Source organism: Micromonospora sp. NPDC048871 (assembly GCF_043198155.1).
Classification (GTDB): domain Bacteria; phylum Actinomycetota; class Actinomycetes; order Mycobacteriales; family Micromonosporaceae; genus Micromonospora.
In genome coordinates this window covers 1-56,393 of record NZ_JBICUM010000013.1, presented here as the reverse complement: position 1 = coordinate 56,393, position 56,393 = coordinate 1, and the positions used below count along the sequence as shown (strand labels likewise).

Genomic DNA, 56,393 nt, shown 5'->3' with positions numbered 1-56,393 from the left:
CGTGACTACCGGGCGATCCAGGTGGCCCGGGCCCGGCCCAGCAGTTCACCCTCCGGTCCGTACAGGCTGGTCCGCACGATCGCCTTACGCCCCACGGTTTCCACCACCGCCCCGGTGATCACGCACTCGTCCCCGGGCCGGGGCAGGGCCGCGATCTGGGCCGCGATCCGACCCAGCAGGTACGGTCGACCGGCCTCGATCACCGCCCAGCCGCCCGGGCAGTCCAGCGCGGCCCAGGCAGTGGCGACACTCACCTGCGCGGGCACCTGGAAGGGGGCGGCCGTGCGTCCGTCCGGCAACCGTCCGGGGAAGATCCGGAGCCCGTCCGGCCGCTGCGGCCCGCAGACGTAGCAGCCGGGAAAGGGGTGGTCGGTCAGGCCGGGGTACGCCGCCGCGGCGGCCCGGGCGGTCGCCGGGTCGACCGGTGGCACCGGATCCTCCAGATCCTCTGCGGTACGGAGTTCGGCGATCACCTCGCCGTCCGGATCGCGCACCTGGTCCCCGGTCAGGGTCAGCGGGGTGTCCAGGGGTGGTGGCCTACGCAGGGTCACCTCGGTCGGCCCTCCGCCGCCGTACGCCGAGGCGAAGACCCCCGCACTCCAACCGCCGTTGCCCGAGCCGGGCGGTCCGTTGAACCGGGACTCGATGATCATGAGTTTTTCCTCCCGCCGTACCGGCCGTTCGCCAGCCGTCCCGGCAGCCTCGCACGGCCCCCTCCCGGGGGGTGACCGCCGGTCGACCGAGGTGCCCGTACGGTCCACAGGATTTTTTCAGGTACCGCCCAGCGCAGGCGCAGCGATGGCGCGGATGATGGCGACATGGCGGCTACCCAGACCGAGGCCCGACTGCTCGTCGTCGAGGACGACCCCAACATCCTCGAACTGCTCTCCGCGAGCCTGCGCTTCGCGGGTTTCGACGTGGCCACCGCCACCACCGGCAGTGCTGCCCTCAACGCGGCCCGCGAACACCGGCCCGACCTGGTGGTGCTGGACGTGATGTTGCCGGATCTGGACGGCTTCGAGGTGATCCGGATGATGCGCGAGGGCGGCACCCGTACGCCGGTGGTCTTCCTCACCGCCCGGGACGCCACCGACGACAAGATCCGTGGCCTGACCCTGGGCGGGGACGACTACGTCACCAAGCCGTTCAGCCTGGAGGAGTTGACCGCCCGGATCCGCGCGGTGCTGCGCCGCACCAGCACCGGTGAGCAGGCCCCGGCCCGGCTCACCTTCGCCGATCTGGAGCTGGACGAGGAGACCCACGAGGTCTACCGGGCCGGTCAGCGGGTTCAGCTCTCGCCGACCGAGTTCAAGCTGCTGCGTTACCTGATGCTCAACGCCAACCGGGTGCTGTCCAAGGCCCAGATTCTCGACCACGTGTGGAACTACGACTTCCGTGGTGACGACAACATCGTCGAGTCGTACATCTCGTACCTGCGGCGCAAGGTCGACAACGTCGAGCCTCGCCTGATCCACACCCTGCGGGGGGTCGGCTACGTGCTCCGCAAGCCGGCGGCGTGAACGCGCTCCAGCAGGGCAAGAGCCGACTGCGTGCGGTACCGCTGCGGGTCAAGCTGGTCGCGGCCGTCCTCGCCCTGGTCGCCGCCGCGCTACTGGTGATCAGCTCGCTGACCACCTTCTTCCTGCGTAGCTACCTGGTCGGCGAGGTGGACGCTGAGCTGACGACCCAGGCGCGCACCATCGCGCAGGTGGCGGCCCTGGAACGGCCGAGCGCACCATTTCCCACCGACTACCTGCTGGCTGTGACCGACATCAGGACCGGTCAGATCGAGTGGATCCACTTCGACGACCGGCGCTTCAGCAGCGCTGACCTGCCCCGCTTCCCGGACGACGCGGCCGGATTCGACCGCCTGGCCGGCGAGCCGCGTAACGCCCGGGCCCAGGGCAGCGAGGTGCGTTGGCGGGTCCTCTACACCCAGCTTCCCAACGGGCAACGGATCGCCATCGCCCAGCACCTCATCGACGTCGACCGGGCAGTTACCCGGCTGGTCTGGACAGACGTCCTGGTCGGTGGCGCGGTGCTCATCCTGCTCGCCTCGATCGGCGCGGCGATCGTCCGGACCAGCCTCAAACCGCTGGTGGAGATCGAGCGCACCGCCGCCGCCATCGCCGGTGGTGACCTCAGCCGCCGGGTGCCCGACCCGGAGCACGGGCAACCCTGCCCCACCTCCGAGCTGGGTCGGCTCTCCCGGGCACTGAACGCGATGCTCAGTCAGATCGAGATGGCCTTCACCGCCCGTGCCGCCTCGGAGAGGGCCGCCCGCTCGGCCGAGGCCGCGGCCCGGGACGCCGCCGAGGCGGCCCGTGCTTCCGAGGCCCGGGCCCGCCGCTCGGAGGAACGGATGCGGCAGTTCGTCGCGGACGCCTCGCACGAACTGCGTACCCCGCTGACCACCATCCGCGGTTTCGCCGAGCTGTACCGGCAGGGTGCTGCCCGGGCCCCCGAGCAGACCGCTGACCTGCTGCGCCGCATCGAGGACGAGGCCGCCCGGATGGGCCTGCTGGTGGAGGATCTGCTGCTGCTGGCCCGACTGGACCGGGAGCGTCCGCTCTCCCTCGCCCCGGTGGAGCTGCCCGTGCTTGCCGCCGACTCGGTGGCCGCCGCCCGGGCGATGGCCCCGGACCGGCGGATCGAGCTGGAGATCGCCCCCGGCTCAGGGCCACTGGTGGTACGCGGCGACGACGCGCGGCTGCGGCAGGTGATCGGCAACCTGATGACCAACGCGCTGCGGCACACCCCGCCGGAGGCCGCCGTGACGTTGCGACTACGGGCCGAACCGGGCAATCTTGCGGTGATCGAGGTGGCCGACACCGGCCCGGGACTCACCCCCGATCAGGCGGAGCGGGTCTTCGAACGCTTCTACCGGGCGGACGCCTCGCGGACCCGCCGGGTGGGCGGGCAGACCGGCACCGGCCTGGGCCTGGCCATCGTCGCCGCGCTGGTGACGGTGCACCAGGGCACCGTGGAGGTGACCGACACCCCCGGCGGGGGTGCTACCTTCCGGGTCCGGCTGCCGCTGGCTCAGGACATCGACGGGGAGTCCGAGTGACTTTCAGCGAACCCTCAGGCCAGCCTAAGGCGGGATGCAGAGCGATGGGAGAAGGTGGGGACATGACCGAGTACGAGTCCGACCCGCGCCGGCCGGCCAACACCGACGCCGAGCCGTCGCACCCCGAGCTGCCCCGCGCCGAATACGCGCGGTCCGACTCCCCATTCGCTGCGCCGGCCGGCACCGGTGCCGACTCCGGCGGCGAGGCACCGACCATCCCGGTCCGGGCCGTCGAAACCTCGGACCCCAATGGCCAGGACGCCGAGCCGACCATGGTGGGCCTGCCGGTCGCCGGCTCGCCCCCGCCTCCGCACTCCGGCCCGCCCGCCTACTCCGGCCCGCCGGCACCGCAGGCCCCCGGCCAGCAGCCGCAGTCTCCGGGTCAGCCGCAGGCCCCGGGCCAGCCCTCGCAGACTCCGGGTCAGCAGCAGGGCCCGGGTCAGCAGCCGCAGGGGCCCGGCCAGCAGCACTGGGGTCCGGCCGCTCCGCAGCAGTACCAGCCCGGGGCGCGTTATCCCGCCGGGCCCTGGTACCCGAGCCAGCCCGGCTGGGCCGCCCAGGCCCAGCAGAGCCCCTCCGGCGGGTACCCCGGATACCAGTCCGGACAGCCGGGCACCCCTGGCTACCAGTCCGGACAGCCGGGTGTCCCCGGCTACCCCGGCCAACAGCCGCCCTGGGCGGCGCCGCAGTCCGGCGGGCCGCGTCCGGGCCGGATCGCCAAGTTCGTCGGTGCCGGGGTCGCGGTGTTCGCCCTGATGCTCGGCAGCGGTGTGGCCGGTGGAACCCTGGCCCTGGCGCTCAGTGACGGCGGTTCGATCACCCGTACCTTCTCCGCCGCCCCGGTTATCGACGGGGCCGACCTGCCGCGCATCGCCGCCTCCGTGCAGGACAGCGTGGTGTCGATCAGCACCGGCAGTGGCGAGGGCTCCGGGGTGGTCCTCACCGCCGACGGCTACGTGCTGACCAACAACCATGTGATCGCCGGGGGCGGTGACACCGTACGGGTGATCTTCGCCAACGGCACCAACGCCCAGGCGCAGATCATCGGCACCGACCCGAGGACCGACCTGGCGGTGGTGAAGGCCAACGGGGTGACCGACCTCAAGGCGGCCACCTTCGGCGACAGTGACGCCATGCAGGTCGGTGACCAGGTGCTGGCCCTGGGTAGTCCGCTGGGTCTGCAGGGCTCGGTGACCGCCGGCATCCTCAGCGCCCGGGACCGCACCATCCAGGCCGGCAGCGGTGAGCGGCTGCCCGGTCAGGCGGTCAGCTCGATCTCCGGGCTGCTCCAGACCGATGCCCCGATCAACCCCGGTAACTCCGGTGGGGCCCTGGTCAACACCCGGGGTGAGGTGATCGGCATCAACACCGCGATCGCCACCGCCGGGCAGGGCAACACCGGCAACATCGGTGTCGGTTTCGCCATCCCGAGCAACAAGGCCAAGGACATCGCGGACAAACTTCAGCGACGTGAGAAGATCAGTCATCCGTCGCTCGGAGTGAGCGTGACCGGCACCACCGAAGGCGGAGCGCTCATCAACGCTGTCGCGCCCGGCAGCGCGGCGGAGCGGGCCGGGCTGGAACGCGGCGACGTGATCATCCGGTTCGGTGACAAGGTGATCAATGACTCGAACGATCTGGTCGGTGCGGTACAGGCCGGCAAGGTCGGTGATCAGGTCGAGGTGACCTTCCAGCGAAATGGTGCCGAGTCGACGGCAACCGTGACGCTCGCTGAAGCGTCATAGTTCAAAGACCTGCCTCCCTACCGGGCGGCGGGTGGCGTGGCCAAGGGGGTTGGTCGCGGCACCCGCCGCCCATTTTCCTCTCTTCACCCGAACCGGATGAGCCCGGCTCACCCCGGCCCCGGGCAGCCTCGGCGGAGCGGACCGCGAGACCTGGGGGTGCCATGACCCCACACCGTCACCTGCCGGTGGGCAGCGGTCCGGGGCGTACCAGCGGTGTCCGGTTTGCCGGTGCCCCGATGCGGGAAACCGCCGCGACCCGGCCTCGCGGAAGCAGGGCGGACCGGGCCGACCCACAGACCGACGGGGAGGACTCGTGGCCCACAACCACGCTGCGGGCGTACGCCAGCTGCGGATCGCGATGGTGGTGCCGCCCTGGCTGTCGGTGCCCCCGCCCGGCTACGGCGGGTTGGAGCAGGTGGTGGCCGGCCTGGTGGACGCCCTGGTCGATCGGGGCCACGCGGTGACGTTGATGGGCGCCGGTGACGAACACGGCACCAGCGGCGATTTCCTGGCCACCCTGGACGAGTTGCAGTACGACCGGTTGGGCGAGTCCCTGCCCGAGTTGGCCCACCTGGCCCGGGTAAACCACCTGATCAGCCCGGCCGACTTCGACCTGGTCCACGACCACAGCACCATCGGCCCCCTGGTCGCCGGTCGGCGCGAGGTACCCACCCTGGCCACCGTGCACGGCAACCCGGTGGGGGAGTACGGCACCGTGCTCAGCGACACCGACCGGGGGGTGGGTCTGGTGGCCATCTCGCACGCCCAACGTCGGCTGAACCCCCGCCTGCCCTGGGTCGGCACGGTGCACAACGCGATGGAGGTCGGCAACTTCCCGCGCAAGCGGGAACCCGGTCAGGGGCCGGTGCTGTGGCTGGCCCGGTTCAGCCCGGACAAGGGACCGGAGTTGGCCATCGAGGCGTGCCGGGCGGCGGGCCTGCCGCTGGTGCTGGCCGGCAAGTGCAGCGAACCCGTCGAGCAGCGTTACTACCGTGAGGTCATCACTCCGCTGCTGGGCCCGGATGTCACAGTCGTTCTCGGTGCCGACCGGGAGGCCGTGCTGAACCTGCTGGTGCAGGCTCGGTGCCTGATCATGCCGATCCAGTGGGAGGAGCCGTTCGGCATCGTGATGCTGGAGGCGATGGCCACCGGCACCCCGGTGGTCGCCCTGCACCGGGGGGCGGTGCCGGAACTGGTCCGGCCCGGTGTGACCGGGCTGATCTGCCGGCGTCCCGAGGAGTTGCCGGCGGCCCTTCGTGAAGCCCCACACCTGGATCCGGCCGAGTGTGTGGCCCATGTCGCGCGGACCTTCTCCGTCGAGCGGATGGCCGCCGGGTACGAGGAGGTGTACCAGCGCTTTCTGGTGGCGGCCCCGCCTAGGTCGGCGATACCGGAGCCGGCCCGAATCACCCCGGGCTGACCGGCGACGTCCCGGGTCAGACCTGGGCGGCGCTCAGCGCCGTGATCGCCTCCTCCAGTTGCCGCGCGTACGCCGGGCTGAGCCCTTCCTCCCGCAGCCGGGTGGACACTTTCTCGCGTAGCCGCGCGACGCCGGGGCCGAGTTCTCCCTCGCCCAGGCTGACCGCCCGGGTGAGGTTGCGCAGTTCGTTGCGCAGGTCCAGGCCGACGTCCTCCCGGATGCCACCGTCGGCCAGCCCTGCCCCGATGATGTTCTCCAGCCGGTTCGCCGCCTCCACCAGGGTGTCCCGGGTCGTCGGCGCGGCCGAGGGGGCCACGGTCGGTGTCGGCGCGGGGGTGGGACTTGACGGCGGGACAGCCGACGGCCGTGGGCTGGGAGTCTCCGTGGCCGGTGGGGTCGGTTCGGCCGAGCCGGTCGGCTCGGTGGTCGGCAGGGCGGTGGGGGGATCGGGGTCGTCCGGCCACAGCGCCGGCACCACCAGGGCCGCCCCGACGAGCAGCACCAGCACCGCGAGCACCGGCACCAGCCACGACCGGCGCCGGTCGCCGGCCTCCGTCGGCGGACCGCCGGGCCCGTCCGGGGGCCCGGCCGGTGCGGCCCCGGCAGCGGGCGACTGGGGTACGGCCGCCACCTGAGCCGTGGCCGCCCCCGGCGCGCTGGCGGGAGTCCCGGCGTACCCGGCCCCGGCGGTCACCGGCACCGCGACCGCGGGCGGGGCGACCGTGGGGGCACGCATCGTCAGGCTCTGGGGGTCGGCGGGCTGCAACTGTTCCCGCAGCACGGTGGCCACCTGGCGGGCGGTGGGCCGGTCGGTCGGCTCCCGGGACAGGCAGCGCAGGCAGATGTCGGCTACCGCCGGCGGCAACCCGGGCACCTCGGTGAGGGTGGGTGGCGGGCGTTCGGCCAGGGCTACGGTGAGTTCCTCCCAGGTCTCCGCCGGGTACGGCACCCGACCGGTCAACGCCTCGTGCAGCAGTACGCCCAGGGAGTAGACATCGGTGGCCGGCTGGGCCGGGGCCCCGTCCAGTCGCTCCGGGGCGACATAGGCCGGGGTGCCGAAGGTGGCGCCGTCCTCGTCGTCGTCCGGGGCCCCGATTCGGGTGGCGATGCCGAAGTCGAGCACCTTGGCCCCGACCTGGGTCATCATCACGTTGGCCGTGGTGACGTCCCGGTGCACGATGCCCAGCCGGTGCGCGGCGGCCAGGGCGTCGGCTACCTGGGCGGCGATCTCGACCGCCTCCGGCCAGGGCAGCGGACCCTCGGTGAGCCGGAACTCCAGTTCCTCGCCGGAGAGCAGTTCCATCACCACGAAGGAGGTGATGGTGCCGTCCGGTGACACGGTCTCGCCGTAGTCGTGGACCGAGGTCACATGTGGATGGACCAGTTGCGCGGCGGCCCGGGCCTCCTCCCGCACCATGTCCCGGAACCGGGCGTCGGCGGCCAGGGAGGGGGCGAGGACCTTCAGCGCCACCACCCGGTCGAGGACCTCGTCGTGGGCTCGCCAGATGACCGACATGCCGCCGGCACCGATCTGATCGATCAGCCGGTACCGGGTGGCCAGCAACCGGCCGGGCTGCAGTGCCGGCTTCACGTTTTGCACCTGCCTCATAGCGGGGAGCGGTATCAGGTTGCGCGAATGTTCCCGCCCTGTCAACGGGCGCGGACCGGCACCGCCTGGCGTACCAGGGTGAATGGGTAGCGGCGCGGGCGTGCCAGGATGAAGGGCATGGGGCGGGGACCGGTGGCGTTCGTGCTCGGCGGCGGGGGAGTGCTCGGCGCGGTCGAGGTGGGCATGTTGCGTGCGCTGTTCCGGGCGCGGATCCGCCCGGACCTGGTGCTGGGCACCTCGATCGGGGCGGTCAACGGCGCCCTGGTGGCCGCCGACCCCACCGAGGCGGTCACCGACCGGCTGGTCCGGCTCTGGGCCTCACCGGAGGCCAGCGAGGTGTACGGCGACTCGGTGGCCCGACAGCTGCGTCGCTTCGCGGCCCGTACCCACCTGCACTCGCCCCGCCCCTTGCGCAAGCTGCTGGAGAGCGAACTGGGTGCGGAGACCACCTTCGCCGACCTGAAGATCCCCTTCCGCTGCTGCGCGGCGAACATCGAGCGGGCCGCCGAGCACTGGTTCGTCAGCGGTCCGGTGGTGCCGGCCGTGCTCGCCTCGGCCTCCGTGCCGGGGCTGCTGCCGCCGGCCCGCATCGGCGACCAGCACTATGTCGACGGTGGAATCGTCAACTCGATCCCGATCGGGGAGGCGGTAGCGGCGGGCGCCACCCGCATCTTCGTACTCCAGGTGGGTCGGATCGAGCGGGCCCTGACCCCGCCCCGGCGCCCCTGGGAGATCGCCCAGGTGGCGTTCGAGATCGCCCGCCGACACCGGTTCGCCCGGGAGATGGCCGCCCTGCCCGAGGGGGTGGAGGTGCACGTGCTGCCGACCGGCGGCCTGGAGCCGCGCGACGACACCCCCTGGGCCTACCGGGACATGGCAGCGGTGGGTCGGCGGATCAGTCGCGCCTACGCGGCCTCCCGGCACTACCTGGCGAACCTGGACCGCTGATGCCGCTTCCGCCCAGGTGGCTGCGTCGGTTGGTGCTGGCGCCCGGCCTGGTGCTGCTGGCCGTGCTGCTGGTGGTCACGGTGCCCCTCTGGGCCCTGCTGGCCCTGGTCGCCTCGCCGTTCGTACCCGGACGGTTGCGTCCGCTGCGACTGCTCTGGCTGGGCCTGCTCTACCTGCTCTGGGACGCGGCCGCGCTGATCTGCCTGTTCGCCCTCTGGGTGGCGGCCGGGTTCGGCACCCGGGTGCACACCCCGGCCTTCCAGCGTGCCCACTACGTGTTGGCGGGCTGGTTCCTGCGGGTGTTCTTCTGGCAGGCCCGGTGGACGCTGCGGCTGAACATCGAGGTGGTCGGCACCGACCCGGACACCGCCCTGCCGGGCCGTCCGGAGCTGGTGGTCAGTCGGCACGCCGGGCCGGGTGACTCGTTCATCCTGATCCACGCCCTGGTGAACTGGTTCCAGCGGGAGCCACGGATCGTCCTCAAGGACACCCTCCAGTGGGATCCGGCGATCGACGTGCTGCTCAACCGGCTGCCGAGTCGCTTCATCGCACCCGGCCGCGACGGTCGGGGGTCGGTCAGCGAGCAGGTCGGGCACCTGGCCACCGGGCTGGACGACGACGACGCCTTCGTGATCTTCCCCGAGGGGGGCAACTTCACCCCCAGACGCCGGGTGCGGGCCATCGAGCGGCTGCGGGACCTGGGGCACCATCGGATGGCGCGCAAGGCCGAGGCCATGCGGCACGTACTCGCCCCGCAGCCCGGTGGACTGCTGGCGGCACTGGACGCCGCCCCGGACGCCGGGGTGATCTTCGTGGCGCACACCGGTCTGGACAAGATGCTCACGGTCGCCGACGTGTGGCGGGAACTGCCGATGGACAAGCAACTGCTGATGCGGTTCTGGTCGGTGCCGCCGGAGGAGATCCCGAGCGAGCGGCAGCAACGCATCGACTGGTTGTACGACTGGTGGAGTCGAATTGACGAGTGGGTCGCCGCGAACCGCGACGGCGCCGCGTAGGGTTCGTGAATGGACCAGATCAGCGTGGTGACGACCGTGGTCGACGCGCGTTCGGTCGCGGACCTGTTGGCCGCCGCCGCCGTGGCCGGACGGCTGGCGGCCTGCGCGCAGGTGGGCGGCCAGGTGGAGAGCACCTACTGGTGGCGGGGCGGGGTGGAGACGAGCACCGAATGGTCGGTGCAGTTCAAGACCGCGCCGGACCGGGCCGGCGCCCTGGTGGAGCAGATCCGGGCCAGTCATCCGTACGAGGTGCCGGAGATTCTGGTCAGTCAGGTGGACTGCGGCAACCCCGAGTACGCCGCCTGGGTGTACGAGCACAGCCGCCCCTGAGTACCTGGGCTCTGGTGCACCCGGCCAGGTAGGTCAAAGATGGCTGCGTGACTGCCTACCCCTGCCCGGCGTGCGGCGCGTCGGCGAACCTCACCTCGGGTTGTTCCGGCTGCGGCCGGCCGCCCTACCCGGCCGCCGCCGAGGTGATCCGGCTGGACCAGGAGATCGTCCAACTCGGTACCCAGACCCAGCGGGCCCGGGCGGCGTACGAGGAGCTCAGCGGTCGGCTGGTGGTGGCCCAACGGCGCCGCTCCGAGTTGGCCGCCGCGATCCGCACCGAGTTCCCGGTCATGGCCGCGACCCGGGCGGGTACCCCGGTCGCCCACCCCGGTGCCGAATCGGCGGCTCCGCACGCCGTGGTGCCGGTACCGAGCGCCGTGACGCCGGTCGGGCCCCTCGGGTGGCCCGGCATGAGCCCGGTCGACCCGGCGGCAACCGTCCCGGGTGGGGCGGAGGCCTCGACCCGGACCATGCAGGGGCTGCTGTTCACCCTCGGTGGACTGCTGCTGGGCACCGCGGTGACGGTGTTCACGGCGGTGGCCTGGGCCTCCGTGGGGGTCTCCGGCCGGGCCCTGATCCTGCTGGCCCTGACCATGCTGCTGCTCGCCGTGCCGCTGGTGGCGCGCTGGCGTGGGCTGCGGGGCACCGCGGAGACCTTCGCCGCCGTCGGGCTCCTGCTGGTGGTGCTCGACGGGTACGCCGCCTGGTCGGTGAACCTGGGCGGGGTGACCGACTGGCCGGGCAGCATGTACGCCGCCCTGGTGGCGGCCGTCACCGCGGCCCTGGCCGCCGGGTACGCCCGGCTGAGCCGGCTGACCGTGCCCTGGTTCGCCGCCCTGCTGGCGGTGCAGCCGGTGCTGCCGTTGGTGACCGCCGAGGCCCGGCCGGGTACGGCCGCCCTGTCGGTGGTCTTCCTCGGGGTGGCCCTGATCAACCTGGCGGTGGTGGTCACCCTGCGGCACCGCAGCGGTCAGGTCGCGGGCGAGGGGGCCACGACGAACTCGCCGATGCGGATCGCCGGCCAGGTGGTCGCCGGGGTCGGGTACCTCGTGGCGCTGCTGCTGGCCGCGAGCGCCGCGCTGATGACCCTGCAGTCCGGCGAGGCCGGTGGGCTGGCGGTGCTGGCCGGGGTGCCGATGCTGCTGGTGGCGCTGACCCTGTTCGGTACGGCCCTGCTGCTCGGCGGGTCGACCCCGCGGGCGGTGACGGCCGGTCTCCTGGTGCCGGCCCTGGCCCTGGCCCTGATCCGCCCGGTCGCGGAGCTGCGGGAGTCGGTGCTGTTGGTGGTGTCGGCACTGGTGGTGGCGGCGCTGGCCGGTGCGGTGCGGCTGCTTCCGGTGGATTGGCGGCCCGGTCCCCGCATCGGTGCCATCGTGGTGGCTGTCGTAGCGACGCTGTTCACCGGGCTGTGGGTGCTGATGCGGGCCGGTTCCACCGTGGTCCGGTCGTTGCCACCCTGGGAGGGAGCCGATGCCGGGCCGGTCTTCGCCTGGGGCTGGCAGTTGCCGGTGGCGGTGGCGTTGAGTGCGGGGACCCTGGCCTGGCTGCTGCCCCGGGCCTTCCGGTCGACGGTCGTGGCGATCGGTGTCGCCGCCACCGTGCTCGCCCTGCCGACGGCCTGGGCGACGCCCTGGCCGGCCGTGGTCGCCCTCGACCTGGTGGTCGCCGTGGCGATGCTGGTCGCCGTGCTGGTCCGTCCGGTGGGCGGAGCGACGGTGGCTGCCACCGCCTCGGCGGCGGCCGGGCTGCTCGGGCACGGGCTGCTGGTCGGCCTGGCCGCCCCGGCCGGGGCCGGTGCGGCCTGTGCGGTGGTGCTGCTGGCCGGTCTGGGGGTGGCCGCCGTGGGTCGCCGGGGCAGCTCCGCGCACCGGGTGGTGGCCGGGTGCGCCCTGCTGGCGGCGGTGCTCGTGGTGCCGGCCGGCGCGGCGATCGCGCTGATCGGCGCGGGTGCGCCGCCCTGGTGGCAGTCCCGGGCGACCCTGGCCGCCCTGGCCCTGCCGGCGGTCGCCCTGGTCCTCTTCCGTGGACGCTGGACCGATCTGCGGGTGTACGCCACCACCGGTCTGGCCCTGGCGGCGACCCTGACCGCTCTCGGGTCGATCGTCGTACCGGCCGAGGAGCCCCTGTCCTTCTATGCGGCGGGAGGGGCGCTGCTGCTGGCGGTGGCCGGATTCCGGTCCCGTCACTCGGTCCCGTTGTTGGTGGCCGGTCTGGGCCTGACCGCCGTGGCGGTCCTGGCCGCCCTCCCGGTCTCCCTGAAGGCGCTGGTGACCCCGTACGGGCCGCCGCCTGCGGTCTGGTCCGGTGCGCCCGAGGTGCGGGCGGTGGCGGGTGCGGTGCCGGTCGGCCTGGCCCTGGTGCTGTTGGCCCTGGCGGCGGTGTTGGTGACCTGGCCGAACGGCCGGGCCGGGCGGTGGCGTCGCGCCGCCACCGTGCTGCCCTTCCTGGCCTTCGCCGGGACGGTGCTGCTGGTGGCCGCCGGTGCACCCTGGCCGGCGGTGCCGACCACCGGGCTGGTCGTCGGGGTGGTGCTGCTGCTGATCGTGGCGGTGCGGCCGGTCGGGGCCACCTTCGCCGGGGTGGGTGTGCCGGTGGGACTGGTGCTGATCGGGGCCGGACTGCTCAACCTTCAGGCCACCCGGGCCGGGACCCTGTCCGGGCTGGGGCTGCTGGCGGTGGCGGCGACCGTGGCCGCAGCGAGCGCCCGACGCTTCACGATGCGGATGGCCGGTTGGCTGATCGCGGTGGCCTCGACGACCGGTTTCGCGATCACCGCCCCGCTGGCCGCCGGGCAGCCGCTGCGGGTGGCGGCCTTCGCGGTGCTGGGGGTGGCCGCCGTCGCCCTGGCGCTGGCCGCGATCGTGCCGGCCCGCGCCGCCGCAGGCGGGCCGGCCGGGCAGGTGGCCCTGCTGGGCCGCAGCCTGGACGCCGCCGCCCAGACGGTGGCGCTGATCGCCCTCCTGCTCACCAGCGGTGCCGCCCGGCACGCCGCCACGCTCTGCGTGCTCTGGGCCCTGGTGGTCGGGCTGCGGCTGCTGCGTCGGGACGAGTCGAGGGCCCTGCGGTGGGGCTTCGCCACGATTTCCGGCGGCAGCGTGCTGCTGGCCAGTTGGCTGCTGCTGGCGGCCGGTGGGGTGACCCTGCTGGAGGCGTACACGGTGCCGCTGGCACTGCTGGCGCTCGCTGCGGGTGCGGTGGCGTTGCGTACCCGACCGGGGTTGACCAGTTGGTTGGCGCTCGGCCCCGGCCTGGCCGCGATGCTGCTGCCCACCCTGGTCACGGTGCTGTTCGGCCCGGACCCGCAGCCCTGGCGGCGGCTGCTGCTGGGCGCCGCCGCCCTGGCGGTCACCCTGCTGGGGGCGGTCCGGCGCTGGCAGGCCCCGGTGGTGCTCGGCGGGTTGACCCTGGCCGTGCTGGCCCTGCACGAGCTGGTGCGCAGTTGGGACCTGCTGCCCCGGTTTGTATACCTCGGCGTGGCCGGGCTGGCCCTGATCGCGCTGGCGACCACCTACGAGCGCCGCCGTCGTGACCTGATGCGCCTGCGGGCCACGGTGGGCCGGATGAGCTGAGGAGGGGCGCTCACCGATCGATCCTTGCTGCTCGGCGTCGTGGGCAAGGTCAGCGGTAGGGTCGGGCCCATGGCAGAGGTGCTCACCGCTGAGGCGGTACGAGACGAGCTGGGTCAGCTCGCGGGCTGGTCGTACGACTCCACCGGGATCACCCGCACCGTGGAGCTGGCCGGTTTCCCGGACGCCATCGGGCTGGTCGACCGGGTCGCCGTGACGGCCGAGGAGCTGGACCATCACCCGGACATCGACATCCGCTGGCGTACGGTCACCTTCCGCTGCGTGACCCATTCGGCCGGCGGGGTCACCGGGCGGGACATCGAGTTGGCTCGGCGGATCGACGAGATCGTGGGAGGGCCCCGATGAGGTTCGAGATCAGCAAGGTGCTGGACGCCATCGAGGGACGGGTCTGCACCGACCCGCAGCTGGTCCGCGCGGTGGTCGATCTGGCCGAGATCATCCGGTATCAGGACCTGGATGGTGGCCGCCCGGCCAACACCCTGCGCCTCGGCATGGTCATCGACGCCCTGGCGCGCAGCCTGGAGGAGGACACCGTCCCGGTCTACGCGGTGGTGCACCGGGGGGTGCTCTCCGACGCCGACCTGACCTCCAACGAGCGGATGGTGGTGCGTCGCTGGGCCGACGACGGCCTGGTCGAGGTCCTGGACAACCCCGGTGACCGGATGCTGGAGGTGGCCGACCTGCTGGGCCTGCCGGTGCTCAGCCGGGTGCGCTTCGACGGCCTGCGGGGGCGGTTCCCGTGGCTGGCCGAGCAGCCCGGTCGGGTGGTGGCCCCGGTACCGGGGGCCGGCGGGCCGGTCTTCATCGCCCATGTCGGTGGTGGCCACACCCCGGCGGCCGGGCCACCCGCCCCGTTCGCGGCGCAACTGCTCGCGCGGCAGTGGCGCTGCTCCGAGTCCGGGTGCAACCTGTTCGGCGGTGGGGGCGGCGGCGGGGCCTTCGCCGACCTGGCCCGGGTGGACCGCGCCCCGGCCGGTCAGCCGCCGCCGTCGCTGCGCAACGGCGTACCGACCTGCCCCCGGCACGGCGCCCGACTGCGGGACGCCGGTCCCCGCCCCCGCAGCGAGGTCCTGGCGGTACGGGTCGGTGGGCTGATCCGACGCCGGTTCGTCCTGACCGAGGAGCAGCCGGTGCTGGTCGGCCGGGCCCCGGAGGGCACCGGCGGCATCACCCTCGGGCAGTGGCTCAACGACGAGGCCCGCCGCTGGATCAGCCGCAGCCACCTGCGGTTGGAGCTGCGCGGCGACGAGGTGGTGGTCACCGACGTGAGCACCAACGGCTCCGGCATCCGCCCGACCGCCTCGATGGCGGAGGCGGACCGTATCCCGCTGGCCCCGCAACAGTCCCGGGTGCTGGCCAACGGGGACATGGTGGAGCTGTACCCGGGGGTGCAGCTGGGTCGCCCGGCCGAACTGCCGGCGGGTGCGCCGTACAACCCCGACTCGGTGATGTCCGAGGCCCCGACGATGGCGATGCGCCTGCCCCGCTGAGACGCCCCGACGCGGGTGGGGCCGGGACCTGGCACCCACCCCGTCGGTTCGGCTGCTCAGCCCGCCAGGACGGCCGCCAACTGGTCGAGGGCGTGGTCGATCTCCTCGGCGGTGATGGTCAACGGCGGGGCCAGCCGGATGGTCGAGCCGTGGGTGTCCTTGGCCAGTACCCCGCGTTCCATCAGCCGCTCACAGGCCTCCCGGCCGCTCATCAGCGCCGGGTCGATGTCCAACCCGGCCCACAGACCCCGGCCGCGTACGGCGACCAGGCCCTTGCTGATCAGGGCGCGCAACCCGGCGTGCAGCCGCTCGCCCAGTTCGGTCGAGCGGCGCTGGAACTCGCCGGTGGCCAGGAGCCGGACCACCTCGGTGGCCACCGCGCAGGCCAGCGGGTTGCCGCCGAAGGTGGAGCCGTGCTGGCCCGGCTGGAGCACCCCGAGCACCTCGGCGTCGGCCGCCACCGCGGAGACCGGCACGATGCCCCCGCCGAGGGCCTTGCCCAGCAGGTACATGTCCGGCACGACCCCCTCCTGCTGGCAGGCGAAGGTGGCCCCGGTACGCCCCAGACCCGACTGGATCTCGTCGGCGATGAACAGCACGTTGCGCTCCGTGCAGAGCTGCCGCACCCCGGGCAGGTAGCCGTTCGGGGGCACCACCACACCCTGCTCGCCCTGGATCGGTTCCAGCAGCACCGCCACGGTGGTCTCGTCGACCGCCTCGGCCAGCGCGGTCAGGTCGCCGTACGGGACGATCTTGAAACCCGGGGTGTACGGCCCGAAGTCGGCGCGGGCGTCGTCATCGGTGGAGAAGCTCACGATGGTGGTCGTACGCCCGTGGAAGTTGCCCTCCGCGACCACGATGGTGGCCTGACCGGCCGGTACCCCCTTGACCTGGTAGCCCCACTTGCGGGCCACCTTGATCCCGGTCTCCACGGCCTCGGCCCCGGTGTTCATCGGCAGCACCAGGTCCTTGCCGCACAGGGCGGCCAGTTCCCGGCAGAAGTCGGCGAACTGGTCGTGGATGAAGGCCCGGCTGGTCAGGGTCAGCTTGTCGAGCTGGGCGTGGGCGGCGGCGATCAGGGCCGGGTGGCGGTGACCGAAGTTCAACGCCGAGTAGCCGGCCAGGCAGTCCAGGTAGCGCCGGCCGTCCACGTCGGTGACCCAGGCACCCTCGGCGGAGGCGATCACCACCGGCAGGGGGTGGTAGTTGTGCGCGGTGTGGCGCTGCGCCTCCTGCACCGCGGCCGGGGTCCGCAGCATGTCCTCGATCATCGGCTCGCCTTTCCCTGACGCAGTCGCAACGTGCAGCACTTCGGTCCACCGCCGGCCTTGCGCAGCTCGGACAGGTCGACCCCGATGGTCTGGTAGCCCCGGTCCCGCAGCTTGGCGGCCAGGCCGGTGGCCTGCACGGGCAGCACCACATGCCGGCCGTCGCTGACCGCGTTGAGGCCGAGCACCTCGGCGTCGGCCATGGTGGCGTGCAGCGCGTCCGGGAAGAGTCGACGCAGCACCGCCTGGCTGCCGGGGGAGAAGGCCTCCGGCAGGTACGCCAGGGTCTGCTCGTCGAGCACGGTCAGCGCGGTGTCCAGGTGGTAGAAGCGGGGGTCGACCAACTGGAGGGTGATCACCGGGTAGCCGAAGACCTCCTGCAACTGGGCGTGGGAGGCGTGCGCGGTACGGAATCCGGTGCCGGCCAGCAGGTGGTCACCGGCCAGCAGGATGTCGCCCTCACCCTCGTTGACGTGCTTCGGGTCGTACAGCTCGAAGCCGGCCTCCTCGAACCAGGCGCGGTAGGCGGGGGCCTCGTCGGCGCGCTGCGGATCGCGGAACTGCACCGCCATGGCCTTGCCGTCGATCACGGTGCCGCCGTTGGCGGCGAAGACCATGTCCGGCAGGCCGGGCAGCGGGGTGATCTCCTCGACGGTGTGGCCCAGATCCCGGTAGACCTGCCGCAGCTGTTCCCACTGCCGGATGGCCAGTTCGGTGTCGACCGGGGCGGTCGGGTCCATCCAGGGGTTGATCGCGTAATCGACGGCGAAGTACGTCGGCCGGCACATCAGAAGGTGCTGGCGGGTGGCGTCCATCGTCATTGTCCTGCTCCCAGGGTCTCCGCGCGCCCTGGCCACGGTCGGCCCACGGGCTGGCGCGTGGTTCAACGCTATGCGGCCCCGACTCGCACGATCCACCGCAAAGTATTGCGATGAACGACTGTTCGTTGCGTGTGGTGGAGTTCCGGCGGCGGTTCGTTGCGTCGGCCTACTGGTCCCGTCGGCGGCGGGCGGAACCGGGGCCTGGACAGCGATCAGGGGCGGCGAAGTCGCCGCCCCTGACGAGGAGTGCGCCCGGCTGGTGAACCACCAGAACTGGTCGGGCTGTGGCCGGTAACTCGCCGGCCGGGCGCCGGTGCACCACCGGCGGGCCGAAATGTGCCCACTAGAAGCGATCGGCAAACTGTGAATCAAGCCACTCGCGGAAGCGTGCCACCAGGTCACCGTCGGTGCTCGGCCAGTCGTACATGCCGGTCATCGCCAGCACCCCGACGACCACCGCACCGAGGCCGAAGGCGATCCCCAGCAGGGCGTCGGACTTGCCGGCGATGTGCCGCCGCCGGGTGCTGATCATCCCTAGGACGGCGAGGATCGCGCCGATCGCGCCCAGGGCGATGCCGTAGCCGGCGAGGGTGCCGGTGAGCACGAACCCCAGCCCGGCCAGCCCGACCACCAGGCCGAAGGTGGCCAGCAGACTGGCCCGGGGCCGCGGCCCGACGGGGGCCGGCGGGGCATCCGGTGCCGACTCCCGGTCGGCGGTGCGGACCGGCCCGACGCCGTCGCGGTCCCGCTCGGTCTCGCGGGTGGTGTCCGGCGCGAGGGTGGTGTCCGAGGCGGTCACGGCGGGGGCCGCGGTGGCGGCGCGCGGGGCGGACCGGTCCGGGGTGGTGTGCTGGTCCAGGTCCGACCGGATGGCCGGTGGGGCGTTGCGGGCCCGACGGGAACCGTCGACCCCGGATCGGGCGGTGGCGGCCCGGGCGGCGGCCGCCCGTTCGTTGGGGGTGCGGTCCGCAGCAGCGGATCCCCGCGCCGCATCAGCGCCAGGCTCCGACCCGTCGGCGCGGACGTCCCTGCTCCGGGTGTCGGCCGTCCGGGCCTCCGTGCTCCGGGCGTCGGCCGTGCGGCTCTCCGGGCGGCGGGCCTCCGGGCTCCTGGTGTCGGTGTCCCGGGTGTCGGTGGCGACCGCGCCGCCCTGGTCGGTGTCCTCCTCGACCGTCGAGGGCGCGGGCTCCGTACGGCGCGACAGCGAAGGAAATCTCATGGCTGTACCTCCTGACAGGTGCGTGCGGGGTGCCGCGAGCCCCAGGAGTCGCCATCACCCACGCCTGATGTCCTCGGAGGTACCCAGCCATCCCGCTGCCGACACTCCCGTGCCCGGCAGTGCTCCTGACCAGCGGCTTTCCGCCCCAGCGCCGCCCCGGTCAGCGAGGGCGGGTGAAGGTGGCCAGCGCCGAGGTGAGCAGGGCCATCCGGCGAGGTCGGGAGACCAGGACGGGCCGGGTGCGTACGCACCGGACCAGGATCTCCACCGCCCGGTCGACCGAGATCATCAGGGGGCGTACCGGGCCCTTGGCCATCTTGGTGTCCACGAACCCGAACCGGACCGTGGTCACACTCACCCCCCGGTCACGCAGGGGCCGGGACAACCCCAGGAGGTACGACGACAGACCGGCCTTGCTTCCGGCGTAGCCGGGAGATCCGCTGGAGACCATCCGGTCGGCCAGGCTGGAGATCCCGATGAAGTGCCCCTCGCCGGCATCGATCATCCGGGGCACGACAGTGGCCACGGTGCGTACCGCACCCAACAGGTTCACCTCGAAGGTGTGGGTCTGCGCGGGCAGGTCGGCCAGGTCGATCGGCTCCCCGACCCCGGCGGCGTACACGCACAGGTCCACTCCGCCCAGTTCGTCGATCGCCTTGGCCAGCACCTCGGGGTAGTCCGACGCGGTCACGTCGACGGTGTGGTGGGTGTACGTGGGGACGTTTATGACGTTGTCCCGGCGGGACAGTCCGGCCACCCGCCACCCGTCGGCCAGCAGCCGCCGGGTGAAGGCCAACCCGATGCCGTCGCTGTTGCCGACCAGTACCGCACGGCGCACCCGATCCGTCATGTCCACCGTCCTCGTTGCCGCTGACCCACTGCTCAGAATGCCGTCGGCCCGACCGGCAATTGAACCAGACAGCCCGGCCGAATCGTTACCGTTCGGTAGTCGGATCCGGCCCCGCTGCGCCAACTCCCGGGCTCCGGGTGCCGGGCCCGATCCGAGTGAGGTTCCGCTGGCTACGCTTGGCAACCGTGCCAGAGGGACACACCATTCATCGCCTGGCGGCCCGGCACGCCGAGCTGTTCGCCGGGGACAAGGTCCTCGCCGCCAGCCCGCAGGGCCGGTTCGCCGAGGGAGCCGCCCTGCTCTCCGGCAGCGTGCTGGAGGGCACCGAGGCGTACGGCAAGCACCTGCTGCACCACTACGCCGGTGAGCGGATCCTGCACGTGCACCTGGGCCTGTACGGCAAGGTGACCGACGGTGCGGGTGAGCCGCCGGAGCCGGTGGGGCAGATCCGACTGAGGTTGACCAGTGACCGGCACTGGTTCGACCTGCGCGGGCCGACCGCCTGCGAACTGCTGACCCCACCCGAGGCGGCGACCTTACGCGCCCGCCTGGGCCCCGACCCGCTGCGCCCCGACGCCGACCCCCAGCGGGGGTACGACCGGATCTCCCGCAGCTCGACCCCCCTGGCGGCACTGCTGCTGAACCAGGCCGTGGTGGCCGGCACCGGGCTGATCTTCGTGACGGAGGCCCTGTTCCGGGCCGGACTGCCGCCCACCCTGCCCGGCCGGGCGTTGACCCGCCCCGACTGGGCGGCCCTCTGGGCCGACCTGGTGGAGCTGATGAGGCTGGCGGTGACCACCGGCCGGATCGACACCGTCCGGGCCGAGCACCTGCCCGAGGCGATGGGCCGCCCGGCCCGGGTGGACCGGCACGGGGGAGAGGTGTACGTCTACCGCCGCCCCGGCCAGCCCTGCCACATCTGCGCCACCCCGATCAGCCGAGGCACCATCGCCGCCCGCAACCTCTACTGGTGCCCCCGCTGCCAGCGGTGAGGAAGGGCACCATCAGCGCCGCGAGGGGTCAGCGGGCCAGGGCGTCGACCGCCTTGCGGGCGGCCACCAGCACCGGATCCCAGACCGGGGCGTACGGCGGGGCGTAGCCGAGATCCAGGGCGGTCATGTCGTCCACCGTCATCCCGTTCCACAGCGCCACCGCCAAGGTGTCGATCCGCTTGGCCGCCTCGGACCAGCCGACGATCTGGGCCCCCAGCAGGCGACCACTGGGCCGTTCGGCGAGCAGCTTGACCGTCATCGGGCGGGCGCCCGGGTAGTAGCCGGCCCTGCTGGTCGACTCGGCGATCACGGAGACGAACTCGAACCCGGCCGCGTGGGCCTCCTGCTCACGCAGCCCGGTACGCCCCACCTCCAGCTCACAGACCTTGGTCACCGCGGTGCCGATCACCCCGGCGAAGGTGGCGTATCCGCCCCCGATGTTGATGCCGGCGACCCGGCCCTGCTTGTTGGCGTGGGTGCCCAGGGGTACGTGCACCGGCATCCCGCTGACCCGGTGCAGGGTCTCCACACAGTCCCCGGCGGCCCACACCCCGGGCACCCCGAGCACCCGCATCCGGCGGTCCACCCGCAGCCCGCCGGTAGGACCCAGCGGCAGACCGGCCGCCTCGGCCAGGGCGGTGTTGGGGCGTACGCCGAGGCCCAGGACGACCAGGTCGGTCGGGATCGGGCCGGCGTCGGTCTCCACGGCGGCCACCCGGCCGTCACGTTCGGACAGCCCGGTGACCTGCACCCCGGTACGGATGTCCACCCCCAGCCCGCGCATCGCGTCGGCGACCAGCCCGGCCATGTCGGGGTCGACCGTGGACATCGGCTGCTCGCCCCGCTCCACCAGGGTGACCGACAGCCCACGCAGTACCAGGGCCTCGGCCATCTCCACCCCGATGTAGCCGCCGCCGACCACCACCGCGCTGCGGGGCTGCGGGTCGCGGTCCAGCCACTCGCGCAGCGCCGAGCCGTCGTCCAGGGTCTGCACCCCGAACACCCCGGCGGCCTCGGTACGCGCCCAGTCCGGCTTGGTCGGCACCGCCCCGGTGGCGTACATCAGGAGGTCGAAGGATTCCCGGACCTCGCCGCCGCCCTCCAGGTCCACCGCGGTCACCTCGCGACGGTCCAGGTCGATCGCGACCACCTCGTGGCGCAGCCGTACGTCGATGTCGTACTTCTCCCGGTGGGTCGCCGGGTCCCGGGCGATCAACTGCTCGGCCTCGGGCACCAACCCGCTGATCCAGTACGGGATCCCACACGCCGAGTACGAGGTGAAGTGCCCCCGCTCGAAGGCGACGATCTCCAGATCCTGGCGGTCCCGACGCCGTCGGGCCTGGGCGGCGGTCGCCATCCCGGCAGCGTCGCCACCGATGACGATCAAACGTTCGGCCACGGCAACCCTCCTGTCAGGCCGGGGCCTCGCCCCGGGTCTGTCGCGCCACCTGCGCCACCACATCCTCCAACCGTCCGGTCCGGGCGTACGCCATCCGCTGCCGCGCCGCGCCGGTGCCGTGCTCGCGCAACCCCTCCAGCAGCCCGGTCACCTCGGCGTGGTCACCGTGGCGTTCCAGGGCCGACCCGAGCCGCCCGACGAGTTGGTGCAGCAGGTCCCAGGCCGGTCGCAGCTCACCGTTGGTCGGGTCGACCGCCGAGCCCTCCAGCCCGTCGTGGGCGGCCCGCCAGTGCGCGCCGACCAGCAGGTGATGGTCGGTGGGCAGGGGCGGCCGACCGGCGGCGATGTCGTCCAACGCGGTCGCCACCAGGCCCCGGACCAGGGCGGCGACCAGGACGGCGTCGTCCACCGTGGGGCAGACGTCACCGATGCGCAGCTCCACCGTCGGGTACTTGGCCGACAGTCGGGCGTACCAGTAGAGCATCCCCTCGTCGAGCATCACCCCGCTGGCGATCAGCTGGCGGATCAACCGTCGGTAGTGCTCGTGCGAGGCCAGGTAGGGGGTCGGGGCCACCGAGGGCCACCGTTCCCACTCGATCGAGCGCCAACTGGCGTAGCCGGTGTCCTCCCCCCGGCTGAAGGGCGAGTTGACCGTGATCGCGTGCAGGATCGGCAGCCAGGGGCGTACGTGGTTGAGCACCTGCACCCCGGTGTCGGGGTCGGGCACCCCGACGTGGACGTGCATGCCGTTGTTGCCCGGCCCGGGGACCAGCAGCCGGTACCGCTCGATCATCCGGTCGAAGCGGGGCTTGTCGACCACCGGCGGCACCGGCCCGTCCACCGGCCCGGTGCCGATCGCCAGCAGCCGGGCACCGGCCCGCTCGGCGGCCTCGGCCAGGGCGGACCGCAGCAGGCCCAGGGAGTGCCGGATCGAGGAGAGCTCCACCCCCGGTGGGCTGCCGATCTCGATCTGACTGGTCTGGAACTCGCGCTCCACCTGCCCGCGCAACTCCGGGGGTACCTGCTCCAGCACCTCGTCGACGGCCGGCACCGCAGCCCCGGTGTCCGGGTCGACGAGCAGGAACTCCTCCTCGACGCCCACCGTGAGCAGGTCGGTCTGTTCCGCCGGAGGGTTCGGAGCCACCGCAGGCTGCCTGACCATCGCCACCACCGTCCGCACCTAAGCCGGGGCGGTAGGTCCGCACCGGGTCGCGGCGGCAATTACCCGCAGTGCCGGTCCAGGGAAACGCCGCCCGCGCGTGGTGTACGGCTCGTCTGTCGCCTCATGGCGGCGCGGGGTGTGCGCGCCCCTTGCTCGGTCCGGCGTGGGTGGCGCGGACGAACCTATCGACATTGACAACTGTCCGGGAGGGCCGTACAACTCATCGAGAGAGCGCTCTCTCACTCGTCCCGTAGAGAGGCAGACCGATGACCCCTACCCCGGCGCCCGCGCCCGCCCTACCCGCCAGACGCCGGCTGTCGCTGGCGATGGCCCTGCTCATCACCGCCACCACCGGCCTGGCCGGGCTGACCGCGACCGCCGACGCCGCCGTGCCGCCGCCCCCGTCCGGCTGGAGCCTGGTCTGGAGCGACGACTTCACCGGTGCCGCCGGCACCCTGCCGTCCGCCGGCAACTGGATCATCGACACCGGCACCAGCTACCCGGGCGGCCCGCCGAACTGGGGCACCGGCGAGATCCAGACGTACACCAACAGCACCGCCAACATCAGCCACGACGGTGCCGGCAACCTCCGGATCACCCCGTTGCGCGACGGGGCCGGCAACTGGACCTCGGCCCGGATCGAGACCGTCCGCAGCAACTTCAAGGCCCCGACCGGCGGGGTGCTGGCCATCGAGGGCCGCCTCCAGATGCCGAATATCACCGGGGCCGCCGCCGCCGGCTACTGGCCGGCCTTCTGGGCCCTCGGCTCCCCGTACCGGGGCAACTACCAGAACTGGCCCGGCATCGGCGAGTTCGACGTGATGGAGAACGTCAACGGGCTCAACACGGTGTGGGGGGTGCTGCACTGCGGGGTGGCCCCCGGCGGGCCCTGCGACGAGTTCAACGGCATCGGTGCTTCCCGGGCCTGCCCGGGCAGCACCTGCCAGTCGGCCTTCCACACCTACCGCTTCGAGTGGGACGCCTCGGTCAGCCCGCAACAACTGCGCTGGTACGTCGACGGGCAGCTCTACCACACCGTCAGCCAGACCCGGGTCGGTGAGCCGTACTGGTCGCAGATGACCAACCATGCCGGTTACTTCCTGCTGCTCAACGTGGCGATGGGTGGGGCCTTCCCGAACGGGGTGGCCGGCAGCACCACCCCCACCTCGGCTACCGTGCCCGGTCGACCCATGCTGGTCGACTACGTGGCCGTCTACAGCCGAGGTGGCGGCAGCACCCCGCCGCCCACCACGCCACCGCCGACCGGTGGGGTGCGGGACGCGTACGCGACCATCCAGGCCGAGTCCTTCAACGCCCAGAACGGCGTGCTCGTGGAGGCATGCTCCGAGGGCGGGCAGAACATCGGCGCGCTGCGCAACGGCGACTGGGTGCGCTACGACAATGTCGAGTTCGGCTCCAGCGGCCCGCGTGACTTCGTGGCCCGGGTCGCCTCCGGTGCGGCGGGCGGGGTCAGTGGCCTGGTAGAGGTGCGGCTGGACAGCCCGACCGGTACCCCGATCGGCAGCTTCGCCATCGCGAACACCGGCGGCTGGCAGAGCTGGCGGTCCGTACCGGGCAACGTGTCCTCGGTGACCGGGCGCCGCACGGTCTATCTGACCTTCAGCAGCGGCCAACCCAACGACTTCGTCAACGTCAACTGGTTCCACTTCCGCCGCTGACCTGCCAGCAAGCCCTCCCTCCCGCCGCCCTCCCGGGGTGGAGCAGGCCCCCTCGCCCCCGGGGCGGGGCGAGGGCGGCGGGCGAGGGCGGGGGTGGGAGGGAGGGGTTTAGGGGTGGGAGGGGGTTCGGGGGCGGGTGCGGCGGCGGTGTTTCTTGATGGCCCAGGAGGCGATCATCAGGGCCAGGATGGCCAGGATGGCGTAGTCGAACCAGGAGCTGTAGCGGTCGATCTGATCCCAGCGGGAGCCCAGGGCGTAACCCAGGGCGATGAAGAGGCCGTTCCACAGGGCGCTGCCCAGGGTGGTCAGGGTGACGAACTCGACCAGGGGCATCCGGTTGGCTCCGGCCGGGATCGAGACCAGACTGCGGACCACCGGGGCCATCCGGCCGAAGAAGACCGCCCAGCGACCGTACCGTTCGAACCACCGGTCGGCCTTCTCCAGGTCCTCCAGGTCCACCAGGGGCAGCCGGTCGAGCCAGCGTTTGAGCCGGTCCTCACCGACCACGGCGCCCAGCCAGTAGAGCACCAGGGCGCCCAGCACCGAGCCGACCGTGGCCGCGACGGTCACCACCACCACGTTGAACCGGCCCTCGCCGGCCAGGTAGCCGGCCATCGCCAGGACGATCTCGCTGGGGATCGGCGGGATGATGCTCTCCAGGGCGACCAGCAGGGCTACCCCCAGCGGTCCGGCCGCGTCGATCACCCCGGCCACCCAGCCGGTCAGGCCGCCGAGCTGACTGGGGTCGACATCCTGGGCGAGCGCCATCGCGATGCCTCCGATGGGTAGTCGGCGTAGCCCGCCGCGAGCAGGCGGCGTACCGACGTTCCTACCCGGTGCGGCCCCGGTGGACACCCGGCTGCAGAGTCGTCACTCCTGTGGGTGCAGGGTCGTGTCGGCCGGGCCCTGCCGCCAGCCGCTGAAGCGCACGGTCAGTGCGCCTCGGGTGGGGGAGCAGCAGTAGGGGCCGGCGGCGGCCGGCGCGTCCGCGGGCAACGGGGCCAGCCGGACCAGTTGCCACTCTCCACCGGCCGGGCGGGCGCGTACGGTCAGGGCGTCACCGGCCCGGCTCACCCGTACGGTCACCTCCCGGCCTGCCCACTGCGGCACCGGGGCTACCGACCAGTCGGAGAACTCCCGGGTCACCACCGCCCCGACCTGCGGCTGGCCGTCGCTGACCTCCACCCCGGCCTTCACCCAGTTCCGGTCGTCCACCCACACCAGGACCCCGGCCTGGTCGAACTGTTCGGCGTAGTCCAGCCGGAAGTCCACCTCCATCGCGCTGCCGACCGGGAGGTCGACGAGCAGGGCCGGGGCGTCGTCGTGCACGAATCCGTAGCTGGTGTGCCGCCACAGGTCACTGCCCGGGCCCGGTTCTACGCGCAGTCCGCCGTCGGCCTCCTCGATCGCCTGCACGGGTCGTCGATGCCAACTGCCACTGGACCAATCGATGTCTCGCACCACGGAACCGTAACGGGCCGTCGGGTTTGCCGTGGCCCGGCCGAGGAGAAGGTACGGGGGCATGTCTGACAGGTGGTACTCGGAGGCGGTCGTGTACTGCCTCGACATCGACACCTTCGCCGATTCCGACGGCGACGGGGTGGGTGACTTCCAGGGTCTGATCGGTCGACTCGACTATCTCGCCCGGCTAGGAGTCACCTGCCTCTGGCTAAACCCCATCCATCCCTCACCCAACGAGGACGACGGGTACGACGCCACCGACTTCTACAACGTCGACCCCCGACTCGGCACCCTCGGCGACTTCGCCGAACTGCTGCACCAGGCGAGCAACCGGGGCATCCGGGTGATCATCGATCTGGTGGTGAACCACACCTCCGACCAGCACCCCTGGTTCATCTCCGCCCGATCGTCGCCGGATTCGCCGTACCGGGACTGGTACATCTGGTCCGAGCACGAGCCGGCGGACCGGCACCAGGGCATGGTCTTCCCGGGCGAACAGCACGAGACCTGGACCTACGACCGCACCGCCAAGGCCTGGTACTACCACCGCTTCTACAAGTTCCAGCCCGACCTGAACATCGAGAACCCCCAGGTCCGAGCGGAGATCAAGAAGATCACCTCGTTCTGGCTCCAGCTCGGTGTCTCCGGCTTCCGGATGGACGCGGTGCCGTTCATCATCGAGCGCACCGAGCCCGGCAACCCGGACTCGCCGAAGGACTTCGAGTTCCTCACCGACCTGCGCCAGCATGTGCAGTGGCGGCGCGGCGACGCGGTCCTGCTGGCCGAGGCGAATGTCGAGCCGGATCAGCTGCCGGCCTTCTTCGGCGACGGCAGCGGCTCGGGCAACCGGATCCACATGCTCTTCGACTTCATGCTCAACGGTCGACTGATGCTGGCCCTGGCCCGCGAGGACCCCGAGGTGATCATCGAGGCGCTGCGGGACACCCCGAAGCTGCCCACCGGCGGCCAGTGGGCGACCTTCCTGCGTAACCACGACGAGATCGACCTGTCCCGGCTCACCGCCGACCAGCGCAACGACGTGTTCGCCAGGTTCGGTCCGGACGAGAACATGCAGTTGTACGGCCGGGGCATCCGCCGTCGGCTGGCCCCCATGCTCGGCAACGACCGTCGGCACATCGAACTGGCCTACTCCCTGCAGTTCTCGCTGCGGGGTACCCCGGTGCTGCGGTACGGCGAGGAGATCGGGATGGGGGAGGACCTGTCCCTGGAGGGGCGGGACGCCATCCGTACCCCGATGCAGTGGTCCTATCAGGATAATGCCGGCTTCTCCACCGCCGAGCCGGAGAAGCTGATCCGCCCGGTGATCGACAAGGGGGAGTACGGCTACCAGCAGGTCAACGTCACCGCCCAGCGCAGGGATCCGCGTTCCCTGCTGGGCTGGTTCGAACGGATGATCCGTACCCTGCGGGAGGCACCGGAGACCGGCTCCGGCAGCACCACCTACATCGACGTACCGATGCCCCCCGGGGTGCTGGCCCATCGGGCGGACGGCCCCACCGGGACGATGGTCTTCCTGCACAACCTGAGCACCGAGGACGTAGAGGTCGACCTGAGCACGCTGGCGCCGGAGGCGGACCAGCCGATCGACGTGCTCAGCGACCACAACTACGACGACCTCGGCAAGCTGGACCGGCTCAAGCTGGCCGGCCACGGTTACCGGTGGATCCGGCTCCGCCTGGGCCACGACCGGTAGGCGGGGCGTCGAAAAGCGTCCGCAGCCAGGCACACCGAAGGTGGGGCCGGCAGCTCTCCGGCCCCGTCTTCACCGGCCCTGATCGGGCGTACGACTGGGTTAAGCTCCTTCGATCGAGCCCAAGTTACCGGGAGGTAAGCATGTCGGAGGAGCCCCGCGTCGCCATCGTGACCGGAGCCGCGCGCGGCATCGGCGCGGCGACCGCCCGCCGGTTGGCCGCCGACGGCCTGGCCGTGGCCGTGGTCGACATCGAGGAGTCGGCGACGAAGGAAACCGTGGACGCGATCAACTCGGCCGGTGGCCGGGCCCTCGGGGTGGGCGCGGACGTGTCCGACCGGGCCCAGGTGGAGGCCGCCGTCGACCGGGTCGTCGCCGAGTTGGGCGCCCCGACCGTACTGGTCAACAACGCCGGGGTGCTCCGCGACAACCTGCTGTTCAAGATGACCGACGCCGACTGGGACACCGTCCTGGGCGTACACCTGCGGGGTGCCTTCCTGTTCAGCCAGGCCGCGCAGAAGCACATGGTCGAGGCGAAGTGGGGTCGGATCGTCAACCTCTCCAGCACCTCCGCCCTGGGTAACCGGGGGCAGGCGAACTACGCCGCGGCCAAGGCCGGTATGCAGGGCTTGACCAAGACCCTGGCCATCGAGTTGGGCCCCTTCGGGGTGACCGTCAACGCGGTCGCGCCCGGGTTCATCGTCACCGACATGACCGCCGCCACTGCGGCCCGGATGAAGATCGACTTCGAGGCGATGCAGAAGCACGCCGAGTCGGAGATCCCGGTCCGCCGGGTCGGTCGACCCGAGGATGTCGCCCACACCATCTCGTTCCTGGCCAGCGAGGGCGCGTCCTTCGTCTCCGGCCAGGTGATCTACGTAGCCGGCGGCCCCCGGGACTGACCCCTCACCCGGCCGCTCCGCCGACGTCGGCTCGGCTCTTCCGATGTTAGGAAGGGTCCCTTCCTATACACCAGGCGTTAAGAAGGGGCCCTTCCTTACCGGGTCTTGTAGAGCCAGGCCAGGCCGAGGACGGGCAGGACCAAGGGGATGTAGCCGTAGCCGCTGCCGAAGCCGGACCAGACCGTCTCGTCCGGGAACAGGTCCGGCCGGGCCAGGCTGAAGGCGCCCACCCCCAGCACCCCGATCAGTTCGACGAGGCAGCAGGCCAGGGCCACCCGACGGCCGGCGTGCCCGGCCCGGGCCAGGCCCACGGCCGCCACGATGTAGACCACCGCGGCCAGCGCGGAGAGCAGGTACGCCAGCGGGGCCTCGTCGAACCGGGTGACGATCTGCAAAGTGGCGCGGCTGGTGGCGGCGATGGCGAAGACCAGGTAGACCGCGATCAGCAGCCGGCCGGGACCGCTGTTGGTCCGCAGCGGCTGGGCGGTACCCGGCTCAGCCACCGAGCACCTCCCAGGTCTGCTGGAGACGGACCACGACCACCGGGGTGACCAGGCAGATCGCGCAGACGATCGCCGAGCCCCAGCGGGTCGGTTCCATCCGGGCCAGCACCCCGGCCAGCGGCGGCAGGCAGACCAGGGTGACCAGGTAGCCGAAGAAGGCGCCCGGCTCACCGGGCTGGTCGCCACCGGCCAGGGCCACCCCCGCCATGATGACCAGCCCCAGCAGGGCCAGTTCCAGGACCCCCAGGCCGATCAACTGAATCCAGTCCGGGGGCCGGTGGCGCAGGGTGGCGACCAGTGCCCATCCGGCCACCAGCAGGGACAACACGATGGCGGCAACGGCCAGTACGCCGTCGACCGGTGACCCGGCGGCGTTCACCTGAGCCCTCCGGTGCTGGTTCCGATCACCGGCCCACTCTACTAACCCGCGTAGTAAGAGGAGTCGGCACGCCCGCCGTACGGCGCGCCGACTCGCTCGGCGGGCAACGGCTAGCGTGGGCGCAGACGAGGGCGGAGGTACCGGTGATGCGGTTCGGGTTGTTCGGTACGGGTCACTGGGCGGCCCAGACGCACGGGGCGGCACTGGACGCGCACCCCAGGGCGGAACTGGTCGGGGTGTGGGGGCGCAACCGGGATCGGGCCGCCGCGCTGGCCACCCGGTACGGCGTACCGGCCTTCGACGAGGTAGACGAGTTGATCGAGGCGTGTGAGGCGGTCGCCGTGGCGCTGCCCCCGGACGTGCAGGCGGAGATCGCCGTACGGGCCGCCTCCGCCGGACGTCACCTGCTGCTGGACAAGCCCCTGGCGTTGACCCTCGCCGACGCCGACCGGGTGGTGGAGGCGGCCACCGGATCGGGGGTGGCCTCGGTGGTCTTCTTCACCGGCCGGTACCACCCGGAGGTGGCCGGTTTCATCGCCGCGGCGGCTGCCGCCGGTGGCTGGCACACCGCCCGGGTGATCCGCTTCGCCTCGATCTTCCAGCCCGGCAGCCCGTACGCCCAGTCGGCCTGGCGGCGCGAGAGCGGGGCCCTGTGGGACGTCGGCCCGCACGCCCTGGCGGTCCTGTTGCCGGTGCTGGGCCGGGTGACCCGGGTGGCGGCCGGCGACGGGATGGGCGGCCTGGTGCATCTGCTGCTCACCCACACCGGCGGTGCCACCAGCACGGTGTCGCTGAGCCTGGACGCCCCGCCCGCCGCGGTGGCGGCGGAATTCACCTTCTACGGGACGAACGGCATCGAAAACCTGCCGTCGGTGAGCGCCTCCGCGGCGACCGCCTTCGGGGTGGCGATCGATCAACTGCTGGCGGAGGTGGACGCCGGCACCCGGGATCACCGGTGCGACGTGCGCTTCGGCCGTGAGGTGGTCGGGGTGCTCGCCGCCGCGGAGACCGCCCGCACCCTGGGGACCGTCATCGACCTGCCGAACCCCTGATCAATTGCCCCTAGCGGGCGGGCAGGAGGTCGGACAGTTCGGCGGCGGAGCCGATCTGGTCCACCGGCAGGGCCCGTACGGCCTGCAACTGTTCGGTGCTGGCGCCGTTCTCCTGGCACCAGCGGATCAGGTCCTCGCGGGAGACCGGATACTCCAGCCCCGCCAGGTACTCCGGTAGGGCGCCGCCGCGGTCGGTCATACCGTGCGCTCTACCCACCCGAGCGCCCCGGCACACCACCGGAGCACCCTCGCGTTTGCCCGTGCGGGTCCCGGGTAGCCGCAGGCATGCTGGTACAGCGGCTCGGTGCGCCGAGCGACCTCGACCCGTTGCTGGAGCGAGCCCGGGACGCTCGGGTGGTGATGATCGGGGAGGCTACGCACGGCAGCCACGACTACTACCGCATCCGGGAACAGCTCACCCGGCGGCTGATCGCCGAGTGCGGGTTCGACTTCGTCGCGGTGGAGGGGGACTGGCCCGACTGCGACCGGGTGCACCGCTGTGTGGTCGGCGCGGCGGGCGGCGCGGTCGACCCGCTGGTGGCCCTGGAGCGGTTCGAACGCTGGCCGACCTGGATGTGGGCCAACGCCGAGGTGGCCCGCTTCTGCAGTTGGCTGCGGGCGTGGAACGTCGAGCGGGTCGAGGCCTCCCGGGTGGGATTCCACGGCTTGGACGTCTACAGCCTGTGGGAGTCGATGCAGGCGATCTTCGACTACCTGGGCGAGGAGGACCCGGCGTCGCTGGAGGCCGCCCAGGAGGCGTACCGGTGCTTCGAGCCGTACGGCAAACGGGTCGAGGAGTACGGCCTGGCCAGCCGGTTCGTCTCCGCCCGCTGCGAGCAGGAGGTGGTACGGCTGCTGGCGCGTACCCGGCAGATCGCCGCCAGCGACGGGCCGGACGCCTTCTCGGCCTGGCAGAACGCCGAGGTGGTGGCCGGCGCGGAACGCTACTACCGGGAGATGGTCGCCGGTGGTCCCGGGTCCTGGAACGTGCGGGACAGCCACATGGCCGACACCCTGGATCGGCTGCTGGAGCGCTACGGACCGGACGCCCGGGGGGTGGTGTGGGCGCACAACACCCACATCGGTGACGCCCGGGCGACCGACATGGCCGCCGACGGGATGCTCAACATCGGCCAGTTGGCGCGGGAACGGTACGGCGCCGACGAGGTGGTGCTGATCGGCTTCGGGGGGTGGCGGGGCTCGGTGATCGCGGCCCCAAGGTGGGGCTCGCCGGCCGAGCCGATGGTCGTACCGCCCGCGCGGGCCGGTTCGGTGGAGGCTCTGCTGCACCAGCTCATGCCGAAGCGGGCGGTGCTGGTCTTCGAGGGCCCCGACCAGCCGGGCTGGGTCACCGACACCCTCGACCACCGGGCCATCGGGGTGGTGTACGACCCCTCGTTCGAGTCGTGGGGCAACTACGTGCCGACCCGGCTGGGGCAGCGGTACGACGCCTTCATCTGGTGCGACGAGACGACCGCCCTGCATCCCCTGCCCGCCCTGACCACCCCCGGGGAGATGGAGACGTACCCGGCCGGCGTGTGACCGCCAGCCGGGTACGCGCGACGTTAATAGGGGCCCCCTGCTATACGCGAGGCGTTAACAGGGGGCCCTTCCTTACACCGTGGCCTTGGTGTCGAGTTGGGCGCGCAGCTTCTCGCCCTCGATGTCGACATTGGGCAGCGCCCGGTCCAGCCAGCGCGGCAGCCACCAGGCGGACTTGCCGAGCAGGGACATCACCGCCGGGACGATGGTCATCCGGACCACGAAGGCGTCGATCGCCACCCCGATGGCCAGGGCGAAGCCCATCGACTTGATCACCGGGTCGTCGAGGAAGACGAAGCCACCGAAGACCGCGGTCATGATCAGTGCGGCGGCGGTTACCACCCGGGCACCGTGCCCCATCCCGTTGATGGTGGCCTGCTGGGCGGTGTCACCGTGCACGAAGTCCTCCCGCATCCGGGAGACCAGGAAGACCTCGTAGTCCATGGCCAGGCCGAACAGGATGCCGATCAGCAGGATCGGCAGGAAGCTGATCAGGGGGCCCGGGGTGTCCAGGCCGACCAGGTCGGCCAGGTGACCCTGTTGGAACACCGCCACCGTGATGCCGAAGGTCGCGACGACGGTGAGCAGGAAGCCCAGCGCGGCCTTGACCGGCACCAGCAGCGAGCGGAACACCAGCATCAGCAGCAGGATCGACAGCCCGACCACCAGGCCCAGGTAGACCGGCATGGCGTCGGAGAGCTTCTCCGAGATGTCGATGCCGACCGCGGTCACCCCGGTCAGCAGTACCTCGGCGCCGGGCACCTCGGCCACGGCGTCCCGGATGTCGTGCACCATCGTCTCGGTGGCCGGGTCGGTCGGACCGGTCTGCGGGATCACTCCCAACAGGGCGGTCTTGCCGTCCGGGCTCAACTGCGGCGGGGCCACCGCGAGCACGTTCTCGGTGCCCTGGACGAGGTTGGTCACCTGCGGGATCGCCGCCGCGGTGGACTGGGCGTCGTCTCCGGCCACGACGACCGCGAGCCGGCCGGTGAAACCGGGCCCGAAGCCCTCGGTGATCAGGTCGTTGGAGACCCGGGCGGCGGTGCCGGCCGGCGCGGTGCCGGCGTCCGGCAGGGCCAGCCGCATGTCCTGCGCGGGCAGCGCCAGCAGCCCCAGCCCGAGCACCCCGACCAGGATCACCGGAATGCGGAACCTGGTGACCAGCCGGGCCCAGCGGAACCCGAAGGCCGAGCGGTCCTCACCGGCCAGGGTGGCCGCCTCCGGTGCCGCGTGGTCGGTCGAGGCGCTGCCGGCGCCCTCGGCGATCCGGGAACTGTCCTCGGTCGTCACCGGGACCACGGAGCGCAGCCGCCGGGGCAGCACCCGGCCCCCGGCGAAGCCCAGCAGGGCCGGCTGGAGGGTGATCGCGACCAGCACCGCGACGGTCACCGTGCCGGCGGCGGCCAGACCCATGACGGTCAGGAACGGGATGTTCACCACCGCCAGGCTGGCCAGGGCGATGACCACGGTGGCTCCGGCGAAGACCACCGCCGAGCCGGCGGTGCCGACCGCCCGGCCCACGGCCTCGTCGGCGGGCAGCCCGTCGAGCAGGTTCTGCCGGTATCGGGAGGTGATGAACAGCGAGTAGTCGATGCCGACGGCCAGGCCGAGCATCAGCGCCAGGATCGGCGCGGTGCTGGTCAGCTCGACGACGCTGCTGAGGGCGAACAGACCGGCCATGCCTACCCCGACGCCGATCAGGGCGTTGAGCATGGTCATGCCGGCGGCCACCAGCGAGCCGAAGGTGATGATCAGGACGAGGAGGGCCACCGCGACACCGATGACCTCGGTGGAACCCACCTCGGGTTCGGCGTTGAGCACCTCACCGCCGGGGGCCACCTGCCAGCCCTGGGCCTTCGCCTGGGCGCCGACCTTCTCGTAGGCGTCCCGCTGCTCGTCGGTCACCGTGTCGACGCCGCCGCCGAACTGCACCTGGATCAGGGCGTACTGGCCGTCGGGGGAGACCGCACCGACCTGGAAGGGGTTCACCGCGCCGAGCACCCCGGGCACGGTGGTGGCCTCCTCGGTGACCGTCTGGACCACCGCCTGCCCCTCAGGGGTGCCCAGCTGGCCGGGGTTGGGGGCCTTGACGGCGATCGTGCCGGTGGCACCGGCCGCCGCCGGGAACTGCTCGGCCAGCAGGTCGATGGCCTGCTGGGACTCCGTGCCGGGCATGGAGAAGTTGCTGGCCGTCGGGCTGCGCAGGGTCGCCGCGGCCAGGCCGAGTGCGACGAGTACGACGAGCCAGATCGCGGCGACGAGTCGCCGCCGGCGCATCGAGCCCCGGCCTAGCCGGTAGAGCAGGGTCGCCATGAGGTCCTTCCCTCAGTCGTGATGGTGCAACGGGTCAGCGGGCGGGCTCCAGGGCCCGCCTCAGCAACGCCAGCAGGGCGTCGCGAAGGTCGTCGTCGGGTATGTCGGCGAACTCGCCGCAGGTCTCGGCGATGCCGGCGAGCAGCACCAGGGCGCAGATCCGCGCGGCGGCCCGACCGGAGCGCCCGGCCAGGGCATCGGCCAGCCGTTCGGAGATCTGCTGGATGTGCGCGAAGACGGGCTGTTGCAGCAACTCCGGGAACTCGCCACGGAGCAGGGCGATCTCCCCCCGGAAGCGGACCGCCAGGTCCACGAACCCCTCGGCGGCGACCTGCTGGGCCCGCGCGGGGTCCGGCTGGGCCACGATCTGTTCGTCGAGGGACCGCAACATCTCGATCGCCGGGGCCATCAGCTCGGTGAGGATGGCCTCCTTGTTGGCGAAGTGGTAGAGAACAGCCGCCTTGGAGCAACCCACCTCGCTGGCGATGTCCTGCAAGGAGGTGCCCCGGTAACCGGTGACGCCGAACCGTCGCGCCGCGGCGGCGAGGATCTCGTCGTGGGTCTGCGGGGTGGTGCGGGCCATGACCACCAGAATGCCTGACCGTTCGGTCAGGTGCTGACCGAACGGTCAGATCAGTGGCCTTCCCCACAGACCACGGCCGGAGGATTGGACCTCCGCCGGCCTTCTGTCGATCGCCGAGAATCATCATCATGACCAGTTCCCCGGCCCACCGGGCGGCCACGCTGCGTGCCCTGCATCACCCCGGCGACCCGCTGGTGCTGCCGAACGTCTGGGACGCCGGCTCAGCCCGGGCGGTGGTCCAGGCCGGTTTCCCCGCGGTCGCCACCGCCAGCGCCGCCGTCTCCCAGTCCCTGGGGTACGCCGACGGGGAGGGCACCCCGGTCGGGGAGATGCTCGCCGCTGTCGCCCGGATCACCCGGGCGGTGGAGGTGCCGGTCACCGCCGACCTGGAACGGGGCTACCGGCTGTCCCCGGCCGAACTGGTGCAACGGCTGCTCGACGCCGGAGCCGTAGGGCTGAACCTGGAGGACTCCGACCCGTACGACGGGAACCTGGTGGACCCCGGGGCCCAGGCCGAGCTGCTGGCCGGGGTGCGGGCGGCGGCCGAGGCCGCCGGGGTGCCGATCGTGATCAACGCCCGGACGGACGTCTTCCTGCGAGGGTACGGTGAGCCGGCCGGACGACTCGACGAGGCGATCCGCCGGGCTCGGCGCTACCTGGCCGCCGGTGCCGACTGCGTCTACCCGATCATGCTCGCCGACCCGGCCGACCTGCGTACCTTCGTCGAGGCCGTGGCGGCGCCGGTGAACGTGCTGGCCCACCCGGCGGCACCCGCCCCGGCCGAGCTGGCCGCCCTGGGAGTGGCCCGGATCAGCTACGGCCCCGCCCTGTACGCGGCCACCTACGCGCACACCGCCGAACTGCTCACCTCGGTGGCCGCCGGAGACCGGCTCACCTGACACCGCGCGCTAGACATCGCTGTGTTGCGATTGACCGCCGGGCGTCCAGCCGGGATGGTGGTCGGGTGAGCGGGGCGGACGAGACTCGGGACGGGGTGGCGCTGACCAACCTGGACCAGCCGTTGTTCGACGGGTCCGGCGCGACCAAGCGTGACCTGGTCGACTACCTCGACGCGGTGGCCGACCGGATCCTCCCGCCGCTGCGCGACCGACCCCTGTCGGTGGTCCGGGTACGCCCGGGGCAGCCGCCCTTCATGCAGAAGAACCTGCCCCGCTACACCCCGGACTGGGTACGGCGGGTGCCGATCTGGGCCGAGGCCTCCCGGCGGGAGATCTCGTACGCCCTCTGCGACGACCGTCGCACCCTGCTCTGGTTCGCCAACCAGCGGGCGGTCGAATACCACCCCACCCTGGCCACGGCCGAGGACCTGGGCCGTCCCACCCACCTGGTGCTGGATCTCGATCCTCCGGAAGGTGACGGCTTCGCCGCCGGGGTGGCCGCCGCCCTGCTGGTCCGGCAGGCCCTGACGGAGGCCGGGCTGGCCGGTGCGGTGAAGACCAGCGGGGCCAAGGGGGTGCACGTGTTCGTCCCGATGGCACCCGGCCCGGACGCCGAGCAGCTCGCCGCGGCCACCCGGGCGCTGGCCGCCCGGGCGCAACGGCTGGATCCGGCGCTGGCGACCACGGCCTTCATCCGGGAGGACCGGGACGGCAAGGTCTTCATCGACCCCACCCGCACCGGCGGGGCCACCGTCGTCGGGGTCTACAGCCCACGGCTGCGTCCGGGGGTACCGGTCTCCTTCCCGGTGCCCTGGGCGCAGTTGCCGTCGGTGGCCCCGGCGGACTTCACCATCCGTACCGTCCTCGGCCTGCTGGCCCAGGGCGACCCCTGGGCGGAGCTGATGCCGGCACCGCAGTCCCTCCCCGCCGACCTGGTCGAGGAGGGCCGGACGATCCCGGTGCCGAGGGTGCAGGCCATGCACGAGGGCAGACGCCGGGCCCGCGCCCGCCGCGCCGCCGCCGACTGAGCGCGGCCCCGGCGTGCTCTGGACACGGCGGTGCGCCGGACCGTGGTGACGGTCCGGCGCACCGGTGATCGGGAAGGTCAGAGCATCCAGCGGTTGCGCTGTACGAAGGGCAGCTGTGCCCAGCGCCGTCCCAGACCCCAGGTGTGCCCGGCGTACGCGGCGGCCAGGACGACCAGCACCACGGCGTACATCAGGTGGGAGTCGACGACCGGGTTGGTCGAACCGGTCGGCTCGCCGGCGGCGTTGAACCGGGCCAGCGGGAAGTCGGCCAGCCACATCAGCGCCATCATCAGGCTGCCCGAGGCGGCCGCGATGCGCAGGCCGATGCCGGCGAGCAGGGCGACAGCGATGGCGGCCAGGCCGATCATGAACAGCGCGTTGGCCCACCAGGCGCCCGCGATCGAGTGGGCGATCGACTGGAAGGGGCCGACATCGACATTGGCCAGGAAGCCCTTGGTGGGGGAGCCGCCGTTGATCCAGGCCCGCTCGGTCGGGGTGGAGTAGCCGAGGCCGAACATCTTGTCCAGGAAGGCCCACCCGAAGATCAGGCCGGTGGCGACCCGCAGCACGGCCAGGGCCCGGGCGGCGGTGGTGGTCAACATCGAGCCGGGCATCTCGGCGCGCTCGAGGGGGCGTTCGATCGAACGGTGGGTGTTGCGCTGGATGGTCATCGTTGCCTCCGGTGTCTGTTTCTTTCCCCCTTACTCTCGCTGTCGGCGGGGTCCCGGCGCGCGGGCCGGAACACCTCAAGACACCGGGACCAAGGTCCCGACCTGAGGGGGTCCCTTCAGCCCGGCTGATCGACGCTGCCGGGGCGACCTGGGCCTGGTGGTTGGTACCGTGCGGGCTGTGCAGCCCACCAAGATCGGCTCCTACCGCGTCGAGCGGCTGCTGGGGGTCGGCTCCTTCGCCACGGTCTGGCTGGGGTACGACGAGTCCCTCGACGCCCGGGTAGCGATCAAGGTGCTGGCCGAGAACTGGAGTCACGACCTGCGGGTACGCGAACGGTTCCGGCAGGAGGCCCGACTGCTGTGGCGGCTGGACCACGAGCGGCTGGTCAGCGTGCACGCGGTCGGTGAACTGGACGACGGTCGGCCGTACGCGGTGCTGGCCTGGGCGGACGGCGGCAGCCTGCGCGACCGCCTGGCCGAGGGACCCCTGCCGGCGGAGCCGGGTGTGCGGCTGCTGCGCGAGGTGGCCGCGGGCGTGGCGGTGCTGCACGACAGCGACATCGTGCACCGGGACATCACCCCGGGTAATGTGCTGTTCCGGACCCGCGCCACCGGTGAGGAACAGGTGCTCATCGCGGATCTCGGCCTGGCCAAGGCGCTGGCGGCCGCGTCCGGTCTGACCGCCCGGGCCGGTACCCCCGGCTACATGGCGCCGGAACAGGACGATCCACTGGCGATCGTGGACGCCCGCGCCGACGTGTACGGGCTGGGTCGTCTGGGGGTCACCCTGCTGGCCGTACCGCAGGAGGGGCAGCAACCCTCGACGAGGTTCCGGTTGCGGCCGGGGGTGCCCTCGGCGGTGGCGGCGGTGTTGGCTACCGCTACCGCTGTGGCCCCGGCCGATCGGTACCCGGACGCGGCGGCCTTCGGTGCGGCCCTCGACGCGGCGCTAGCGGTGCCGTCGGAGGTGGCCGAGCCGGACGTTCCCACCCCGCCCCGGCGCCGTCGCCGGGCGATCGTGGGTGCCACCGTGGCCGTCGCCGGTCTCACTCTCGCGGGGGCCATCGGCGGGGCGGCCTGGGCGTGGTCTCAACGGGGTCCGCAGACCGGCACGGACACCAGTGGACGGGTCAGCGTCACCCTGCCGGAGGGTTGGCGGGTAGCCGGTTCCGGCTGGTCAGGGCAGCGTACCGCCGAGGGTGAACTGGAACCGGCGATGTTGATCTCACCCGACCCGGGCCGCTGGACGGCGGACCCGGGGGTGCCGGGTGCCTTCGTCGGGGCCTCCGCCCAGTTGGCAGCCCAGACCACCCCGCGCCGGCTCGTCACCGACCGGGAACACGCCCAGTGTGTGGCCTCGGGGGTCCGTACCACCCGCCAGGCCGGCATCGACTGGGTGGTGGCCTCCTTCACCGGCTGCTCGCCGGGCAAACCGGAGGTCATCGAGGCCGCCGGGCTGACCCCGGACGGCGGCCAACTGGTGTACGTACAGGTCGCGCCCCCGGCAGGCGGCGGGACGAGCTTCGTCGACTCGCTGCTTGCCGGGGTACGCGTGACCGGGTGACTCAGGGCAGCGGCACCGGGATCCGGACCTGCTTGCCACCGAGGCTGCCCCACTCGATCTCGACCTGACCGGAGTCGGGGATGTCGAAGACGAGGTACTGGCGGTCGGTGGCCCCGGCGGCGACGTTCGTGGTGCCGCTCAGCTCGGGGTAGTCGCCCAGCCGGTCGCCGTCGACGATCAGGTGAACGTCACCGCCGCTGCCGGTGGCGATGAAGCAGCCGCTCCGGTCGGCCGGGCCGGTGACCGCGAGCCCGAGGTGAAGCTTGAGCCGGCCGACCTCCGCCTGCTTGGTGGTGTGCGACCGGCCGTCCTCGTCGAAGCCCACCCAGTGCGCCAGGTACGCCTCCTCCACCTCGACCTTCAGCGGGCAGCGGCTGTTACCGGTGAGCACCGTGCCCGGTGAGGCCACGGTGATCGCCTTCGGGTACTCCGGGTTCGGCACCTCGCCGATCAGCGGCAGCCGTTCCTGCCGGTGACCGGCCGGGCCGAACAGCAGCGACGCACCCGCCAACGTCGCCCCGGCGGGCAGTTCGAAGGCGTACCACCCGCTGGCGGTGGCACCGGGAGCGATCACGTCGGTAGCCGGGCTGCCCGATCCGTCGAGCGGGATCGGTTCGCCGTCGGCCAGCGACAGGAAGACGCCGTCCTGGATGAGCACGGTGGTGAAGTTGAGCTGGTTGGTCACCTTCACCGAGAGGTACGCGTAGTGGGGGTCGCCGTACTCGGCCGGGTTGGTCGTGTCGCCGTAGCTGTGCGGGACCTGCTGGGACACCTCCACCCCGGTCACGGCGATCTCGGCGTTCAGGTACGAGATGGACCGGGGGATGAAGCCCTCCAGCGGGACCGGTGCCTCCGGCGTTGGCGACGGCTCGGGTTCGGCATCGGGGTTGACGGCGGCTTGTTGACCGTCCAGCGGGGCGACAGGCTCCTCGGTGGCGCATCCGGCCGCGAGCACCGGGATGGCCACGGCCAGAGCGATGGCCTGGGAGAGACGCCGGAGGGTGCGGCGAGGCATGCGGTGATCTCCTTGGGTCAGTGGATCTTCATAGTGTTGGTCCTCTGCCGCGTCGAGATTGTTCGGGCCACCCGCTGTGACCTGGCCCTCAGTACGATCCGGAGCCGTCTGGGTGCGGCCCGGGGTCGGTGAGTCGGGCCCGCAGCCGACGCCGTCCCTCGTGGAGGCGGGACTTCACGGTGCCCTCGGGCAGCCCCAGCAACTCGGCGACCTCTCGGTAGCTCAGCCCCAGCACGTCCCGCAGCGCCACCGGCTCCGCGAGGTCCGCGCCGATGGCGTCTAGCCCTTCCAGCAGGTCCAGCCGGGTACCGGCGATCACACTGGTGCGAGCGGGGTCGGCCCGCTCCGGCGGCAGGGCGCTGGCGGTCTCGACCAGCCACCGACGTCGCAGTGCCTGATAGGTCGAGCGGGACCGGTTGGCGGCGACCCGGTAGAGCCAGGTCCGGAAGGAGGCCCGCCCGTCGAACCCCCCGATGCCGGTGGCCAACGCGAGCAGGGTGTCCTGGCAGGCCTCCTCGGCGTCCTCCCGGTTGGGTAGGAACCGCCCGCAGAGTCGGAGCACCTCCGGCCGCACCCGGGCCAGCAGCGCCTCCAGGGCGTCCCGGTCGCCGCTGGCGGCGGCTAGCGCCAACCGCTCGATCACATCATGATCATCTGGCATCAGGGCAGTGTATGAGCCGCCGTTGAGCAGGGCGAACGCCCTCTGAGGGGGCGACGTGCAGGTGCTGCGGCCGGACACAGGTAAGGCCGCTGACCTGGTTTCCCTGGTCGGCGGCCTTATGTGCTGAGCGGCTCTGGTGCCCCCGGCGGGGCATGTCACAGAACTGCAAATGGTCGCTGCCCCCGCCGTCGTCGGCGGTGGCAGCGTCGTTTGCGCTGGTGTGGTGGTGGGTGGCGGGGCGGGGGCCATCTGCCGTGGCGCGGGTTAGCCAGGCCAGGTGTGGGGCGGCGTGTTGGCTGACGGTGGCTCGGAACGAGACCTTGTTGGTGCGAACGTCGTGGTAGATCTGCACGGCGAAGGCGTCCAGGAGGCGACGGAGACGGTCCGTGGGTAGCAGGCTGAGTTTGATTTCCATCTCGGGAAGGTCGGCGAGGATGTCGGCGGTGCCGGGGTCGGCGGGCATGGTTTCTTCGAGGTGGGTGAGTTCGGCGGTCTTGATCTCTCGGTCACGGTCGAGTTCGGCTCGTCGCTCGGCGATCTCTGCGAACACGGTGCCGTCTGGGTCGTCGTTTTCCTCGATGACCCGTAGGAGGCGACGGCGGCGAGCGGCGATGTCGTCCAGAGTCCGCCGCAGCACTGCGATTTGTCGCCGTTGCTCCTTGGCGGCTTGCTGGGCGGCGATGTCCAGGCTGCGGGTAGCGAGTTGCACCCGGTCTGGACCGAGGACGTAGGTGTTGAAGAACCGATCGGCGAAGTCGAGCAGCACCTCTTCGGTCACGGAGATCATGCTCGGGTGCCCCTCGGGGATGGCCCTCTCGCGGGGTTGGCAGGATAGTAGGTGTAGCCGGTGACGGTGCGGCCGAACATGCGCCGCTGGCACGGCGCGCACCAGACGTAGGAACGAAGCGCGTAGACCCGCTTGGTCTGCCGGTGCCGGTTGGGAGAAGCCTGGCGAGCGTCGGCGCGTGACCGTTCCCGAGATCGGCCGACGTTCTGCGCGGCGAGGAACGTCTCGATCGGCACGATGCCCGGGTGGGTGGGCTGGGCGGAGACGACCCACTGCTCACGGGGGTTGACCTTGCCGGGGTGCAGTTTGTCTTTGGTCGAGCGCCGGTTCCACACCATGTGGCCGGTGTACTTGGGGTTGACGAGGATCTCGCGGACCGCCGAGCCGGTCCACCGGCCGACCGCGCGGGCCGGGTCGACAGGTTGTGGGGGCGGGTAGCGGTCGAGGTCGGTGTTGAGCCGCTCGGCGATGGCCCGGTAGGACAGCTTCTCGTCGATGCGCCAGGCGAAGATCTGCTCGACCACCGGCCCTCGATCGGGGTCGATTTTCAGTTTGGTCTTGTGTTTGCCTTCCGCGCGTTTGGCGGGGACAGGGTGTTTGTGCTTCTCGGCGAGGTAGCCGTATGGCGGCTTGCCGACGTTCCAGCCCTGACCGGTGTGTTCCTCGAAGCCGTCCCACGACTTCTCCAGCATTTCGATCATGTACCACTCGGCGACGCCCTGTTTGGTGCGGCGCAGGAGGATCTGGGCGGCGCGTTTGCGGCTGTTCGACTGCGTGATCGGCTCGTCGGCGGCCAGCAGAGGCACCCCGGCGAGTTCGAGGTCGTGCTCGATCTTGGTGCCCTGGTGGGTCCATCGGGCGATGCGGTCGATCGACTCGCAGATGACGACGTCGAAGCGGCGATCCGGTGAGGTGGCCTCGGCGAGCATGTCGGCGAGGCCGCCGTCGCGGCGGACGCCGATGTTGAACTTCTGCCACGCGGTGCTTCGGCCGCGCTGGCTGAGTTCCTTGCGGGAGGACTCCACGTCCTAGAACCAGGCGACGATGACCATGTTGGGCAGGAGCGCCCGTTCGGAGTTGGTCAACTGTCGGGGGATGGACAGGGTGGGGTCCTGTTGCTCGTCGGTGGAGGTACGTCCGAGGAACGCGACCCGTATCGTCCGCTGGGGTACGGGCGTGGTGGTGGGTGGGCGTAGCCAGTCGGGCAGGGTGCTCGTCACAGGTGGCCTCCGTCGCGGATGAGGTGGGTCAGCACCTCGATGTAGTCGACGCTGCGCAGCCGCCAGGGCATGACCGGCAGCCGGTCACCGTCGCGGATCTCGGGGGCGTGAAGGAACTCGATGCCGGCGACCGCGAACGCACGTAGGAGCGCGGTCCTCGTCGCCGTGTCGCAGGACAGGCGGTGGAGGTCGGTGCTGATCACGAAGTCGAATCGGCGTTCTGGCTGGCTCAGCTCGGTGAGCAGGTCATCCAGACCACCGTCACGGCTGATCTCCCGCACGTGGTCGAGGATGAGGGTGGCGGGTGCCCGCCGGTAGTCGGGCCGGGTGCCGAGGTCGGAGAACACCGCCGTGATCGCGCCGTCGGGCAGCACCGAGACGCACTGCTGGTACTGACCGCCGAGCACACGGGCCGCCGTGGCGAGGTCGCTGGCCTCGGCGGTCCGGCCGTAGAACGCCATACGCGGAAGCACTGTCGTGCGGCGGATGTTCATGCCTCCGCCAAAGTGCCGGTGGTGCGGTCAGCGGCCCCCGGTGGGCAGATGGCGACGGTGACCGCCCCATCGGTCGGTACGACGACCGGTGTGTCGTGGGGGCCGTAGACGACGATGCGCTGGGTGTCGCGGGTGACGGTGGCGTACATGACGCGTGTACCTCCTGCGGTTGGTGTGTGGTCAGGGCACGGGTCGACCGCCCGGTGCTGCCCGACCCGTGGGCGTCGATCACCGCTCAACTCGGTGAAGGGATCAAGACCGCCCCGACGGGGGCACACTCCACGGCACGCCGAGTGGCCCGGAGAGTGACCGGTCAGACGGGCTCGGCGTGGTGCCGCTGGTCGTGAAGCCAGGTCAGCACGTTGAGGATCACCTCGGCTTGCAGCATGGCCAGCCGCCGACCGGCCTCACCATCGAGCACGGTGACGTCGAATTGCACCTCCGGCACATCGCCGCGGGCTACCGTGACCTCTGCCGACTGTCGGCCGAAGCGAGCGTCGCGACCGGGCGGGGTCGACGTCCGGCGATGTCTGCCGTCGTCCGCCTCCGGTGCGGACGGTCCGTGCCCGTCCCGTACTCCCGGATCGGGGGTGCGGGGGACGTGGGTAGGGGGTAGGAGCAACCCGGCAGATGCCGGCTGGGGCCGGTCGCCGGGGGTGGTGGAGCTGGGCTTCGGCATGGGCGTGTGGGCCACGTCCGCCGACGAGCGCTGACACTAGGGGATTACAAATCCGGGCCCCGGATTGGAAACCGCGCTCCGCGCCGAACAACTCGCGTCGCCCGAGCCGCCCGGTTGAACAAGATCCTCAACGGGTTGAACACGCAGGTCAGGCCCCTGAGGTGCCGACTTCTGGCGGCACGGGAGCGGCGTGGAACGCCGATGCGATCAGTGACAGGTTGCACAGAATCTCCACCCACTTAAACAAGATCATCTTCTGCTCGAACGCGCGGCCTGGCTGACCGCCTCGGGCCGTGGACGAGATCGTCACGAAGTGCGCTGCCCCGGTCCGACCCATCCGCGCCCTCGTCCGCCGTCCCGGACGGTCGGCGACGCCGTCCGCGCCCCGTCCTGCGAGGCCGTCCGCACCAACCAGCACGACCCTCGCCATCCCGGTCCGCCGTCCGCGCCAAACGGCCTCCGTCCCCGCCGCCGGCTCGCCCTGTCTGACCGTCCCCACCAGCGGCGCTCGTCCCACGGAGAGGTGATCAGCAGTACGCCCCCCAGTGAGGAGGCCCTGGTCAGGGCTCGAAGGTTGCGCCGCGGCGAGACTGCACTGCTGCTACAAGCCCGAATCCTCGGCGGCCCGACGAGCCCGCATTGGTCGAGCTGATTGGCCGCAAAACGTTCGCTGTTCAGGGTGAGGGTTCTAACGGGAGGTCTAACGAGCGATCCAACGAGGAACGCAACGACCACGAACAGCCGGGTGAACACGCCCCCTTGAACACGTCGTACCCGCACGTGGACGGCGGTGAGGAGGGCCGGTGGACCGGAACCGACTGATAAGAGATATCCCTCCTACCCGCACATCTGCCACCGGCAGTCCCCGCCTCGCAGCGTCCGTCGTGGCCGCCGAACTCGGCCGGCTCACCCCCGAGACCGACTCCTGACCCTCGGCGCTGGCAATATCGTTCCGACTACGGCCCCTTCGAGCCGGATAAGATCGTCAGCGCGTCTACAGCAAGCTCAAGCTGCTGGTTATCGTGAACGGCGAATGGCGCTCCAAATGAGCAGATGACCTGCTCGACCCCGGCTTCGCCCCATCGACGGAGCTGTTGGGCCACTTCCTCCGGTGTACCGACCAGGCGGGACCGTGCCCAGCTCCGCAACGAGATATCAGCGAGTGCGCCGCCGGGAGCCCAGCGCTGCAAACTGTGCCACCGTCTCTCAAGATCGTCGTTGTCTCGGCCGATGAGCGTCGTCAGGCCAAGAGACCGGTGAACCGCCGCGGGGTCACGCCCACGACGGTGGCAGGCTTGCCGCACCATCGCATCCCGGTGCCGGTACTCAGCGAGTGTGCTGTCCCACGCGGTGTTCCAGCCGTCCGCGAGCGCGGCGACCTCAAGTAGCTTCGGGCGCTTCCCGGCAACCCAGATGGGCACGCCCGGCACCCGCCGCCGCAGAAGCCCGACTGTGTCCTCAAGCGACGTCAGCCGTTGCCTTGCCGGCGGGAAGTCAAGGCCGTTCGCCCGGTGTTCCGACTCGTTCCACCCGGCTCCGACGGCGACGTCGAGCCGACCGGCGGCGAGTTCGTTCACGGTCGCCGCCATGCGTGCGAGGAGGTTGGGGTTCCTGAACCCGATAGGCGTGGCCAAAGAGCCGACACGGATGCGGTTGGTGATGGCCGCTATCGCGGCCATCAGGGTCCAACACTCAGCCGGCTCCTGCCGTTGCTCCGGTTGCCCTGCAGCGGCGACGTCGACCCAGAAGTGGTCGGAGACCCACACTTGGTGGAATCCCGCGTCCTCGGCCAAGGTGGCGTACTCGATCGCTCGGCGGGCTATCGAGGGCTGTGGTGTCGGGAAGGAGAATGGGTAATGCGGCAGTGCGAGTCCGAGTCGCATTACATCGCCGCCCCGACCGGCGCACTGAGTAGCCGGATGGCGGGATGATTCGAGTGCTCGCCAGTGGTGAGCCGGACGCACTCGCCGAGCAGTGGTGCGATGAGGTGACGTCGCCCAGCCAACACCGCTCGGGGGATCTCCCGGAGCAGAAGAAGCGCCACGTACCGAGCAACATCACTGAGATCCTGCTCTGTTCGGGCCGGCGTCGTCATCCGCCGGAACGCTTCGGCCGCCGGGATCCCGAACTGGCGTAGTCGGGGGGTTTCACCGATGGCATAGTCCAGCACGAGCCGATCGGGAGTCGCTGAGGCCGTGCCCGAGGCGTGGTCCAGGAGGTCGCGTACGTACCAGCTACCGAGTAGGTGGCTGACCATCATGCGCCAGTCGTGATGGTCACCGGACCACTCCCAGTCGATGAGGTGCCAGGTCCCGTCGGAGGCAACCAGTACGTTGCCGGCGTGCGGATCGCCGTGACAGGTGATATAGGAATCGGGCCTGCCGACGACGAGGAGCTGCTCGAAGGCTCGAAACCAGGAGCCCATGTCGCTTCCGTTGATCATGATGCTCAACCAATGCGCGGGCGGGCCGAGGTCTGTGGTGAGCACGTCCTCCAGCCCTTGATGGCCACGACGACACCGAAGATCATGATTGCGAGTGGCCCGGGTGGGATCGAATCCGGGCTCGGCGGTTGACCGCCATACCGTGACGAGAGTGTTCACCACGTCTTGCCAGATCAGGTAAAGCTCCGGTGTCGGTCCGACACGAGCGATGGCTTCGTCGAGGCTCCACAAGGCAGGTGCCGCCGTGACGATGACGTCAAGCGCGGCCTCGGTTGCGGTCCCGAGCACCGCCGGGGTGTGCGAGGCGAAGTGCTTCGCCATGAGTGTGTGCCGTTGGGCCTGCACGGACGAGCTGACCCTTGGGTTGCGGGTGACCTTCGTGGCGACAGTCGCGTCGCCGGGTTGCCGCAGGAGAAACACCTCAGCGCCCGAGGTACCCGATCTGATCGTGCGCAGCAGGAGGCTGCCGGCCTGCCGGCCGGCTTCGTGGCGACTCATGAGGGTCCTCTTCTACGCGGTGGTGGCTGCGGGTTTACGGGACCGTTCGGCCTTGCGGCGGAGCTGTGTGTAGACGCCGGTGAGGCCCATTGCCTTGCGTGCCTCGAACACGGTCTGCTGGACCTCGCGCCGGGTGCGTTCCGTACCCTTGACGATCAGTTCGTCCACCAGGCCCTTGTCGGCCTCGTAGCGGGCACGCCGCTCGCGCATGGGATCGAGGAACGCGTTCAGTGCGGTGGCGAGTTTCTCCTTGACCTCGACGTCGCCGACCTTGCCCTCGCGGTAGCGGCTCTTGAGGTCGTCGACCTCCGTCCGGTTCGGGTTGAAGACGTCGTGGTACTGGAACACGGGGTTGCCCTCGACCGTGCCGGGCACGTCCGCGCGGATCCGGTTCGGGTCGGTGTACATGCCCATGACCTTGCGGCGGACCTCGGCCGGCTCGTCCGAGAGTGCGATGGCGTTGCCCAGGCTCTTGCTCATCTTGGCCCGACCGTCGGTGCCGACCAGGGTGGGCGTCTCGGCGCTGACCAACTCGGGGACAGGGAAGACCTCTCCGTAGAGGTGGTTGAAGCGGCGGGCGATCTCCCTGGTGACCTCGACGTGGGCGGCGTTGTCCTTGCCGACGGGCACCACGTGGGCCTTGACGCAGAGGATGTCGGCGGCCTGCAACACCGGGTAGCCGAGCAGGCCGTACGGCATCTCCTCCTTGCCGGCGTCCCGAGCCATGTCCTTGAGCGAGGGCACCCGCTCCAGGCGCGGCACGGTTACCAGGTTCTGGAAGAGGGTGTTGAGGTCTCCGACCTCCTGGATCGCAGATTGGAGGTAGAAGGTCGCGGTGTTGGGGTCGATCCCGGCGGCGAGGGAGTCGACCACCATGTCCCGAGCGTTCTGGGTGGCCTTGGCGATGTCGTCCCGGGTGTTCTTGGTGGTCAGCATGTGCAGGTCGGCGATGATGAAGAAGCTCTCGTACTTCCGGTGCAGCCTCACGCGGTTGGCGATGCTGCCGACGTAGTGGCCGAGATGCAGTTTTCCGGTGGGACGGTCACCGGTGAGCATCCGCTGAGCGGTCATGACGATGGGGCCTTTCGCGGCGTGACGGGTCAACAAAGGTCGCGCAGGGCGCGCACCAACGGGGCGACGGTCGCCTCGTCGATGAGATGGACCTGGATCATCGACGGTAGTTGCCATCGTGCGCCGTCACGGAACCGCAGGCCACGCGCCCGCAGCAGGGCAAGGATCTGGTCGCGGCGGTCCCCGAGATCGATCAAGAGGAAGTTTGCGTCCGACCGGGCGTATCCGATGTGCAGCCGGTCGAGTTCGGCGGTCAGCGTCGCGTACGCCCGCCGGTTCAACCCGATGGTGCGCCGGAGGCTTCTGTCGTCGCCCAGGGAGGCGCGTGCCGCCGTGGCAGCCAGCGCGCTGACAGCATACGGAAGCCGGTGTCGACGGAGCCGGTCGGCGTAGCCAGCGCTGGTGACGGCGTATCCGACTCTGGCACCGAGTAGGCAATGTGCCTTGGACAGCGACCGGCACACCACCAGCTTGTCGCGCTCCTCAAGGAGTCGCGGTGTCAGCGAGAGGGGATGTGCCATGAACTCACCGTAGACGTTGTCGATGACCAGCTTCGCCCCGCTGGGCAGTTGAGGCGCGACTACAGCCAGCAAGTCGGACAACGGTACCGAGAGGCCGGAGATCGTGTGTGGGATATCCACCACCATCGCGGCATGATCATTCTTCAGCGCGGCTTGCAGCGCCGCCAGGTCGTGTCGCAGTGCTCCGCCGTCCCACGCAACCTCGTCGTAGCGCAGTTCGTTCCTGGCGGCGAGCTGCCCGTACAGCTCGAAGGTGGGGGCGGTCGCGAGCACCGCCGCACCGGCTGAAGCCTGCTCACACATGATCCAGTCGAGGATCTCGGTTGTGCCGTGACCGACCACGACCTGTTCCGGCACCACCCCGGCGTACCGGGCGATCTCGGCCTCCAACTCCACCGGCTCCCGGCTCGGTGGTCGGTGCAAACTGGGAGCGACCCCGGCAACCGCCTTCGGCACGGCGGGACTCGTGCCGACGCGAGCGAGCGTGACCTGTCGACCGTCACCGCGAACGTCGGCAATCACATCGTCGAGGTGCTCGATCTTGCACTGCCCGCACAGCACCTCGCCGGCTCGGCATCGACGCGCCGCGGCGGTCGCCCGCTCAGGTGCGGACAATAGTTCGATGACCTCGAAGGTCGGGCAGTCGTTGGGGTTGCCCCCATATTGGCGCTGCTCCTCGGCGCGGGCTCGGCCGCCGGTCACCGCGCCGGTGAATTTTTCCCGGACGGTGTCGGGACGATCGGTCAGAAGAATCGTGGAAGCCGGATCGTTGATGCTGGCCCGGCCACCACGACGCCGCAGGTTCGGAACCAACCGTCGATAGGCAACGTACGGCGTCGGTGCCGCGAGGCGATCCGACACGGTCCTCATCAGCGCCGTATGCGTCACCTGACCGGCGTCGACCAGCGCGATCGACCCTATCGGGCTCTGCTCGTACAGGAAGAAGCTCATCATCGTCACCGCGTCCCGCAGCAGGTTCAGTCTGGTGTCATCGGACCAGCCATAGACCTGCCGCATCCGGCGCAACACCAGCCCGGACAACACATCGTCCTCGAAGGCCCGGACCTCGGCCGTGTCGAGGTCGATGAGGCGATCGGGGGCGCGTCCGCCGAACTGCTTCACCCGTTCTGCCAAGAGCTCGACAACCGTTGCGGAGGCCGCGGTGCGGTTTTGGCGGCTGATGAAGGTGACGGAGTGGCCCTTTTCCTGCAGCCAGGCGACGTCCCGCGCGAGACTGAGATGGCCGAGGTGCAGCCGATTTCCGGCAACACCGACGCGCACGTCCGCACGGTCGTCACCCGTCGCGGCCAGTGCTGGGCTCGCAGGCTGCCAGGCCCAGATGGTCCGGCCCACCAGGTTGTCGATCACCGGTGGTAGGCCCTCGGAGTCGGGAGCGAGCAATCGGAGCCCGAAACGGCGTGCCCTTTCGGCGTGCTCGTCCGCTACCAGGCTATTGCGGGCCGCGTGCCACTCGGCGAGCAAGGCGCTCATCGGCCGGCCCGCCCACGCGAGATCCGTTGCAGCGACTCGTAGACTCGCTGCCGCTGCCCGACGGTCGTGCGCTGGCGGGCCTTGTCACGGTAGAGGTCGGGGAAACGGACGTCGCTGTCGTGGCAGACCGCGCCGAACGCCCAGAACCGGGCCGCCGTGATGGCTCGCTCGTGCCGAAGCTCCCCGATCGCCGCCTGCCGGGAGTAGGCGTAACGGCCGTCCAATGTGCGATCGATCATCTGCGCCTGCAGATAGGCGTCCACGATCACCTGCGCCTGCCGTCGCCACAACGGCGATGCCAGCACGGGTGCCTCCAGGACTCGGGCCACATAGCTGTCGAAGTCTGGATAGATGTCGAGAAACGCCAGGTAGGAGTCGGCAAGGATCTGATGGCGGGTCCTAGTGATCACATTGAGCCGGCCGGCCACCTCAGCGGCCAGCGGAGCCAAGAACCGCGCCACGCTCGTCAACAGATCCGCGGCCTCGTCGGCCGGTGTGCAGATGAACGGGCTGAACAGCTTTAGCGCGAAGTAGCCGCCGTACGCGCGGTCCTGCCCGTCGCGGTACAGGGCCGACCAAGGCAGCGAGTAGACGGTCACCGGAGCGTCGCGATAGGTGGTGCCAACGCGGGTCGGTGGAACCTCGTCCTCGCGATGGAGCGTCATCACGTCGAAGTCACTGACTGCGGTTGCCGTGCCGGTGATTCGGCTGCCGTAGAAGACCCAGACCCGGTCCTCAGTCGGGATGCTCTCCGTCGCCGCGCTCAGGGTGTCGATGAGCCGAGGGATCTCGTCGAGGAAACTCTGGGCGGCGATGTCACGGTAAGGGCCGCTCACCAGGTCCTCCGCGTTGATGCGGCAAGCCAACCATCGACGGCGGCGGTCCAGGAGCCGGACGTGTCGGCCTGGACGCCGTCGACCCCCAGCCTCCTGAACGCTTCGACGTTGACCTCCTTGTCATCGACGTACAGGAGGTTGTCACCGGGTGACGCCTGCTCAAGAATCTGGACGTAGGCGGAGGGATTCGGCTTGACCGCGCCGGTCTGGCTGGAGATAAAGATTCGATGGGTTTGCCGGTGCAGGCCGGCCGCCTGCAGCGCGGGCACCAACCATTCGTGGCGATGGTTGGACAACAGCCAGATCTGCGCCCCCCTCGACCAGTTGCGTAGCCGGGAGACGGCCGGTAGCGGCGTCATCGTCGACCGCAGCACCGACCGCCAGGCAGGCGACGGCTGCCCGAGACCGCAAGCCGCGGCGAACGCCGGCCAGAACGCGGACTCGTCGAGCAGCCCAGACCACAACGCGTCCCGGAAGTAGTGGCGGAAGATCGCTTCGACCCGGTCGGAGGAGGTTCCGGCCTCCTCGGAGACAACTCGAAAGAGAGGTGCCATCGGCTCCGCCAACAGAACCCCGCAGACGTCCAGCACCAGGACGGGCCGTGACCGGAAGTCCTCGTGAACCATCATCGGCCCGTACCTCTGGGTGTTCGCGCCGTGCATGTGCCCTCCCGTGGGATGAGGCACCGAGGCGGCGGGTTCAGCTCGCGGGCCGGGGGGAAGCGCGCGTGCTCTCCGGCACCGCCTCGGTGCCGGCTTGGGTATCGCCGCCGTCGATGCGGTTGCTGTGCACATCGAGCTTGGTCGGTACGGTGTGTGCGTCGGAAGCCACAGGGTGTAGGCCCACGGTGGCCTACACCTGGGCACTGGTCAGGGGGACCGGGTGGACGGTGAGACTTTCGGGCAGGTGCTACGCCGGCTTCGTCAGGAGCGACGGTTGTCGCTCCGGAAGTTGCAGGTGCTGACCCGCTATGACTTCACGTACCTGGGGCAGGTCGAGCGAGGTGAAAAGCCAGGTTCGATGGAGCTCGCCGAGGTGTGCGACCGGGCACTCGGCGTGGACGGCCTGCTCGTGAAGACATACGGTCGGATGTCAGCGGCCCTGACCCGACCTGGGAGCCAGGAGGATGAAATGCGCCGGCGGACTGCGATCAAGGCTATGGCGGCTTCCCCGCTCGCTTTCGTCGATCAGGCTGGAGTGGTTCCAGAGCTTCAGGTGAGCCGACTCGAACGCAATGCGGAGGTGTACCGGCACCTCTACCACGGGTCTGGGAAACCTGGCGATCTGCTCAGCCTGGCACGCGATCACCTCGAGACCGCGGTCGACGTCATGCGGCAACTGCCCGACGGAGGACTCAAGCGCCGAGTCCTGCGCACCCGCAGCGAAGTCGCCACGCTTGCCGGCCGGCTGACGTTCTTCGACCTGCAGCGACCGGCCGACGCGCGGGGCTACTTCGGACTCGCCCACGAAGCGGCCATCCAGGTGGGGGACGACCTCCTCGCCGCAGCCGCGCGGGGCCATCTCGCCTTCGTGCCGGCGGCCGAGCAGAACACCTCGGCCGCCATCAGCTATCTCGCTGGCGCCGCTGATCATGCCGAACGAAGTGGTGTGCCGGTAGTCCAGTCATGGATCGCGGCGGTGGAATCCGAGGTCCTGGGCACAGCGAACGCGGCCGGAACGCTGCGAGCTCTCGACCAAGCAGCCGCACGCCTTTCCCGACCCGCAGACGCGGCACCACCCGCATGGTTCGACTACTACTCGGCGGACCGGCTCGACGGATTCCGTGGTCGGGCATTCCTCCAGCTCGGTCGGCCCGAGGAAGCCCGATCCGCCCTGACAGCTGCACTACGTGGACTCGGTCCCGTGGCGGTCAAGCAGAAGGCGGTGTTCCTCATCGACATAGCCAGCTCGTATCTCGGCGACCACCCGCAGCTCGACCAGGCGTGTGACCTCGCCGGGGACGCCGCCGCGATGCTGGCGATGGCCGGCTACGCGACCGCGAGCACCCGCCTTCAGGAGTTCCGTACCCGGCTGAGGCCGTGGGACGATGCCACCGTCGTTGCTGACCTTGACGAGCGATTGGGTGCGTTGACCGCATGACCGTCCAGACCTCTTCCCCACGGCGAATCCGCGCTGTCTACTTCGACGTGGGCGAGACGCTGATCAACGAGTCCACCGAGTACGGCACCTGGGCGGACTGGCTCGGCGTTCCCCGGCACACGTTCTCTGCGGTGTTCGGGCAGGTCATCGCGCAGGGGCGGGACTACCGCGAGGTCTTCCAGCACTTCCAGCCTGGATTCGACCTCGCACTGGAGCGGCAGCGCCGGGCAGAAGCCGGATTAGCGGAGCACTTCAACGGCCGCGACCTCTACCCTGATGTCCGGGACTGCCTCGCCGCGCTGAAGGCCGACGGCTATTTTGTCGGTGTGGCGGGTAACCAGACCGCTCGCGCCGGCCGGCTGCTACATGAGCTGAACCTGGGCGTGGACCTGATCGCGACGTCGGACGACTGGGGCGCGGAGAAGCCGACCCGGGAGTTCTTCGTCAAGCTGGTCGAGTCGGCGGGGTGCGCGCCGGAGGAGATCGCATACGTGGGCGACCGCCTCGACAACGACATTCTCCCCGCGCTGGCCGCCGGCCTGACGACCGTTTTCATCCGACGTGGACCATGGGGATACTTCTACGCCACCCGCCCAGAGGTGGAACAAGCGCACATCCGCATCGATAACCTCGGAGATCTTCCGGCACGACTACGGAACATGCAGCCTTAGGACGCCGCTTCCTGAAGACTGACCCGCCGGGAGTCCTGCCCCGCGCATGCGCCTGGGCCTCGCGACGTTGCTGCTCTACGACGTCACCACGTTGTACTTCGGGACTGACGAAGGTGATGGGTTCTGTGAGCCCGGCCTTTCGAAGGAACGCCGACTGGAGCCGCACATTACCGTCGGGTTGCTGACCGGCGGTCGGGTTTCCCGCCGCTCTTGAGCAAGCAGTCCGCTCCAGATATAGGCCGCACTGGACTGATGGCCGGCCCGTCTTGTTCGCACCATGTCCTCACGGTGTCGGAGACGACGAACTCATCTGGCCGAATACGGTGCGTCGTGGAACAACCCCTAGAGGGGTGCCATCCTTTCGCGACTGCATGGGAGAGGCCTGTTGAGATGGTTGATTCCTAGGTGGCGACTACTGTAGCTGCCAGCGGGAGGTGGATGCATATCCCAAAAACTATATGGCGTGGTACGTGAAGTACATGGGCATTTGTCCGCTTCGTCGGAGTGTCGGGTATGTGCCTAGTCGATCGCGAGACAGCTCGACTGTGTCCAAACTGGTAGGCCGCGCCGATGTCGGGCGCTAGCGGAATAGTGTCCGTGCCGCTTGGAGACAGGAGTGATCGCGTTGAGTGACCCGCCAGAGCTGACCTTGGACGATCTCGTCGGTGAGGCCGCAGTGCTGCGGGTCTACCGTCAGGTCTTCTCGGTACTTGCTCGCGAGGCCGGGGCGATGATCGCGGATCCAACGACGGTCAATGTCGATGAGTCGATCTTGGAAGCCTTCGCCGAGGCGGCTGGCGAGGGGCTGACAGTGGAACAGGCTGTTGCCGAGTGTCGGCAATGGGCTGCTCCGATCGTGAGGCGGCGGTTCGACGTTCTGCGCAGCTACGGCGCGATCAGCCGGGTCAATGATCGGCCGAATGAGCTCTACCACCGGGCATCGTTCGCGCCGTATGTAATGCTGTTGTTCTTGCGGCGTATGGCTGAGCAGGGCGGTCAGTCGGAATTGCATCAGCTGCTGACCTTGGAGCAGTTGAACGTCAAGGGCGCCAACGCCGCAGCGGCCGACGGCGTGGCCTCGGTACGCCGGTTGACCAAGGTATTCCGACTACTGGGCAATGAACTGGCCATCCTGGCGGCGGGCAGCACCGCCGAGACGCTCGGTAACAACGCCCAACTCTTGTGGGGTAACGAGTCGCTGATTGACCAAGCCAAGGACGTCCATGCTGTCGTGCTGGGTAGGTGGCCCGAACTCGACCGCGAGTGCGTAGAGCTCCGGGTGGCGCTCGCTGCGTACGCGGACGCGATTGATGCGGCGGCGGGCCGATTGATCGCGCAGGCCGGCACCACCCGCGCGTTGGGGCTGCTTCCGGTGGAGGCTTGGCGCACCTTCGGCCGCGAGTCGAGCCCGGAAGTGCTGGCCGCGGTGCTCGATCGCTTCGTCTTCGACGCTCCCGCGCCGTGGTTTTCACCGCAAGCGCTGATCGAGGCAGTGGAAGCGGGACGCCAGATCAGCACAGCGAGGGTTCCGCCTCCCCGCTCGGATGACGCCGAGCCAGCACCAGAGGCTGATGCTGATATCGCCGACGACATTGAGGAACTCAGAGCCATCGCAGATCGGCTGCTAGCGGACGCGGACTCGGTTAGCGTTGTCGATGTGCTGGATGACGCCGGTGACTGGATATCAGCACGTCGCGTGCTCGCCGAGGTCACCGCGATCCATCACCACCCTGACCTTGACTACGAGCTCGTGTGGCGCGACGGCGTGCGTATCCAGGTCGCCGCCAGCCCTTCGTGGACGTCGCAGGGGCGCTTTGGGCGTGCCAGCCGGGCGGGCGGGGAGGAGGGGTGAACGACTCGGAAACGGCACTGTGGTGGGCACGCACTCGCGCCGCCGGCCCGCAACGCGTGGCACCGAGCAGCGCCTTCCCAGCGGGAATGCTGCGCCTGGTCGAGCCCGACGTCACGGCGGTATGGCTGTTGGCAGTGGTTCCCGAAGGCGCGAGACCCAGCGTGTTGGATGAGTTGGGATTGCCTGCGCTCGCCGTTGAACAACCCAACGACACCGCGCGGGTACTCGCTGCGTGCCTGCGCTGCTGCTGGGCTGAGCCGACCGGGTCGATGTGGCCGGGGACACCGGCGTCCAGGCAACAGGTGGCAGCGGTGTTCGAGGAGCTCACCAACCGGAACCTGTCAAGTCAAGTGAGACGTTTTCGTGGTCAGGTGTTCTGTAGATCTGCGGGTTGAGCTGCTGGTTTGTTGATCCACACGGTGGTCGGTAGGGCCGGGGGTCGGGGCCGGCGGGTGAACCGGTTGGGGTGGGTCCGCCAGGCGGCGTCGAGGGTGGCCTGCCGCTGGTCGTGCACGTCGCTGGCGGTGCCGTAGTGCACCGAGGCGGGGGTGTGCAGGCCGATGCCGGAGTGGCGGTGTTCGTGGTTGTAGTAGGTGAAGAACTCGGCGCTGAACTCGCGGGCGTGGTGCAGGGAGTCGAACCGGTCGGGGAACGCGGGGCAGTACTTCAATGTTTTGAACTGCGCTTCGGAGTACGGGTTGTCATTCGACACCCGGGGCCGGGAGTAGGAGCGGGTGACGTCGAGGTCGGCGAGGAGTTCGGCGACGGGTTTCGAGGTCATCGACGAGCCGCGGTCGGCGTGCAGGACCTCGGGCCGCACACCGTTGCGGGCGATGGCGTC

At 70.8% G+C, this 56,393-nt stretch carries 52 protein-coding genes and 2 pseudogenes; 23 read left to right on the top strand and 31 right to left on the bottom strand.

Going from position 1 to position 56,393, the window contains the following annotated elements; genetic code table 11:
• Positions 1-5: 5 nt before the first annotated feature.
• A complete protein-coding gene (locus ACGFIK_RS23465) occupies positions 6-653 on the bottom strand; it encodes a hypothetical protein (RefSeq protein ID WP_327024245.1) in 648 nt (215 codons plus the stop codon).
• 165 nt (positions 654-818) lie between these two features.
• Here ACGFIK_RS23465 and ACGFIK_RS23460 point away from each other — a divergent pair, with 165 nt between their 5' ends.
• The 4 genes from ACGFIK_RS23460 (at position 819) to ACGFIK_RS23445 (ending at position 6,235) form a co-directional block, all read left to right on the top strand.
• Entirely contained in the window at positions 819-1,520 is a 702-nt protein-coding gene (locus ACGFIK_RS23460; protein WP_327024246.1) for a response regulator transcription factor, read from the top strand.
• Positions 1,517-3,070, top strand: coding sequence for a HAMP domain-containing sensor histidine kinase (locus ACGFIK_RS23455; RefSeq protein WP_327024248.1), 1,554 nt, complete (start codon positions 1,517-1,519; stop codon positions 3,068-3,070). Before ACGFIK_RS23460 ends, ACGFIK_RS23455 begins: the two co-directional genes overlap by 4 nt.
• Before the next feature lie 62 nt (positions 3,071-3,132).
• Complete coding sequence (locus tag ACGFIK_RS23450; protein WP_327024249.1) at positions 3,133-4,815, top strand: trypsin-like peptidase domain-containing protein; 1,683 nt, start codon at positions 3,133-3,135, stop codon at positions 4,813-4,815.
• Positions 4,816-5,173: 358 nt separating this feature from the next.
• Complete coding sequence (locus ACGFIK_RS23445) at positions 5,174-6,235, top strand: glycosyltransferase family 4 protein (protein ID WP_327027443.1); 1,062 nt, start codon at positions 5,174-5,176, stop codon at positions 6,233-6,235.
• 16 nt (positions 6,236-6,251) lie between these two features.
• Here the strand turns inward: ACGFIK_RS23445 and ACGFIK_RS23440 are convergent, their stop codons facing one another.
• Entirely contained in the window at positions 6,252-7,844 is a 1,593-nt protein-coding gene (locus ACGFIK_RS23440; protein ID WP_393341332.1) for a protein kinase, read from the bottom strand.
• 117 nt (positions 7,845-7,961) lie between these two features.
• Between ACGFIK_RS23440 and ACGFIK_RS23435 the strand changes: the two genes are divergently transcribed.
• The 6 genes from ACGFIK_RS23435 to ACGFIK_RS23410 all read left to right on the top strand — a co-directional run bounded on the left by ACGFIK_RS23435 (position 7,962) and on the right by ACGFIK_RS23410 (position 15,215).
• Positions 7,962-8,792 carry a patatin-like phospholipase family protein gene (locus tag ACGFIK_RS23435; RefSeq protein WP_327024251.1) on the top strand — a complete coding sequence of 277 codons (831 nt, stop codon included), beginning with the start codon at positions 7,962-7,964 and terminating at the stop codon, positions 8,790-8,792.
• On the top strand, positions 8,792-9,808 hold the full coding sequence (locus ACGFIK_RS23430; RefSeq protein WP_327024252.1) for a 1-acyl-sn-glycerol-3-phosphate acyltransferase: 1,017 nt from the start codon (positions 8,792-8,794) through the stop codon (positions 9,806-9,808). The genes ACGFIK_RS23435 and ACGFIK_RS23430 overlap by 1 nt, the downstream gene beginning before the upstream one ends.
• A 9-nt stretch (positions 9,809-9,817) precedes the next feature.
• A complete protein-coding gene (gene cutA, locus ACGFIK_RS23425; protein WP_327024253.1) occupies positions 9,818-10,138 on the top strand; it encodes a divalent-cation tolerance protein CutA in 321 nt (106 codons plus the stop codon).
• A gap of 47 nt (positions 10,139-10,185) precedes the next feature.
• On the top strand, positions 10,186-13,707 hold the full coding sequence (locus tag ACGFIK_RS23420) for an SCO7613 C-terminal domain-containing membrane protein (RefSeq protein ID WP_393341329.1): 3,522 nt from the start codon (positions 10,186-10,188) through the stop codon (positions 13,705-13,707).
• 69 nt (positions 13,708-13,776) lie between these two features.
• On the top strand, positions 13,777-14,070 hold the full coding sequence (locus tag ACGFIK_RS23415; protein WP_327024255.1) for a 4a-hydroxytetrahydrobiopterin dehydratase: 294 nt from the start codon (positions 13,777-13,779) through the stop codon (positions 14,068-14,070).
• Positions 14,067-15,215 carry an FHA domain-containing protein gene (locus ACGFIK_RS23410; protein WP_327024256.1) on the top strand — a complete coding sequence of 383 codons (1,149 nt, stop codon included), beginning with the start codon at positions 14,067-14,069 and terminating at the stop codon, positions 15,213-15,215. Before ACGFIK_RS23415 ends, ACGFIK_RS23410 begins: the two co-directional genes overlap by 4 nt.
• Positions 15,216-15,271: 56 nt before the next feature.
• Here the strand turns inward: ACGFIK_RS23410 and rocD are convergent, their stop codons facing one another.
• The 4 genes from rocD to ACGFIK_RS23390 all read right to left on the bottom strand — a co-directional run bounded on the left by rocD (position 15,272) and on the right by ACGFIK_RS23390 (position 19,373).
• A complete protein-coding gene (gene rocD / locus ACGFIK_RS23405; protein ID WP_327024257.1) occupies positions 15,272-16,486 on the bottom strand; it encodes an ornithine--oxo-acid transaminase in 1,215 nt (404 codons plus the stop codon).
• Complete coding sequence (gene ddaH, locus ACGFIK_RS23400) at positions 16,483-17,298, bottom strand: dimethylargininase (protein WP_327027444.1); 816 nt, start codon at positions 17,296-17,298, stop codon at positions 16,483-16,485. Before ddaH ends, rocD begins: the two co-directional genes overlap by 4 nt.
• 349 nt (positions 17,299-17,647) lie before the next feature.
• On the bottom strand, positions 17,648-18,523 hold the full coding sequence (locus tag ACGFIK_RS23395) for a UbiA family prenyltransferase (protein WP_327024258.1): 876 nt from the start codon (positions 18,521-18,523) through the stop codon (positions 17,648-17,650).
• 160 nt (positions 18,524-18,683) lie between these two features.
• A complete protein-coding gene (locus ACGFIK_RS23390; RefSeq protein WP_327024259.1) occupies positions 18,684-19,373 on the bottom strand; it encodes an SDR family NAD(P)-dependent oxidoreductase in 690 nt (229 codons plus the stop codon).
• A 185-nt stretch (positions 19,374-19,558) separates the two neighbouring features.
• Between ACGFIK_RS23390 and ACGFIK_RS23385 the strand changes: the two genes are divergently transcribed.
• Complete coding sequence (locus ACGFIK_RS23385) at positions 19,559-20,365, top strand: DNA-formamidopyrimidine glycosylase family protein (protein WP_327024260.1); 807 nt, start codon at positions 19,559-19,561, stop codon at positions 20,363-20,365.
• Positions 20,366-20,393: 28 nt separating this feature from the next.
• Here ACGFIK_RS23385 and ACGFIK_RS23380 read toward each other — a convergent pair whose 3' ends face one another.
• Positions 20,394-21,764 (bottom strand): FAD-dependent oxidoreductase, encoded by a 1,371-nt coding sequence (locus ACGFIK_RS23380; RefSeq protein ID WP_327024261.1) that lies wholly within the window; start codon positions 21,762-21,764, stop codon positions 20,394-20,396.
• Positions 21,765-21,777: 13 nt separating this feature from the next.
• Positions 21,778-22,926 (bottom strand): glutamate--cysteine ligase, encoded by a 1,149-nt coding sequence (locus ACGFIK_RS23375; RefSeq protein ID WP_327024262.1) that lies wholly within the window; start codon positions 22,924-22,926, stop codon positions 21,778-21,780.
• 266 nt (positions 22,927-23,192) lie between these two features.
• Between ACGFIK_RS23375 and ACGFIK_RS23370 the strand changes: the two genes are divergently transcribed.
• On the top strand, positions 23,193-24,605 hold the full coding sequence (locus ACGFIK_RS23370; protein WP_327024263.1) for a carbohydrate-binding protein: 1,413 nt from the start codon (positions 23,193-23,195) through the stop codon (positions 24,603-24,605).
• A 108-nt stretch (positions 24,606-24,713) separates the two neighbouring features.
• On the opposite strand, the gene ACGFIK_RS23365 is transcribed toward ACGFIK_RS23370, so the two are convergent.
• Positions 24,714-25,373 carry a DedA family protein gene (locus ACGFIK_RS23365; protein ID WP_327024264.1) on the bottom strand — a complete coding sequence of 220 codons (660 nt, stop codon included), beginning with the start codon at positions 25,371-25,373 and terminating at the stop codon, positions 24,714-24,716.
• Between the two features lie 102 nt (positions 25,374-25,475).
• Positions 25,476-26,066, bottom strand: a complete 591-nt coding sequence (locus ACGFIK_RS23360; protein ID WP_327024265.1) for a DUF1349 domain-containing protein — start codon at positions 26,064-26,066, stop codon at positions 25,476-25,478.
• A gap of 61 nt (positions 26,067-26,127) precedes the next feature.
• On the opposite strand from ACGFIK_RS23360, the gene ACGFIK_RS23355 reads away from it, so the two are divergent.
• Both ACGFIK_RS23355 and fabG read left to right on the top strand, forming a co-directional pair.
• On the top strand, positions 26,128-27,780 hold the full coding sequence (locus ACGFIK_RS23355) for an alpha-amylase family protein (RefSeq protein ID WP_393341322.1): 1,653 nt from the start codon (positions 26,128-26,130) through the stop codon (positions 27,778-27,780).
• Positions 27,781-27,920: 140 nt separating this feature from the next.
• Positions 27,921-28,679 carry a 3-oxoacyl-ACP reductase FabG gene (fabG, locus tag ACGFIK_RS23350; RefSeq protein ID WP_393341319.1) on the top strand — a complete coding sequence of 253 codons (759 nt, stop codon included), beginning with the start codon at positions 27,921-27,923 and terminating at the stop codon, positions 28,677-28,679.
• Between the two features lie 98 nt (positions 28,680-28,777).
• Here the strand turns inward: fabG and ACGFIK_RS23345 are convergent.
• Positions 28,778-29,182 (bottom strand): annotated as a pseudogene (locus tag ACGFIK_RS23345) (hypothetical protein); the annotation flags it as partial.
• Positions 29,175-29,561 carry a hypothetical protein gene (locus ACGFIK_RS23340; protein WP_393341317.1) on the bottom strand — a complete coding sequence of 129 codons (387 nt, stop codon included), beginning with the start codon at positions 29,559-29,561 and terminating at the stop codon, positions 29,175-29,177. The gene ACGFIK_RS23340 and the pseudogene ACGFIK_RS23345, both read right to left, overlap by 8 nt.
• A 143-nt stretch (positions 29,562-29,704) precedes the next feature.
• Between ACGFIK_RS23340 and ACGFIK_RS23335 the strand changes: the two genes are divergently transcribed.
• On the top strand, positions 29,705-30,613 hold the full coding sequence (locus ACGFIK_RS23335) for a Gfo/Idh/MocA family protein (RefSeq protein ID WP_393341314.1): 909 nt from the start codon (positions 29,705-29,707) through the stop codon (positions 30,611-30,613).
• Positions 30,614-30,623: 10 nt separating this feature from the next.
• Here ACGFIK_RS23335 and ACGFIK_RS23330 read toward each other — a convergent pair whose 3' ends face one another.
• Positions 30,624-30,812: a DUF2795 domain-containing protein gene (locus ACGFIK_RS23330; RefSeq protein ID WP_327024269.1), complete on the bottom strand. Its 189-nt coding sequence runs from the start codon at positions 30,810-30,812 to the stop codon at positions 30,624-30,626.
• 86 nt (positions 30,813-30,898) lie between these two features.
• Between ACGFIK_RS23330 and ACGFIK_RS23325 the strand changes: the two genes are divergently transcribed.
• Positions 30,899-32,155 carry an erythromycin esterase family protein gene (locus ACGFIK_RS23325; RefSeq protein WP_327024270.1) on the top strand — a complete coding sequence of 419 codons (1,257 nt, stop codon included), beginning with the start codon at positions 30,899-30,901 and terminating at the stop codon, positions 32,153-32,155.
• Positions 32,156-32,227: 72 nt separating this feature from the next.
• Here the strand turns inward: ACGFIK_RS23325 and ACGFIK_RS23320 are convergent, their stop codons facing one another.
• Together ACGFIK_RS23320 and ACGFIK_RS23315 are read right to left on the bottom strand one after the other, a co-directional pair.
• A complete protein-coding gene (locus tag ACGFIK_RS23320; protein WP_327024271.1) occupies positions 32,228-34,468 on the bottom strand; it encodes an MMPL family transporter in 2,241 nt (746 codons plus the stop codon).
• Between the two features lie 34 nt (positions 34,469-34,502).
• Positions 34,503-35,051, bottom strand: coding sequence for a TetR/AcrR family transcriptional regulator (locus ACGFIK_RS23315; RefSeq protein WP_327024272.1), 549 nt, complete (start codon positions 35,049-35,051; stop codon positions 34,503-34,505).
• A 128-nt stretch (positions 35,052-35,179) separates the two neighbouring features.
• Here ACGFIK_RS23315 and ACGFIK_RS23310 point away from each other — a divergent pair, with 128 nt between their 5' ends.
• Both ACGFIK_RS23310 and ACGFIK_RS23305 read left to right on the top strand, forming a co-directional pair.
• Positions 35,180-35,950 carry an isocitrate lyase/phosphoenolpyruvate mutase family protein gene (locus ACGFIK_RS23310; protein WP_327024274.1) on the top strand — a complete coding sequence of 257 codons (771 nt, stop codon included), beginning with the start codon at positions 35,180-35,182 and terminating at the stop codon, positions 35,948-35,950.
• A gap of 65 nt (positions 35,951-36,015) precedes the next feature.
• Entirely contained in the window at positions 36,016-36,978 is a 963-nt protein-coding gene (locus tag ACGFIK_RS23305; protein WP_327024275.1) for an ATP-dependent DNA ligase, read from the top strand.
• 77 nt (positions 36,979-37,055) lie between these two features.
• Here the strand turns inward: ACGFIK_RS23305 and ACGFIK_RS23300 are convergent, their stop codons facing one another.
• Positions 37,056-37,592: a hypothetical protein gene (locus ACGFIK_RS23300; protein WP_327027445.1), complete on the bottom strand. Its 537-nt coding sequence runs from the start codon at positions 37,590-37,592 to the stop codon at positions 37,056-37,058.
• A gap of 235 nt (positions 37,593-37,827) precedes the next feature.
• On the opposite strand from ACGFIK_RS23300, the gene ACGFIK_RS23295 reads away from it, so the two are divergent.
• Positions 37,828-39,213, top strand: a complete 1,386-nt coding sequence (locus ACGFIK_RS23295; RefSeq protein ID WP_393341310.1) for a protein kinase — start codon at positions 37,828-37,830, stop codon at positions 39,211-39,213.
• A gap of 1 nt (position 39,214) precedes the next feature.
• On the opposite strand, the gene ACGFIK_RS23290 is transcribed toward ACGFIK_RS23295, so the two are convergent.
• The 14 genes from ACGFIK_RS23290 to ACGFIK_RS23225 form a co-directional block, all read right to left on the bottom strand.
• Entirely contained in the window at positions 39,215-40,228 is a 1,014-nt protein-coding gene (locus tag ACGFIK_RS23290) for a hypothetical protein (protein ID WP_393341307.1), read from the bottom strand.
• 88 nt (positions 40,229-40,316) lie between these two features.
• A complete protein-coding gene (locus ACGFIK_RS23285) occupies positions 40,317-40,889 on the bottom strand; it encodes an RNA polymerase sigma factor (RefSeq protein ID WP_393341304.1) in 573 nt (190 codons plus the stop codon).
• The gene (locus tag ACGFIK_RS23280) at positions 40,879-41,655 is read right to left on the bottom strand and encodes a hypothetical protein (RefSeq protein ID WP_393341301.1); all 777 of its coding nucleotides are present in this window, start codon (positions 41,653-41,655) and stop codon (positions 40,879-40,881) included. The genes ACGFIK_RS23285 and ACGFIK_RS23280 overlap by 11 nt, the downstream gene beginning before the upstream one ends.
• Positions 41,656-41,672: 17 nt before the next feature.
• Entirely contained in the window at positions 41,673-42,605 is a 933-nt protein-coding gene (locus ACGFIK_RS23275; RefSeq protein ID WP_393341298.1) for a recombinase family protein, read from the bottom strand.
• Positions 42,606-42,704: 99 nt separating this feature from the next.
• Positions 42,705-42,896 carry a hypothetical protein gene (locus tag ACGFIK_RS23270; protein WP_393341296.1) on the bottom strand — a complete coding sequence of 64 codons (192 nt, stop codon included), beginning with the start codon at positions 42,894-42,896 and terminating at the stop codon, positions 42,705-42,707.
• Positions 42,893-43,357, bottom strand: a complete 465-nt coding sequence (locus ACGFIK_RS23265) for a hypothetical protein (RefSeq protein WP_327024280.1) — start codon at positions 43,355-43,357, stop codon at positions 42,893-42,895. The genes ACGFIK_RS23270 and ACGFIK_RS23265 overlap by 4 nt, the downstream gene beginning before the upstream one ends.
• A 29-nt stretch (positions 43,358-43,386) precedes the next feature.
• Complete coding sequence (locus ACGFIK_RS23260) at positions 43,387-43,539, bottom strand: hypothetical protein (RefSeq protein ID WP_327024281.1); 153 nt, start codon at positions 43,537-43,539, stop codon at positions 43,387-43,389.
• Between the two features lie 164 nt (positions 43,540-43,703).
• Entirely contained in the window at positions 43,704-43,829 is a 126-nt protein-coding gene (locus ACGFIK_RS23255) for a hypothetical protein (RefSeq protein WP_327024282.1), read from the bottom strand.
• Between the two features lie 1,196 nt (positions 43,830-45,025).
• Positions 45,026-45,952, bottom strand: a complete 927-nt coding sequence (locus tag ACGFIK_RS23250) for an LLM class flavin-dependent oxidoreductase (protein WP_393341293.1) — start codon at positions 45,950-45,952, stop codon at positions 45,026-45,028.
• Complete coding sequence (locus ACGFIK_RS23245) at positions 45,952-47,010, bottom strand: phosphotransferase family protein (protein ID WP_393341292.1); 1,059 nt, start codon at positions 47,008-47,010, stop codon at positions 45,952-45,954. Before ACGFIK_RS23245 ends, ACGFIK_RS23250 begins: the two co-directional genes overlap by 1 nt.
• Before the next feature lie 12 nt (positions 47,011-47,022).
• Entirely contained in the window at positions 47,023-48,081 is a 1,059-nt protein-coding gene (gene trpS, locus ACGFIK_RS23240) for a tryptophan--tRNA ligase (RefSeq protein ID WP_393341290.1), read from the bottom strand.
• A gap of 29 nt (positions 48,082-48,110) precedes the next feature.
• Positions 48,111-50,093: an aminotransferase class I/II-fold pyridoxal phosphate-dependent enzyme gene (locus ACGFIK_RS23235; protein WP_393341287.1), complete on the bottom strand. Its 1,983-nt coding sequence runs from the start codon at positions 50,091-50,093 to the stop codon at positions 48,111-48,113.
• Complete coding sequence (locus ACGFIK_RS23230; RefSeq protein ID WP_393341285.1) at positions 50,090-50,959, bottom strand: hypothetical protein; 870 nt, start codon at positions 50,957-50,959, stop codon at positions 50,090-50,092. The genes ACGFIK_RS23235 and ACGFIK_RS23230 overlap by 4 nt, the downstream gene beginning before the upstream one ends.
• Positions 50,926-51,591 (bottom strand): HAD family hydrolase, encoded by a 666-nt coding sequence (locus ACGFIK_RS23225; protein WP_393341282.1) that lies wholly within the window; start codon positions 51,589-51,591, stop codon positions 50,926-50,928. The genes ACGFIK_RS23230 and ACGFIK_RS23225 overlap by 34 nt, the downstream gene beginning before the upstream one ends.
• A 220-nt stretch (positions 51,592-51,811) precedes the next feature.
• On the opposite strand from ACGFIK_RS23225, the gene ACGFIK_RS23220 reads away from it, so the two are divergent.
• The 4 genes and pseudogenes from ACGFIK_RS23220 (at position 51,812) to ACGFIK_RS23205 (ending at position 55,552) form a co-directional block, all read left to right on the top strand.
• On the top strand, positions 51,812-53,029 hold the full coding sequence (locus ACGFIK_RS23220; RefSeq protein WP_393341280.1) for a helix-turn-helix domain-containing protein: 1,218 nt from the start codon (positions 51,812-51,814) through the stop codon (positions 53,027-53,029).
• Positions 53,026-53,700, top strand: a complete 675-nt coding sequence (locus tag ACGFIK_RS23215; RefSeq protein ID WP_327024289.1) for an HAD family hydrolase — start codon at positions 53,026-53,028, stop codon at positions 53,698-53,700. The genes ACGFIK_RS23220 and ACGFIK_RS23215 overlap by 4 nt, the downstream gene beginning before the upstream one ends.
• 25 nt (positions 53,701-53,725) lie before the next feature.
• Positions 53,726-53,915: pseudogene (locus ACGFIK_RS23210) on the top strand (IS1634 family transposase); the annotation flags it as partial.
• A gap of 401 nt (positions 53,916-54,316) precedes the next feature.
• Complete coding sequence (locus tag ACGFIK_RS23205; protein WP_327024290.1) at positions 54,317-55,552, top strand: hypothetical protein; 1,236 nt, start codon at positions 54,317-54,319, stop codon at positions 55,550-55,552.
• Positions 55,553-55,919: 367 nt separating this feature from the next.
• Here ACGFIK_RS23205 and ACGFIK_RS23200 read toward each other — a convergent pair.
• Positions 55,920-56,393 (bottom strand): transposase (locus tag ACGFIK_RS23200; RefSeq protein ID WP_393341276.1); only part of this gene is annotated, 474 nt, incomplete at its 5' end.

Coding starts and splice junctions, on each gene's coding strand:
- ACGFIK_RS23465 (WP_327024245.1), bottom strand. CDS start 653: ATGATCATCGAGTCCCGGTTCAACGGACCGCCCGGCTCGGGCAACGGC.
- ACGFIK_RS23460 (WP_327024246.1), top strand. CDS start 819: ATGGCGGCTACCCAGACCGAGGCCCGACTGCTCGTCGTCGAGGACGAC.
- ACGFIK_RS23450 (WP_327024249.1), top strand. CDS start 3,133: ATGACCGAGTACGAGTCCGACCCGCGCCGGCCGGCCAACACCGACGCC.
- ACGFIK_RS23445 (WP_327027443.1), top strand. CDS start 5,174: ATGGTGGTGCCGCCCTGGCTGTCGGTGCCCCCGCCCGGCTACGGCGGG.
- ACGFIK_RS23440 (WP_393341332.1), bottom strand. CDS start 7,844: ATGAGGCAGGTGCAAAACGTGAAGCCGGCACTGCAGCCCGGCCGGTTG.
- ACGFIK_RS23435 (WP_327024251.1), top strand. CDS start 7,962: ATGGGGCGGGGACCGGTGGCGTTCGTGCTCGGCGGCGGGGGAGTGCTC.
- ACGFIK_RS23430 (WP_327024252.1), top strand. CDS start 8,792: ATGCCGCTTCCGCCCAGGTGGCTGCGTCGGTTGGTGCTGGCGCCCGGC.
- cutA (WP_327024253.1), top strand. CDS start 9,818: ATGGACCAGATCAGCGTGGTGACGACCGTGGTCGACGCGCGTTCGGTC.
- ACGFIK_RS23415 (WP_327024255.1), top strand. CDS start 13,777: ATGGCAGAGGTGCTCACCGCTGAGGCGGTACGAGACGAGCTGGGTCAG.
- ACGFIK_RS23410 (WP_327024256.1), top strand. CDS start 14,067: ATGAGGTTCGAGATCAGCAAGGTGCTGGACGCCATCGAGGGACGGGTC.
- rocD (WP_327024257.1), bottom strand. CDS start 16,486: ATGATCGAGGACATGCTGCGGACCCCGGCCGCGGTGCAGGAGGCGCAG.
- ddaH (WP_327027444.1), bottom strand. CDS start 17,298: ATGGACGCCACCCGCCAGCACCTTCTGATGTGCCGGCCGACGTACTTC.
- ACGFIK_RS23395 (WP_327024258.1), bottom strand. CDS start 18,523: ATGAGATTTCCTTCGCTGTCGCGCCGTACGGAGCCCGCGCCCTCGACG.
- ACGFIK_RS23390 (WP_327024259.1), bottom strand. CDS start 19,373: ATGACGGATCGGGTGCGCCGTGCGGTACTGGTCGGCAACAGCGACGGC.
- ACGFIK_RS23375 (WP_327024262.1), bottom strand. CDS start 22,926: ATGGTCAGGCAGCCTGCGGTGGCTCCGAACCCTCCGGCGGAACAGACC.
- ACGFIK_RS23370 (WP_327024263.1), top strand. CDS start 23,193: ATGACCCCTACCCCGGCGCCCGCGCCCGCCCTACCCGCCAGACGCCGG.
- ACGFIK_RS23365 (WP_327024264.1), bottom strand. CDS start 25,373: ATGGCGCTCGCCCAGGATGTCGACCCCAGTCAGCTCGGCGGCCTGACC.
- ACGFIK_RS23355 (WP_393341322.1), top strand. CDS start 26,128: ATGTCTGACAGGTGGTACTCGGAGGCGGTCGTGTACTGCCTCGACATC.
- fabG (WP_393341319.1), top strand. CDS start 27,921: ATGTCGGAGGAGCCCCGCGTCGCCATCGTGACCGGAGCCGCGCGCGGC.
- ACGFIK_RS23330 (WP_327024269.1), bottom strand. CDS start 30,812: ATGACCGACCGCGGCGGCGCCCTACCGGAGTACCTGGCGGGGCTGGAG.
- ACGFIK_RS23325 (WP_327024270.1), top strand. CDS start 30,899: ATGCTGGTACAGCGGCTCGGTGCGCCGAGCGACCTCGACCCGTTGCTG.
- ACGFIK_RS23320 (WP_327024271.1), bottom strand. CDS start 34,468: ATGGCGACCCTGCTCTACCGGCTAGGCCGGGGCTCGATGCGCCGGCGG.
- ACGFIK_RS23315 (WP_327024272.1), bottom strand. CDS start 35,051: ATGGCCCGCACCACCCCGCAGACCCACGACGAGATCCTCGCCGCCGCG.
- ACGFIK_RS23310 (WP_327024274.1), top strand. CDS start 35,180: ATGACCAGTTCCCCGGCCCACCGGGCGGCCACGCTGCGTGCCCTGCAT.
- ACGFIK_RS23300 (WP_327027445.1), bottom strand. CDS start 37,592: ATGCCCGGCTCGATGTTGACCACCACCGCCGCCCGGGCCCTGGCCGTG.
- ACGFIK_RS23290 (WP_393341307.1), bottom strand. CDS start 40,228: ATGCCTCGCCGCACCCTCCGGCGTCTCTCCCAGGCCATCGCTCTGGCC.
- ACGFIK_RS23285 (WP_393341304.1), bottom strand. CDS start 40,889: ATGCCAGATGATCATGATGTGATCGAGCGGTTGGCGCTAGCCGCCGCC.
- ACGFIK_RS23275 (WP_393341298.1), bottom strand. CDS start 42,605: ATGCTCGCCGAGGCCACCTCACCGGATCGCCGCTTCGACGTCGTCATC.
- ACGFIK_RS23265 (WP_327024280.1), bottom strand. CDS start 43,357: ATGGCGTTCTACGGCCGGACCGCCGAGGCCAGCGACCTCGCCACGGCG.
- ACGFIK_RS23260 (WP_327024281.1), bottom strand. CDS start 43,539: ATGTACGCCACCGTCACCCGCGACACCCAGCGCATCGTCGTCTACGGC.
- ACGFIK_RS23250 (WP_393341293.1), bottom strand. CDS start 45,952: ATGCGACTCGGACTCGCACTGCCGCATTACCCATTCTCCTTCCCGACA.
- ACGFIK_RS23245 (WP_393341292.1), bottom strand. CDS start 47,010: ATGAGTCGCCACGAAGCCGGCCGGCAGGCCGGCAGCCTCCTGCTGCGC.
- trpS (WP_393341290.1), bottom strand. CDS start 48,081: ATGACCGCTCAGCGGATGCTCACCGGTGACCGTCCCACCGGAAAACTG.
- ACGFIK_RS23235 (WP_393341287.1), bottom strand. CDS start 50,093: ATGAGCGCCTTGCTCGCCGAGTGGCACGCGGCCCGCAATAGCCTGGTA.
- ACGFIK_RS23225 (WP_393341282.1), bottom strand. CDS start 51,591: ATGCACGGCGCGAACACCCAGAGGTACGGGCCGATGATGGTTCACGAG.
- ACGFIK_RS23215 (WP_327024289.1), top strand. CDS start 53,026: ATGACCGTCCAGACCTCTTCCCCACGGCGAATCCGCGCTGTCTACTTC.